Annotated in this window: 44 protein-coding genes, 1 tRNA gene and 1 pseudogene; 20 read left to right on the plus strand and 26 right to left on the minus strand. The window is 40.2% G+C overall.

What is annotated here, in order from left to right:
• Positions 1-241 precede the first annotated feature (241 nt).
• From H6G68_RS20485 to H6G68_RS20495, 3 genes are all read right to left on the minus strand, one after another.
• Positions 242-2,347 (minus strand): PAS domain-containing hybrid sensor histidine kinase/response regulator, encoded by a 2,106-nt coding sequence (locus H6G68_RS20485; protein WP_190908293.1) that lies wholly within the window; start codon positions 2,345-2,347, stop codon positions 242-244.
• Positions 2,348-2,600: 253 nt separating this feature from the next.
• Positions 2,601-4,496 carry a CheR family methyltransferase gene (locus tag H6G68_RS20490; protein WP_190908294.1) on the minus strand — a complete coding sequence of 632 codons (1,896 nt, stop codon included), beginning with the start codon at positions 4,494-4,496 and terminating at the stop codon, positions 2,601-2,603.
• A 362-nt stretch (positions 4,497-4,858) separates the two neighbouring features.
• Entirely contained in the window at positions 4,859-5,482 is a 624-nt protein-coding gene (locus H6G68_RS20495; protein ID WP_190908295.1) for a chemotaxis protein CheB, read from the minus strand.
• Between the two features lie 334 nt (positions 5,483-5,816).
• On the opposite strand from H6G68_RS20495, the gene H6G68_RS20500 reads away from it, so the two are divergent.
• Positions 5,817-6,881 (plus strand): D-alanine--D-alanine ligase family protein, encoded by a 1,065-nt coding sequence (locus tag H6G68_RS20500; protein WP_190908296.1) that lies wholly within the window; start codon positions 5,817-5,819, stop codon positions 6,879-6,881.
• 291 nt (positions 6,882-7,172) lie between these two features.
• On the opposite strand, the gene H6G68_RS20505 is transcribed toward H6G68_RS20500, so the two are convergent.
• The 3 genes from H6G68_RS20505 to hemC form a co-directional block, all read right to left on the minus strand.
• The gene (locus H6G68_RS20505) at positions 7,173-7,979 is read right to left on the minus strand and encodes an SAM-dependent methyltransferase (RefSeq protein ID WP_190908297.1); all 807 of its coding nucleotides are present in this window, start codon (positions 7,977-7,979) and stop codon (positions 7,173-7,175) included.
• 474 nt (positions 7,980-8,453) lie between these two features.
• Positions 8,454-9,866, minus strand: a complete 1,413-nt coding sequence (glgA, locus tag H6G68_RS20510; RefSeq protein ID WP_190908298.1) for a glycogen synthase GlgA — start codon at positions 9,864-9,866, stop codon at positions 8,454-8,456.
• Positions 9,867-9,980: 114 nt separating this feature from the next.
• Positions 9,981-10,949, minus strand: coding sequence for a hydroxymethylbilane synthase (gene hemC, locus H6G68_RS20515; protein WP_190908299.1), 969 nt, complete (start codon positions 10,947-10,949; stop codon positions 9,981-9,983).
• 362 nt (positions 10,950-11,311) lie between these two features.
• On the opposite strand from hemC, the gene H6G68_RS20520 reads away from it, so the two are divergent.
• The 3 genes from H6G68_RS20520 to H6G68_RS20530 all read left to right on the plus strand — a co-directional run bounded on the left by H6G68_RS20520 (position 11,312) and on the right by H6G68_RS20530 (position 13,904).
• Complete coding sequence (locus H6G68_RS20520) at positions 11,312-12,058, plus strand: DsbA family protein (RefSeq protein ID WP_190908300.1); 747 nt, start codon at positions 11,312-11,314, stop codon at positions 12,056-12,058.
• 279 nt (positions 12,059-12,337) lie between these two features.
• Complete coding sequence (locus H6G68_RS20525) at positions 12,338-13,039, plus strand: CAP domain-containing protein (RefSeq protein WP_190908301.1); 702 nt, start codon at positions 12,338-12,340, stop codon at positions 13,037-13,039.
• Between the two features lie 19 nt (positions 13,040-13,058).
• A complete protein-coding gene (locus H6G68_RS20530) occupies positions 13,059-13,904 on the plus strand; it encodes an alpha/beta fold hydrolase (protein ID WP_190908302.1) in 846 nt (281 codons plus the stop codon).
• Positions 13,905-13,990: 86 nt separating this feature from the next.
• Here the strand turns inward: H6G68_RS20530 and H6G68_RS20535 are convergent, their stop codons facing one another.
• The 5 genes from H6G68_RS20535 to carA all read right to left on the minus strand — a co-directional run bounded on the left by H6G68_RS20535 (position 13,991) and on the right by carA (position 18,428).
• Complete coding sequence (locus H6G68_RS20535) at positions 13,991-14,293, minus strand: DUF1816 domain-containing protein (RefSeq protein WP_127054823.1); 303 nt, start codon at positions 14,291-14,293, stop codon at positions 13,991-13,993.
• Between the two features lie 88 nt (positions 14,294-14,381).
• Complete coding sequence (gene rlmB, locus H6G68_RS20540; RefSeq protein WP_190908303.1) at positions 14,382-15,365, minus strand: 23S rRNA (guanosine(2251)-2'-O)-methyltransferase RlmB; 984 nt, start codon at positions 15,363-15,365, stop codon at positions 14,382-14,384.
• 106 nt (positions 15,366-15,471) lie between these two features.
• Positions 15,472-15,951: a ribonuclease III domain-containing protein gene (locus H6G68_RS20545; RefSeq protein WP_190908304.1), complete on the minus strand. Its 480-nt coding sequence runs from the start codon at positions 15,949-15,951 to the stop codon at positions 15,472-15,474.
• Positions 15,952-16,693: 742 nt separating this feature from the next.
• Positions 16,694-17,065, minus strand: coding sequence for an STAS domain-containing protein (locus H6G68_RS20550; protein ID WP_127054826.1), 372 nt, complete (start codon positions 17,063-17,065; stop codon positions 16,694-16,696).
• Between the two features lie 211 nt (positions 17,066-17,276).
• Complete coding sequence (gene carA / locus H6G68_RS20555) at positions 17,277-18,428, minus strand: glutamine-hydrolyzing carbamoyl-phosphate synthase small subunit (protein ID WP_190908305.1); 1,152 nt, start codon at positions 18,426-18,428, stop codon at positions 17,277-17,279.
• Between the two features lie 318 nt (positions 18,429-18,746).
• On the opposite strand from carA, the gene H6G68_RS20560 reads away from it, so the two are divergent.
• On the plus strand, positions 18,747-19,808 hold the full coding sequence (locus H6G68_RS20560; protein ID WP_190908306.1) for a retropepsin-like aspartic protease family protein: 1,062 nt from the start codon (positions 18,747-18,749) through the stop codon (positions 19,806-19,808).
• Here H6G68_RS20560 and trpD read toward each other — a convergent pair.
• Both trpD and H6G68_RS20570 read right to left on the minus strand, forming a co-directional pair.
• Positions 19,738-20,796 (minus strand): anthranilate phosphoribosyltransferase, encoded by a 1,059-nt coding sequence (trpD, locus tag H6G68_RS20565; protein ID WP_190908307.1) that lies wholly within the window; start codon positions 20,794-20,796, stop codon positions 19,738-19,740. The genes H6G68_RS20560 and trpD overlap by 71 nt on opposite strands.
• Before the next feature lie 71 nt (positions 20,797-20,867).
• Positions 20,868-21,749 (minus strand): DNA adenine methylase, encoded by an 882-nt coding sequence (locus tag H6G68_RS20570; RefSeq protein WP_339327876.1) that lies wholly within the window; start codon positions 21,747-21,749, stop codon positions 20,868-20,870.
• Positions 21,750-21,846: 97 nt separating this feature from the next.
• On the opposite strand from H6G68_RS20570, the pseudogene H6G68_RS27925 reads away from it, so the two are divergent.
• A pseudogene (locus tag H6G68_RS27925) lies at positions 21,847-21,954 on the plus strand (IS701 family transposase); the annotation flags it as partial.
• A 215-nt stretch (positions 21,955-22,169) separates the two neighbouring features.
• Here the strand turns inward: H6G68_RS27925 and H6G68_RS20575 are convergent.
• Positions 22,170-22,805 carry a dihydrofolate reductase family protein gene (locus tag H6G68_RS20575; protein WP_206757411.1) on the minus strand — a complete coding sequence of 212 codons (636 nt, stop codon included), beginning with the start codon at positions 22,803-22,805 and terminating at the stop codon, positions 22,170-22,172.
• A 133-nt stretch (positions 22,806-22,938) separates the two neighbouring features.
• On the opposite strand from H6G68_RS20575, the gene H6G68_RS20580 reads away from it, so the two are divergent.
• Both H6G68_RS20580 and H6G68_RS20585 read left to right on the plus strand, forming a co-directional pair.
• Positions 22,939-23,556 (plus strand): RAD23 family protein, encoded by a 618-nt coding sequence (locus tag H6G68_RS20580; RefSeq protein ID WP_190908310.1) that lies wholly within the window; start codon positions 22,939-22,941, stop codon positions 23,554-23,556.
• A gap of 775 nt (positions 23,557-24,331) precedes the next feature.
• The gene (locus tag H6G68_RS20585; protein ID WP_190908311.1) at positions 24,332-26,026 is read left to right on the plus strand and encodes an MBL fold metallo-hydrolase; all 1,695 of its coding nucleotides are present in this window, start codon (positions 24,332-24,334) and stop codon (positions 26,024-26,026) included.
• Positions 26,027-26,073: 47 nt separating this feature from the next.
• Here the strand turns inward: H6G68_RS20585 and H6G68_RS20590 are convergent, their stop codons facing one another.
• From H6G68_RS20590 to H6G68_RS20620, 7 genes are all read right to left on the minus strand, one after another.
• A complete protein-coding gene (locus tag H6G68_RS20590; RefSeq protein WP_016951371.1) occupies positions 26,074-26,385 on the minus strand; it encodes a DUF6679 family protein in 312 nt (103 codons plus the stop codon).
• Between the two features lie 383 nt (positions 26,386-26,768).
• Entirely contained in the window at positions 26,769-26,921 is a 153-nt protein-coding gene (locus H6G68_RS20595; RefSeq protein ID WP_190908332.1) for a hypothetical protein, read from the minus strand.
• 524 nt (positions 26,922-27,445) lie between these two features.
• Positions 27,446-27,661 carry a hypothetical protein gene (locus H6G68_RS20600; RefSeq protein ID WP_190908312.1) on the minus strand — a complete coding sequence of 72 codons (216 nt, stop codon included), beginning with the start codon at positions 27,659-27,661 and terminating at the stop codon, positions 27,446-27,448.
• A gap of 306 nt (positions 27,662-27,967) precedes the next feature.
• A complete protein-coding gene (locus H6G68_RS20605) occupies positions 27,968-28,756 on the minus strand; it encodes a Nif3-like dinuclear metal center hexameric protein (protein WP_190908331.1) in 789 nt (262 codons plus the stop codon).
• Between the two features lie 241 nt (positions 28,757-28,997).
• The gene (locus H6G68_RS20610; RefSeq protein ID WP_190908313.1) at positions 28,998-29,411 is read right to left on the minus strand and encodes a secondary thiamine-phosphate synthase enzyme YjbQ; all 414 of its coding nucleotides are present in this window, start codon (positions 29,409-29,411) and stop codon (positions 28,998-29,000) included.
• Between the two features lie 234 nt (positions 29,412-29,645).
• The gene (locus tag H6G68_RS20615) at positions 29,646-30,728 is read right to left on the minus strand and encodes a glycosyl transferase (protein ID WP_190908314.1); all 1,083 of its coding nucleotides are present in this window, start codon (positions 30,726-30,728) and stop codon (positions 29,646-29,648) included.
• Between the two features lie 65 nt (positions 30,729-30,793).
• Complete coding sequence (locus H6G68_RS20620) at positions 30,794-31,954, minus strand: aminotransferase class V-fold PLP-dependent enzyme (protein ID WP_190908315.1); 1,161 nt, start codon at positions 31,952-31,954, stop codon at positions 30,794-30,796.
• Positions 31,955-32,368: 414 nt separating this feature from the next.
• Here H6G68_RS20620 and H6G68_RS20625 point away from each other — a divergent pair, with 414 nt between their 5' ends.
• The 8 genes from H6G68_RS20625 to ftsH2 all read left to right on the plus strand — a co-directional run bounded on the left by H6G68_RS20625 (position 32,369) and on the right by ftsH2 (position 43,424).
• Positions 32,369-33,835 (plus strand): TM0106 family RecB-like putative nuclease, encoded by a 1,467-nt coding sequence (locus tag H6G68_RS20625; protein WP_190908316.1) that lies wholly within the window; start codon positions 32,369-32,371, stop codon positions 33,833-33,835.
• Positions 33,836-33,976: 141 nt separating this feature from the next.
• Entirely contained in the window at positions 33,977-35,158 is a 1,182-nt protein-coding gene (locus tag H6G68_RS20630) for an esterase-like activity of phytase family protein (RefSeq protein ID WP_190908317.1), read from the plus strand.
• Positions 35,159-35,493: 335 nt separating this feature from the next.
• The gene (locus tag H6G68_RS20635; protein WP_190908318.1) at positions 35,494-37,056 is read left to right on the plus strand and encodes a serine/threonine protein kinase; all 1,563 of its coding nucleotides are present in this window, start codon (positions 35,494-35,496) and stop codon (positions 37,054-37,056) included.
• A gap of 60 nt (positions 37,057-37,116) precedes the next feature.
• Positions 37,117-38,628 carry a protein kinase domain-containing protein gene (locus H6G68_RS20640; RefSeq protein WP_190908319.1) on the plus strand — a complete coding sequence of 504 codons (1,512 nt, stop codon included), beginning with the start codon at positions 37,117-37,119 and terminating at the stop codon, positions 38,626-38,628.
• 114 nt (positions 38,629-38,742) lie between these two features.
• Positions 38,743-38,816 (plus strand) — tRNA-Asp (locus tag H6G68_RS20645).
• 148 nt (positions 38,817-38,964) lie between these two features.
• Positions 38,965-40,401: a glutamate--tRNA ligase gene (gltX, locus tag H6G68_RS20650; protein WP_190908320.1), complete on the plus strand. Its 1,437-nt coding sequence runs from the start codon at positions 38,965-38,967 to the stop codon at positions 40,399-40,401.
• A gap of 216 nt (positions 40,402-40,617) precedes the next feature.
• The gene (locus H6G68_RS20655) at positions 40,618-41,109 is read left to right on the plus strand and encodes a hypothetical protein (protein WP_190908321.1); all 492 of its coding nucleotides are present in this window, start codon (positions 40,618-40,620) and stop codon (positions 41,107-41,109) included.
• Between the two features lie 428 nt (positions 41,110-41,537).
• Positions 41,538-43,424: an ATP-dependent zinc metalloprotease FtsH2 gene (gene ftsH2, locus H6G68_RS20660; RefSeq protein WP_190908322.1), complete on the plus strand. Its 1,887-nt coding sequence runs from the start codon at positions 41,538-41,540 to the stop codon at positions 43,422-43,424.
• A 415-nt stretch (positions 43,425-43,839) separates the two neighbouring features.
• Here the strand turns inward: ftsH2 and H6G68_RS20665 are convergent, their stop codons facing one another.
• Positions 43,840-44,397 carry a Uma2 family endonuclease gene (locus H6G68_RS20665; protein WP_190908323.1) on the minus strand — a complete coding sequence of 186 codons (558 nt, stop codon included), beginning with the start codon at positions 44,395-44,397 and terminating at the stop codon, positions 43,840-43,842.
• A gap of 96 nt (positions 44,398-44,493) precedes the next feature.
• On the opposite strand from H6G68_RS20665, the gene H6G68_RS20670 reads away from it, so the two are divergent.
• Complete coding sequence (locus H6G68_RS20670) at positions 44,494-45,069, plus strand: hypothetical protein (protein ID WP_190908324.1); 576 nt, start codon at positions 44,494-44,496, stop codon at positions 45,067-45,069.
• 240 nt (positions 45,070-45,309) lie between these two features.
• Here the strand turns inward: H6G68_RS20670 and H6G68_RS20675 are convergent, their stop codons facing one another.
• From H6G68_RS20675 to H6G68_RS20685, 3 genes are read right to left on the minus strand one after another with little or no spacing between them, the layout of a single operon-like run.
• Complete coding sequence (locus tag H6G68_RS20675; protein WP_190908325.1) at positions 45,310-46,392, minus strand: ATP-binding protein; 1,083 nt, start codon at positions 46,390-46,392, stop codon at positions 45,310-45,312.
• A complete protein-coding gene (locus tag H6G68_RS20680) occupies positions 46,385-48,268 on the minus strand; it encodes a WD40 repeat domain-containing protein (RefSeq protein ID WP_190908326.1) in 1,884 nt (627 codons plus the stop codon). Before H6G68_RS20680 ends, H6G68_RS20675 begins: the two co-directional genes overlap by 8 nt.
• Positions 48,265-49,668: a P-loop domain-containing protein gene (locus tag H6G68_RS20685; protein ID WP_190908327.1), complete on the minus strand. Its 1,404-nt coding sequence runs from the start codon at positions 49,666-49,668 to the stop codon at positions 48,265-48,267. Before H6G68_RS20685 ends, H6G68_RS20680 begins: the two co-directional genes overlap by 4 nt.
• 297 nt (positions 49,669-49,965) lie before the next feature.
• Here H6G68_RS20685 and H6G68_RS20690 point away from each other — a divergent pair, with 297 nt between their 5' ends.
• The gene (locus H6G68_RS20690; protein ID WP_190908328.1) at positions 49,966-50,277 is read left to right on the plus strand and encodes a TRADD-N-associated membrane domain-containing protein; all 312 of its coding nucleotides are present in this window, start codon (positions 49,966-49,968) and stop codon (positions 50,275-50,277) included.
• Between the two features lie 217 nt (positions 50,278-50,494).
• On the opposite strand, the gene H6G68_RS20695 is transcribed toward H6G68_RS20690, so the two are convergent.
• Complete coding sequence (locus tag H6G68_RS20695; protein ID WP_190908329.1) at positions 50,495-51,802, minus strand: aminopeptidase P N-terminal domain-containing protein; 1,308 nt, start codon at positions 51,800-51,802, stop codon at positions 50,495-50,497.
• Positions 51,803-52,442: 640 nt separating this feature from the next.
• Here H6G68_RS20695 and H6G68_RS20700 point away from each other — a divergent pair.
• Positions 52,443-53,693 carry an FG-GAP repeat domain-containing protein gene (locus H6G68_RS20700; RefSeq protein ID WP_190908330.1) on the plus strand — a complete coding sequence of 417 codons (1,251 nt, stop codon included), beginning with the start codon at positions 52,443-52,445 and terminating at the stop codon, positions 53,691-53,693.
• A gap of 595 nt (positions 53,694-54,288) precedes the next feature.
• On the plus strand, positions 54,289-54,957 hold a 669-nt coding region (locus tag H6G68_RS20705; protein ID WP_242045337.1), incomplete at its 3' end, for an RNA-guided endonuclease InsQ/TnpB family protein.

Consider the following 54,957-nt stretch of genomic DNA (forward strand, 5'->3'; position numbering starts at 1 on the left):
TTTTCATGGCGACATCAAATGCCATTTTGTATACTTCTAGGTCTTCATGACTTTTGATTGGTTCTTTTTCCATTCCCCCTGCTCCCTGCTCCCTGCTCCCTGCTCCCTGCTCCCTGCTCCCCTGCTATCTTTGATGATGATCTCACAAAATCGCGTTGCTCCCCTTGGGACTTGGGATATACGTTCGAGGCTATTTTATCGGTTTTTTTGCCTAAGTCCCACCATAAGCAATGCCTACTCCCTAGTCCCTGATGCCGATCACATAAGATAAAGCAGTCAATAAATCTGTAGTTGTGTAGGGCTTCAACAGAAATTTTTTGGCACCTTCCGCGATCGCCTTTTGCTCATTAGCACTTAAGCCACTGCTGGCAATAATCTTGACTTTGGGGTTGAGAGTTAGCAAGATACGGATAGCTGTAAATCCATCCATGTTGGGCATGAGCATATCTAGCAAAATGGCGCTAATTTTTTGCTTATGTTCAGCATAAAGAGTAATCGCCTCAATGCCATCATTAGCCACAAGGGTTTTGTAGTTATAATCTTCTAAAATTTCCTGAGTGGTTTGTTTGACTACGTCTTCACCATCAACAATCAGAATCAACTCCCCATTACCTTGAGCTAACTCCTGATCTATCGTCACATCGCTTACTGTTCCTTCTATTGTTGGTAAGAACACCTGAAATTTTGTCCCTTTACCTATCTGACTCGATACTTGCACAAAGCCGTCGTGATTCTTGATAATACCTAAAACCGTTGACAGCCCTAGTCCTGTACCTATGCCAATTTCTTTAGTTGTAAAAAAGGGATCAAATATCCGCTCTAAAAATTCTGGAGGAATTCCCGTTCCTGTATCTGAGATGGTAACAACGATGTAGCCTCCTGTTTTGGCCTCAAGGTGCATTTGGGCAAAGATTTTGTCAATTATCCGGTTTTCGGCAGTGATGGTGAGAGTACCACCATTGGGCATAGCGTCACGGGCATTGACTACCAAATTCATAAATACCTGATCTAGTTGGGTGGGATTGGCTTGCACCATCCACAAAGTGTTTATAGGAATATTAATACGCAATTCAATGGATTTAGGAAATGTCTGGCTGATGACTTTCAGCAATTCTGTGAGCAAATATCCAGGGTTCAAAAGGATGCGTTTTCCTGCTGTACCCTGGGCAAAGGTGAGAATTTGTTTAACTAAGCCAGCACCACGCTCCGCGCAGGTTTCTATAGTTTTGAAAAGTTCTTGATTCCGTCTATCAGTATTTTTGAATATTGAAGGTAAAAGTTGGGCAATCATCAAAATGGGAGCAAAGACGTTGTTGAGGTCGTGAGCAATGCCACTAGCTAGAGTTCCTATACTCTCCAACCTTTGAGAGCGGTAAAATTGTTGCTCTATTTGTTTTTTCTCGGTGATGTCGGTGTTGACTGCGAGAATGGATTGGGGTTTTCCAGATTCATCGCGTACTAATGTCAAACGACTAGCAACGATAATTTCTCTACCAGTTTTGGTGATTTGCTCTAACTCACCTTGCCAAGAACCTTGTTCGATAGTAGCCTTTAGACCTGCTTCCAGTGGCAATAATGATTCTTTGTAGAAAAGTTCATGAGTTTTTTTAGTTAAGCTTTCTTCGGTCGTCCAACCATATAAGCGTTCAGCCCCTTGGCTCCAGAATAAAATCTGGTTTTCCAAATCGTGGACAAAAATGGCATCAGTAGCAACATCAATTAAAGCCGCTTGTTCACGGATTTTCCGTTCCACTTGTTTGCGATCGCTAATATCTCGCAACAGCCAGCGTAAACCAGTTACTTTGCCTGTGCGATCGCGTTCAATAACTGCCGTCACTTCAGCCGGAAAGTCTGTGCTATCTTCATTGTGAAATATGTGTAACTCGGTGATGCGGATTTGACCTTCCTGTTGCAACTGCAACATTAACTTGCGAAAGTTTTGCCGTTCCTCTGCATGCACAAACACAGTCAGTGGTTTGCCAATTAGATAAGAATGACGGACATTGAGTAACTGCGCGGCAATATAGTTCGCTTCTTGGATTACACCCTCTACATCCGTAACTAAATAACCATCAGGAGCAAAGTTGAATAAATCTAGGTATCGTTGGCGTTCAGCATCTACTTGCTGACGGGTAGCGATTAATTCCTCATTTTGCTGTTGTAGCTCTTCTACTAAGACGTTTAATTCTTCTAAAGAAATAGAAATTTCCGCGATCGCTTCACTTAATAGAACGGCATGAGAATCTTGCGATCTACGTTGCTCCTCTGGTTGATTGGCACGTTTTAACAAGTTATCTAGTCTTGTTTGGGCAATCGCCATCAGTTGTTCTAGATTGTGTTGTGTCATGGTCAAAATGCATCTATGGTTTAAGTAGATTGGCACAAAAAAACCAACCTATGTAAAGAAAGATTAACTAAGCTAAAATCCTCTTTCCCCCTGCCCTCTGCTCCCTGCTCCCTGCTCCCTGCTCCCTGCTCCCTGCTCCCTGCTCCCTGCTCCCTGCTCCCTGCTCCCTGCTCCCTGCCCCCTGCCCCCTGCTCCCTGCCCCCTGCTCCCTGCCCTACCCCCTGCCTTATCCTAAGATAAATACGCCGACCTACTAATTCTGCTGCCTTCGTTCTTCAATATCTTCGCTAGACATCATACTGTTAACGGCTTCTACATCTGCGATCATCAAAACTGCTCCTTTCATATCTGTACCCAACATAGGAGTAATAGAAACGTAACATCTGATTTGTCTACCGCGACGGTTGAGCGCATTTAAAACCATTTCTTGAAATCCTTGTTTGTTGGAGAGAGTATCAAGAATGAGAGAGCGCAATTGCTCGATTGGTAAACCAATATCGAGGCTAAACAAGGAATTACCCAATACTTCATCGGTTCGCAACCCCCACATATCTTCAAGAAAATGATTCCAAACCAAAATAGTGAAATTTTGATCGATAACTAATATGCCTGTTTGTAGACTTCTGAGGATGCTGACTAAAACAACATTCGTTTGGTTTAGTTCTCTAGTCTTCTGGTTTAATGCATCATTAATGGACTGTAATTCTTCGTTAGTAGAATTGACTTCTTCGTTCATTGTCTCCAATTCTTCATTAGTAGACTGGAGTTCTTCGTTGGTTGTCTCTAATTCTTCATTAGTAGATTGGAGTTCTTCGTTGGTTGTCTCTAATTCTTCATTAGTAGACTGGAGTTCTTCGTTGGTTGTCTCTTGTTCTTGTTTAGAACGTTGTAACTCTTCTTGAAGGTGAATATAACTAGTAACATCCTGAAAGGTTATACTCACACCTGAAATTATATCATCAGTATCTAATAAAGGTTTAACTTGCACATCTAGAGATTGAATTTCAGTATTAGACAAATATCTCGTTACATTAGGTATGAATACGGAACGGCGCTCGTTATAAACCTGTTCAATCAGCGATCGCAATTCTAGGGGACGGTAAGATATTTCCAAATCTTGAAAGGGGCAATTTAAATCTTTATTTGAGAGATTGAATAAAATCTTGGACTGTTCGTTGATCATCACTAATCTATTATCAGTATCAACGACTATTTGGGCGATGGGTGTGGCATCAAAAGCTAAATCCCGCAGACGTACTTGCTTAGATAAAAAATAGCTCGATTCCTCTTGTCCCGAATTTGCCATAAATAAGAGGCGATCGCGGAGATTAGGTTGTGATGCTTTAGTAAATATACGGTTCTTTAAGTCTAAAGGTGTAAACAGATTAGGATACATCAACAACATTTCCGCTTTACCCAAAAACAGATAACCTGTGTCTTTCAAGGCAAAATGAAACCCTCTCAGAATCCGCCCCTGAGTTTCCGAATTAAAATACATCAATGTGTTGCGACAAACCAACAAGTCTAAGCGAGAAATTGGGGCATCTTGCAGCAAGTCATGACGACCAAAAATTACAGTATGGCGTAAATCTTGCTGAAAGACATAACGATTATTGATGACTTCAAAATATTTTTTCTGTAGGTGCTGTGGTACCAGATAGATATCTTTAGCTGAATATGTAGCTTGCCGCCCTTGGTTGAGAGCTTCTTCATCTACATCAGTAGCATAGATTTTGACTCGATGGCGAAATTCCTCAGCCCCCAACATTTCCGTCATCAGCATGGCGAGGGTGTAAGCTTCTTCACCAGAAGCACAACCTGCACTCCAAATTCTGATTTTGTCAGTTTTGTTCTTGCCTTGGATGATATTAGGTAAAACTTTCCCAACTATGGCTTCCCAAGCTAAGGGATCGCGAAAAAAACTGGTAACATTAATTAAGATAATATTAAACAAATAATTGAATTCTTCTGGATGTACTTCTAAATAGTCTAAGTAACTTCCAAAGTCTTCTAAATTCAATGATTGCATTCGCTTGCGTACACGCCGCATCAAAGTCGAATACTTGTAACCTGTGAAATCAAAGCCCCGATTTTGCCGCAAATATATAAGTAGATTTTCAAATTCAGGATCTTTTTCTATATAATTCATAAAAACATCCGCAGTCAATCCATCAGTACATAAATCATTACAGCAGAATTCAGGAGTCAGGAGTCAGGAGTCAGGAGTCAGGAGTAAAACTGGCTTGGTGTATAGGTTTCAATTTTGATTCTGTACCGTTCGGCTGACGCTCACGGCGAAGCCTCATCGATCTGCAATCTGCTGTAAGTAAGTGAGCGTTAAAAATTGTCGTGATGATAAGGGAACTTTTAACAGGTAACGGGGAACTCCAGAAGAGGTTTTGGGATATTTTACTTTTCGTTACATACAGGGTTTTTTTCTGTTCACCTACTTACCAATCAGGGGATAAATTTGATTGTGGTAGATTCATCCTCTTAGGTTATTTTTTTTATTTAAACACCATCCATAACCAAACTCACCAGGGCTGGTGATATTTCATTTAAAGGCAAAATAAAATCTACATTACCGCTTTTAATGGCCGAGTCTGGCATTCCAAAAAATTCAGCCGTGTTTTCATCTTGAGCAATGACAGTACCCCCCATTTTTTTCACTGCTTGTACTCCCATGGTTCCATCATTACCAGTACCAGTCAAGACAACAGCAATCGCACGGTTTTTGTAACTATCTGCAACTGATTCAAATAATACATCAGCCGAGGGACGCAAGAAGTGTACCAATTCTGACTGCGATAAAGAAAGTGTGCCGTCACAGTTAACTAGCAGGTGTCGGTCGGGAGGAGCAAGATAAACTGTTTTTGGGGTAAGCTGATCTCCTTCTTCTGCTTGCTTGACTTGCAACTCGGTACGTCGATCCAGAATATCAGCCATGAGTGAAGGATGACGGGGAGCTAGATGTTGCACAATAGCGATCGCGGCTGTAAAATCTGCGGGTAATGTCGATAGTACGGCACTCAAAGCATTTAACCCACCTGCTGATGCTGCCATGGCCACGATATCAAAGGCGGCGTTATTAAAGTGGGGTAGATTATTCGTGGCATTGTCTGCCATTTTTTCCATCTTCTTTAAAGATTACTGCCAACTATAGGAATCATATTTGATATTTGAAAATTTTTAAGCCCACCAAAACCTATCTACGCTGGGCAATGCCCACCCTACGTATATTTTAAAAATCAAATATTAATTCTATATATAGCCATCCTAAATCATTTATGAGAAAAAATCATAGTCATAAAGTTTAGGAAAGTCAAAAATTTGACCATGAATTGATAGCTCAAATAAAGCCTTGACTTTAAACTAGCCTGTGTTGTCACCCAGCTTAAAGAAGCATTTATCTAAGAAGTTGGAGATCTTGTGGTACGCTATCTGCTTTAGAAGTATCGAGGAACAGAAGATGACTAAGCTGCGGGTAGGCTTGCTGTTTGGTGGACGTTCTGGAGAACATGAAGTTTCAATAATTTCAGCACGAGCGATCGCTAAAGCCTTAAGTGCAGAAGAAAATAGCAATAAGTATGAAATTCTGCCTTTCTACATTCAAAAAGATGGCTTTTGGCAAGCTGGGGAAGTTGCACAGCAAGTGTTAGCATCTGGTGTGGCTATGGAAAATCCCGCCGTTACACCTAATTTATGGCAATTTCCACCGCAAACCGCAGAAATTGATCTGTGGTTTCCCATTCTCCACGGGCCGAACGGAGAAGATGGTACAATTCAAGGCTTACTCACTTTAATGCAAGTCCCTTTTGTGGGTTCTGGGGTGTTAGGTTCGGCTACGGGAATGGATAAAATCGGCATGAAAACCGCTTTTGCCCAAGCGGGGCTACCACAAGTAAAATATAAGGCCATCACTAGGGAGCAAGTTTGGTCAAATTCTTGTGTGTTTCCCAAACTCTGTGATGAAATTGAAGCAACATTGGACTATCCCTGTTTTGTCAAACCTGCTAATCTGGGTTCATCGGTGGGAATTACCAAAGTGCGATCGCGCCGAGAATTAGAAGCAGCCTTAGATAATGCCGCCACTTATGATAGACGGATTATAGTAGAAGCGGGAGTTGTGGCCAGAGAAGTAGAATGCGCTGTTTTAGGGAACGATAACCCCAAAGCTTCTGTGATTGGCGAAATTACTTTTGATAGTGATTTTTACGATTACGAAACTAAATATACCGAAGGTAAAGCCGATTTATTCATTCCTGCAAATCTTCCAGAAGCAATTGTTCAGAAAATTCAGGAAATGGCATTACAAGCCTTTGCAGCCGTTGACGCTGCTGGTTTAGCGAGAGTAGATTTTTTCTATGTCGAAGCTACCGGAGAAATCTTAATTAACGAAATTAATACCTTACCAGGGTTTACAGCCACAAGTATGTATCCTCAACTTTGGGCTAATACTGGTGTTCCCTTTCCTCAACTCGTAGATCAATTAATTCAATTAGCGATTGAAAGACATTCTGCTGCCAAAATATAGTAAGTAGATCGGCGTAAATAATAATCGTTGGGATACATTCCCGATATCATGAGGTACATCATAGCCCCCTCATCGCTTGCGGGGAGGGGGTTGGGGGTGGGGTTCTTGTACCTCATGAGACTGGGAAGTGCTGTATAAGATAGACCTAACCCCCCCCAGAGTCTGGAAACCCGAAAGAGTGGCGTGGTTTCCTAAGCACCTTGGTGATTGCTATAACTGTTATACACTGAGCTTAAATAATTTAAAATTCAAAATTCAAGGCATTTACCGTGGGTGTTTAAATCGTCATTATTAATCTTCTTTGACAGCTAGGACAAAAAAGATATGTGGTGCATCAGGAACATTACGGGCGGGAAATTGATAAGTATATCTCCCAAAAGAAGCCCGCTCTTCCCCTGGTTGAATGACTGATGCGTTCCAATCATAGGCAGCAAAAAAAGATTCAGGCTCATCACAACTGAATTGCCAATATTTAGCCCATTCATCTGCACCATTGCAAATAACTGTGTTGATGACATCAGCACCAAAATAACTTCCTTTTACAGATAAATTTTGGATGTTTATGAGGACATTTTCGACTGCTATCGGGTCTAGATAATAGAGAAATCCTTCTAATAGCCAGATAGCGGGTTCTGAAGTTTGAAAGCCTTCTTTTAGAAGTAATTGAGACCAAAAAGATTCTTTTAAATCAGCACAAATTGAATGGCGAGTACAGTTAGGAATAACTCCGTTTAAAACCGATTCTTTATAAAGTAATACATCCGGTTGATCGATTTCATAAATATGAGTTCCAGGTTGCCAATTCAGGCGAAAAGCTCTTGTATCCATTCCTGAACCCAAAAAAACGATTTGCCGAATATTATCAGAGTATTTATTGAGAAAATCATCGAAAAAGCGTGTCCGAACCAATGTATATGGTCTTCCTAGTTTTTCATCTTCTTCTAAGCGGAGAATGGCTACTTCCATAGCTTCTTGACCTGCTAACTGTGCTGCTAAGGGGTCGGCAAACAAAGCATCAGGTCTTTGAGTTTCGATCGCACGACTAGCGGCCATAACTTTGGCAGTAAAACTCACGCCAGTTTCTGTTGATTCAGACATTTTGTTGCTAATAATGGTTAATTTACTTAGGGATTTTACTGTATTTGTGGCGAACTAGTGTGATTTTGTTAATTTATCAAATATCGATTTAATACCATTTCTTTATGAGGCTCTTATTTTGGCGAAGGTATTAACTGTTGAACCAATTTTATGTGAAGCTGCACAGCATCATGAAATCTATTAGACATCTCCGGAAATTAAATATGTGTGACCTAAAACCCTTGTAGAGACGTTCTATGGAACGTCTCTACAATATTTACCGGAGATGTCTATTGATTTATCTGCGTATTTTTCAAGAAATCACCCTAGGGATGTCTATATCTGCGGTCAATTAGTCTTGATCCCTTATTCTATGCAGCTTCATCTTAATTGGGTATAGCAACCGCCAAGGTTGTTAGGAAATTAACTGACGATAAAACTTAGACACCAACAGACTTTTAACTCTGTCACCTGTCACCTGTCACCTGTCACCTGCTATACAGCCTCGGTTAATATTGACTCTGGTTCCGCTTCTGGCAAACCGTAGATTGATTTGTACAGCTTATCGTATTGCTTGGCAGAACGATACCAACTGAAATCCTGGTTCATGCCGCGTTTTTGTAATTCTTGCCATTGCGGTTTGAAACGGAAACCTTCCCAAGCGCGAATCATGCAGGTAAAAAGGTCTAGGGGTTCATAACGGTCAAAGCAATAACCAGTACCTGCCTCATTTACTGGGTCGTAATGCGATACAGTGTCCACTAATCCACCTGTACGACGGACAATTGGTACAGAACCATAACGCAAAGCCATCATTTGACTGATACCGCAAGGTTCAAAACGGCTAGGCATTAAGAAGGCATCAGTACCAGCGTAAATGCGACGAGAAAGGGCATCGTTATATAGCAGATAAGTTGCCATGCGTCCAGGGTAGCGAGATGCAAGTTGCCACATTTGGGTTTCATAATAGCGATCGCCTGTTCCCAACAAGACAAATTGAGCATCTGTATAAGCCATAAAGCGGTCTAAAATTTGTAAAACCAAATCCAGACCTTTTTGTTCTACCAACCTACTTACCATGCCAATCAAGAAGGCACCAGAGTTAACTTCTAAGCCCATTTCTTCTTGCAAAGCAATTTTGTTAGCTTTGCGTTTGTCTAGGGTATCGGTGGTGAAAGTTTGGGTGATGTATTTATCATTTGCGGGGTTATAAACTTCAGTATCTATACCGTTGATAATCCCTGATAACTTACCACTGATAAAAGACAATAAACCTTCGATTTCTTCACCGTAAGCAGGTGTTTTAATTTGCTCTGCATAGGTCGGAGAAACTGTATTCACCTTGTTGGCAAACTGCACTGCTGCGGCCATGGTGTTGTGTCCTTGCATATACCAGGGACACCAAGTAATTTTCTCCAAATACCAACGCCACGGGCCTTGATATGCCAAGTTATGAATGGTAAAGACAGTGGTGATATCTGGAGATTGGTTCAACCATACTGGCAACATTCCTGTGTGCCAATCGTGACAATGGACAATTTCCGGTTTCCAGTAATTCCAGCAAAATTCCGCTGCACCATTGGAAAATAAGGTAAATCTCCAATCTTCATCTTCTCCACCATAAATCCGGCGGGGTAGAAATACTGGATGTCCAAATAAATACAAGGGAACATCAGTACCAGGTAGAACACTTTCGTAAACGGCGAACTCCTGGAACATTGCATAACCGCGCCATATCGGTTCTTTAGGAACCTCCATTTTGTCTGGGAGAAAGCCATAATAAGGCAAAAATATCCGTACATCATGACCTATTTCTCTTAAGAATTTGGGTAATGCACCTACAACATCACCCATTCCGCCAACTTTGGCAATGGGGGCAGCTTCTGCTGCAACAAATAAAATTTTCATGGTGATTGGTAATTCGATTTTGGATTTTGGATTTTGGATTTTGGATTGATTAACTCAAATCTCAAATCTCAAATTTTTGTTTTGTCTGTTACCTATTGTGTGTAACCTATCACCTTATGAGCCGCGTTGGATATCGGTAAAGATTTCCTCCAAAATTTCTGTAGCACCTTGTTGACGTAAAATACTAGCTAGTTCTGCTCCTAATTTTTCGGCATCGGCAGCTGCACCGCTAACAGTATCTTTAACGAGTCGTTGACCATCAACGCTGGCGACTAGACCTTTTAGTGTTAATTCATCACCATTAATTTCTGTATTTACACCAATGGGAACTTGGCAACCGCCTTCTAGAACTCGTAAAAATGATCTTTCAGCCAAACAGCGATCGCGTGTTTGTGGGTGTTCAATGGCTTTCAGTAAGGAAATTACTTCAGTATCATCAGCCCGGCATTCTATGCCCAAAGCCCCTTGTCCGACTGCATGGAGGGAGATTTCTGGGGGCAAAATTTGGTGAATGCGATCGCTCATTTCCAATCTTTCTAAACCAGCTACCGCTAAAATTAAAGCATCATACTCACCAGCATCCAGTTTTGCCATGCGTGTAATCAAGTTGCCCCGAACATCTTTAAATGTAAAATGAGGGAACTTATGGCGTAACTGTGCCAGTCTTCGCAGGGAAGAAGTACCAATCACCGCACCTGCTGGTAAAGTCTCGATTTGCTCACCTTTATGCTTTTCATGCAGCACCACCGCGTCTGCGGGGTTTTCCCGTTCCGTAATTGCTGCTAGTGTTAACCCTTCGGGTAAGTTAGTTGGTAGATCCTTGAGGGAATGAACAGCAAAATCAATCTCTTTATTGATCATGCCCAGTTCCAGTTCCTTGGTAAATAGTCCTTTATCGCCAATTTTGGCCAATGCTACATCCAAGATTTTGTCCCCTTGGGTAGACATAGTATGGACTTCAAAAGTAATGTCTGGAAAGCTTTTCTGGAGTTGCGCTTGTACCCAGTATGTTTGAACTAGAGCTAGTTGGCTTTTACGTGAACCAATACGAATAGTGCGTGCAGGACTAGAAACTGAAGTCATAAAACTATATGTCAAACCAGGCGATAAATTAGCATTTATCTAGACTACCGCAGGGAGTGACTTACTGGATTGGATGAGGCTAATTACAGAGCATTTTATTTGGGAGTTGCGTTACATTTATTTACAAGGTTTTTAAATTGACGCAATATTCAGTTAGATACAGATAGGAATCCTGTTTGATTACTGAATTTACTTGTGTAGGAAATAGGGAACAGGAGAGGTAGATATGTACTGAGTTTTATAAGCGCAAAGCGCAGGTCACTTTCACAAAAATCAAATACGAGTCCTAATATATCATCACTATGTTTTGTAACTCATTTTCAGCGATACTAAGATAGTATCAATTTTTCTAGTATTTTCTCATGTTTCAAATATTTCACACCCTGCGTATCTGGGCAATTTGTAGCTTACTATTTTTGAGTCTTAGCTGGTCACTTCCTGCTCAAGCTGATACCAATATAGAACCCCAACTAGAACAGCAAGTACTAAAAATTATCCGCCAACATCCAGAAATAATTATCGAATCTGTGCAAGCATATCAACAAGAACAGCAGCAGCAAGTACAGCAAGCAAGACAAGCATTTTTACAGGATTTCCAAACTAATACTCCAGCAGTAATAGGTGATTCTCCCACTACAGGTTCAACACAATCAAAAACTGTCCTAATCGAGTTTTCTGACTTTGAATGTCCATATTGTGCCGAAGCAAATAAAACTTTGAAAGATTTGTTGGCAAAGTATCCAAATAAATTTACTTTAGTTTATAAACATTTGCCACTGACTCAAATTCATGACCAAGCTTTACCAGCCGCAAAAGCAGCTTGGGCAGCATTTCAACAAGGTAAATTTTGGCAATATCATGATGCTTTATTTACTAACCAAAAGCAGCTAGGTGAAACTTTATATTTAGATATTGCTAACAATCTAAAATTGGATTTAGCAAAATTTAAAGCTGATCTAAATGTCGCCGATGAAGCAATTAAAAAAGACCTGCAAATGGCTTATAAATTGGGACTTGCTGGCACACCTTCCTTCATACTCAATAGTAATAATTTGGCTAGACCAATTCAACTATCAGAAATCGAGAAGATATTGACAAGTGAGAAGTAATACCAATTTAAGCTGAGGTTGCACAAAATCATATAATCCATGAATTCATCTGGTATTTATCTGCGTACTCTTCAACAAGCCACCCAAAGAGAGTCTATATCTGTAGTCCTGGTCGTGGAAATCTGATTATATGCAACTTCCAAAAGGTATAACATTTTGTCCTTTATAATAGTCACAATGCCCTCACTTTAGAAGAGTGGGGCTTTTCAGAACTTGGTGCAGGTGTTGGTTAATGTCTTAAGATAGAAATTTATCGAAATTAAATTGTGAGGTTATTAAATGCGTAAGTTGGGATTTTGGATATTTTTGCCGATTACTCTAGGAGCTAGTTTTTATCATCAACTACTGCAATCTAGACAATCAACAGCACAATTGACTCCAAATATAGTTAAGAATAATTCGACTTTGTTAGCGCAGAAAAGTTACTTGTCACCGTTAGAACAACAAGTGATTGATGAAACTAACAAAGTTAGAACTAATCCTCAGTCATACTTACCCATCTTAGAAAACTATAAAAAACGCTTTGAGGGTAATAAAGTCAAAATTTCTAATAATACCTATTTAATTACTCAGGAAGGGGTAAAACCAGTTAATGAAGCGATCGCATTTCTCAAATCAGTCCGCCCTGTAGGTACATTAAAAGCCTCTAAGGGAATGTCTTTAGCTGCTAAAGATCACGTCAAAGACCAAGGGGTAAAAGGTTATACAGGACATAATGGTAGTGATGGTAGTACTTCTGCTAGTCGCATTAATCGTTATGGTAAATGGCAAACCACCGCTGGGGAAAACATCAGCTATGGTATCAACAATGGACAAGATATCGTCATGCAATTAATTATTGATGATGGTGTACCCTCTCGCGGTCATCGAACCAACATTTTTAACCCGGCTTTTAAGGTGACTGGTGTCGCTTACGGTTCTCATAAATCCTATAGAAATATGTGTGTAATTACTTATGCAGGCGGCTATATCGAAAAATAAACAGGAGTAATGGCAAGTAATGAGCGATCGCTATAATACTAAATCTGTACCTCTGAATGTTTACATTCAAGGTCAAGGTTTTCCGATTCTGGGTTTACATGGTCATCCTGGAACTGGTCGCAATCTTTCTGTTTTTACCAATCATTTATCAAAACGCTTTCAAACATTTGCCCCAGATTTGCGAGGATACGGCAAAAGTCGCTGCTATAGCAAATTTGAAATGCATGACCATTTAGATGACTTAGAAGCTCTCCTAGACCGCTATCAAATTGAAAAATGTCTAGTATTGGGATGGTCACTTGGTGGTATTTTGGCGATGGAATTGGCACTCCGCTTACCACAGCGTGTCACTGGGCTAATTTTAGTAGCAACTTCAGCTAGACCTTGGGGTAATCATCCCCCTATTTCTTGGCAGGATAATGTCTATACCGCTATTGCGGGGTTATTAAATTATGTCAAACCTGGTTGGCAGTGGAATATTGAAACTTTTGGCAAGCGATCGCTCTTTCGTTATTTAATCCAACAACACACACCCACAGCCTACAGCTACATCGCCAAAGAAGCTATACAAGCCTATTTACAAACTTCTCCTCACGCTACCCGCGCCCTCTATAGCGCCATTAAAGCTGGCTATAACCGACTTCCAGACCTACGACATATCGAATGCCCCAGTTTGGTACTTGCTGGTTCCCAAGATCGTCACATTACAGCTGATTCTAGTTTAGAGACTGCACGACATCTTAAAAATTCTCAGTGGCAATGTTACCCCAACACAGCCCATCTTTTTCCCTGGGAAACTCCCCAAGAATTGCTATCTGATATTGATGGATGGTTAGAAGCACACCCGCAGGTAATTAAAGTTTAGACTTTGAATTTTGATTTGGATTTTGAATTGTTATTGTCATCGTTTCCAGAACCAGTCTGAGAACGATGACCGCCTAATGATTACTTTTAAATTTGACCGCTAAAGGCAGGCTTTACTTTACGGTCAATCCTTTCCCCCAAGTCTTCAGCAATAGTCAAAACATAAGGTTTGCACCGCTTGACATTCACCATAATGCCTTGAGCTTCTTCAATTTCCAAGTCTTCTACATAGCCTTTACTGGCGGTTATTGCCTCTACTGAGCTTAGAAATGGACCGAAATAGTATGTGCAACGAGGATTCTGGGTAACAATCTCTACCCACCAAGCTAATCCTAAACCGTTGGATATACTAATCAGCCCTTCTTTAAGGTTATGCCAAATTGTTTTCATGGTTTTCACCAGTTTATAAACGTATTACAGGGTGTTCAACAATATGTTGGATTTATTCTCTGTTACATTTCTTTATACTCTTTTCGGCCTATTTTTTCAAAGAAATTGTACGTAGTTTATCAAGATAGTGAGTATTTAACGAACGTTGGCGATAAATTTCATAAAGCGCCATACCTGCTGCCACAGATGCATTCAGGCTGGGAGTCTTACCCTGTAAAGGTATTGATACTAAAACATCGCAACCACGTTGTGTCAACATACTAAGACCTTCGCCTTCAGCACCTATTACCAAAACACTAGGGCCACTGAAAGTTACTGTGTGTAAAGGTTCACTACCTGCCGCAGCAGTTCCATAAATCCAAAACCCAGCTTCTTTGAGTTGTTCTAAAGCACGGCTGAGGTTGACGACTCTGGACACGGAAAAGTTTTCTAAAGCACCTGCTGCCACTTTAACCACCGTGGAAGTGATCCCCGAAGCTCTTCTTTGGGGAATAACTAATCCTTGAGCGCCTATGGCTTCGGCTGTACGAATAATTGCACCCAAGTTATGGGGGTCAGTGATCCCATCAGCGACAACAATTACAGGATCTGAGACAGATTTTGTCTGTTCAATTAAATCTTCTATTTCTACGTAGGCGTAAGGAGCTATTTGGGCTGCTATACCTTGGTGATTAGCCCCTTCAGTGATTTGGTCTAACCGCTTGGGATCAACTTCATCAATCACTGAGCCATTTTCTTTAGCTTGGAGGATCAAATGATGAAAACGATGGTCATAGCGAAGGCGAGTAGTAATCCAGATGCGGTTGAGATTACGTTGACTTTCCAACGCACTTAATACTGGATGACGACCGTAGATGAGATCATGATCTTTATCTTGATCTTCTGCGGGTTTGATGACTGGGGAGGGTAGGGAAAGGTGATGAGATATCCGTGGCTTACCAGAGACGGATTTGCTTTCTCCCTTGGCTTGATGGCGAATTGGGTTAGCAATAACGCGTTTACCCTTAATCTTCACGGGTTGTCCACGTTTGGGTTCACCAGCAGTATTGATTTTTCTTGGTTGATTTGTCATGGAAGTAATGGAAGTATTTGATGTGAACAAAAGGGTGAGCATCACGATGATCTCAATTTAATGAACTATGACGACAGATTTTCCTATCAGCAGATGTAGCTACTAACTATCTCTCTAGATGGAGTTTTTGTAATAGTTCTGTTAAACGTGGATGATCGGTGAGGTATAGGTAGCCAACTAAAGTTTCTAGACTAGTTGCTTGTTGATAAATTTCGGGATTAAGTCGCTTAGGACGGCTTGTAACAGCGTTGCGACCTCTACGGACAATTTCTAACTCGTTACTCCTCAAGTGAGGAATCAGCGATCGCAAATGTAGCGCTTGTGTTTCCGCTCTGACCTGCGCCACTACCGAACGATGGTAAAGTTCTGACCGCTGCTGTGGCCACAGGTAATACATTCTAACATAAAGTTCGTAAATTGCATCCCCCAAGTAAGCTAAAGCCGAAGGAGAAATCTGTTTAATTTGTGCCGGGGATATTTGCTGGGATAATTCTGCTGTTTTTACTAACAATTCTGTTATATCTGAAGAATCTTGTGTGGTAGATTCATCTTCTTGATTTAATCGCTGTTCCTCCTGTGAATTCACAAGTTAATCATTCCTTGACTGACTTTAGGTGGATTATTTTCGCCCACATTTTTTCTGTGGGAGTTATCAGTTGCCGATGTACTGAGAATATATAACACTAGTAAAAATTACTAAATCTTTGTTTATTCTTGGCGATTGGAATTTGACATCTAGAGGCATCTGGACACAAAAACCTTTCAACTTACTTCGCGGGGTTTACGCGTAACTCATCATTATTCAAACTTAGTATGCCAATTCTATAATTTTGCCAGGATAACTAGTATAAATCTTAATTGAACTTTCAAACATATAACTTTTAGCAGATGGAATTCCTATGTGATTTTTGTTGCATAGCGCTTCATTGCCACGCCAGTAAGTAGGTTGGCGTTAAAAATTGTCGTTGGGATAAGGCAGGGGGCAGGGGGCAGGGGGCAGGGAGAAAGAGGGTTTGATCCTTGTTTACTTTTCGTTACATATTTTGGTTTTTCTCCGTCCACCTACTTAATCATTAATCCAACCAGATTCCCTTACAAACACAACGACGTGAGTGAACTAACTAACCGTTAAAAATTCCTCAAAAGCTTGTGTCATCTGCTTTTTTAATTTTTAATTTCTAATTTTTAATTCTGAGACAACGGTACTAGTAGCTCAGATAATTTTTTGACCTCTCCCACAAGGAGAGAGGTTTTTTGCCAAATTGTTAAAAATTAAGCTATCCGATGTTGAATCTGGATAGCCAAATTGATTTTCTTTAGTCAAGCAATCAAGATGACTTGATGTTTTCTAGAGCCGCATCAACTGTGGGTTGAAGGGCGAGAAACTTCTCTAAGCGAACAAGCTTGACCGTTTGAGTGACACGAGCATTTGTGACAATTTGCAAAGTGCCTGTGGCCGTTTGAGCTTGCTTGGCCAACTGTACGAGCGCACCTAAACCAGAGCTATCAACAAAGTCAATTTGTGAGAGATCCAGAATGATGTGCTTTGGACCTTCGTCAATCTTACCGCCTAGTACCTTGCGAAATGTCGGCTCAGAAAAAGCGTCTAACAAACCTGTGAGGCGGAATAGCTGACAGTTATCCCGGGTTTCGCGAGTGCCTCTCAGGCTCACGGTTAGATTTAGTGGTTCAGCAATAATTCCCTCCTCGTCCTTTGAACTGAAAGTAAACGCTCAAGTATAGATGGTTTTGACGTAAATTGTCTAGTTTGGGGATTGGGGATTCGATTTTGGATTTTAGATTTCGGATTTGGGATGTTAATTAACTCCAATCTCAAATCTAAACTCTAAACTCTAAAATTTATCTCCTCATCTAGTGACCCATCGAGACATTGTTTTATTTTTACTTCACCTAAGCGATCGCTGCTTGGCGTGCTGTTTGCATTTCTAGCACAAATTGCTCAAATAAGTAATCAGCATCGTGAGGTCCCGGACTAGCCTCTGGGTGATACTGTACCGAAAATACAGGTAGAGACTTGTGACGTACCCCAGCAACGGTGCGATCGTTTAAGTTCAGGTGACTAACCTCTACAACTGCTGACGGTAAGGAATCCGGATCAATAGCAAAACTGTGGTTTTGGCTAGTAATTTCTACTCGTTGTTGTAAACCCGCTGGCTGATTTAAACCACGATGCCCAAATTTAAGTTTAAAGGTTTCTGCCCCTAGAGCATGACCTAAAATTTGGTGTCCCATACAAATACCAAATATGGGTTTTTCACTTGCCAGCAACGCTTTAGCCGTGCTAATACCTTCTGTGACTGCGGCTGGATCGCCGGGGCCGTTGGAGAGAAAAATACCATCTGGATTGTAGTTGAGGATTTCTTCAGAAGATGTATCAGCAGGAACAACTATCACCCGACAACCGTAGCTGGCTAAACGGCGCAAGATATTACGTTTAACACCAAAATCTAGGGCGACAACGGTGAAAGTTTCGCCAATGTTAGCGACAGCCTCGGAGTTGAATTCCCAAGCAGCAGTGGTGGTCTCTGACCATTCATAAACCTTTGATGTAGTCACTTCCTGCACCAAATTTAATCCTGCCATGTTGGGAGCAGCTTGCACCAGTTCCAACAATTCTGATTCATCTAAAATGGATGTAGAAATGCCACCATTCATAGCGCCAAACATCCGAATTTTGCGAGTCAGGGCGCGGGTATCGATGCCGTAGATAGCGGGGACTTGATGTTTTTTCAGGTAGTCTGGTAGGGATTGTGTGGAGCGCCAATTACTTGGTTTATGACAGATATTGCGAGCGATCGCACCCCGCACTTGAGGTCTAGCTGATTCCTCGTCTTCAGGATTGACCCCAGTGTTGCCTAATTCAGGATAGGTAAAAATGACAATTTGACCAGTGTAACTGGGATCAGTTAAAACTTCTTGATATCCGGTCATGCCGGTGTTAAACACCACTTCACCGATAGCGGTTCCCGTAGCACCGAAAGACCAACCGTGATAAGCAGTGCCATCTGCTAAGACAAGTAGAGCGGGTATTGCATCAGACATAGGTTATTGGTAATTGGTAATTGGTAATTGGTGATTGGTCATTGGTGATTGGCGATTGGTCATTGGGAATAGGTAATTAAGTTATTCTTCATTTTCTCCGCGTCACCGCGTCACCGCGTCCCCGTGTCTCCCCATCTCCCCATGTCCCTATATGCCCGGTTAGGATAGCGACTGCTTATTATCTCATGAGTTCATGTCTTTAGACGAATGACAGCAATTCAATTCATAAAAAATTAAATCATTAAACCTGGAGCATCTTTAATTCGGTGGGGGCGCTACACTTGGATAGAGCCAGGGCGGTTAAACCTAAAAGTCATTATGCTTCAGCCTTTCTTATCCCGCACAGCCCTAATTATCCTCTCCAGTAGTCTAGCGGTTTTCACTGTTGCCTGTGGTGAAGACAAACAGACAACGACGACTGGTAGTCAACAGCAATCTATGCCTCTTGGTAATCTGGCAGCAATACAGCCGCCTGCAAAACAGCCAGCATCACTACAAGCTAACCCAAAACCACAGCCATTAGAACGGTCGCTAATTGACCCAAATGTTTTGGAATCGGCGCTGGATAAAGCTACCAGTGGTTTGACTATCAGTCAATCTGCTCAATCACCGGATGATTGGAATTTAGTAGCCAGTCAGTTTCATGATGCGATCGCTCTCATGAGACAGGTACGCCGAGACAGCCCTAATTTTCCTTTTGCTCAAAGAAAAATCGCCGAATACAAACGTCAAATTCAGTTAGCACAACAGAACGCTAACCCCAGGCGTTTCGCATCTTCAGTTACTCAACCCCAAAGGGTTGTTGTTGTAGTTCCCCAAATAAAACCTAAAACACCAAGTAACTCAAGTCTTTCTTCTACTAGACAAAAACCACAATTACCACCACCACAGCCTGTTTTCCCCTCATCAGAAATCTCTGCCCAAAATCATGAGGTATTCGTAGCACCAATTAAGCGGCGAATTGGTGGCACACCAATTGTGGAAGTTACTTTTAATGGTAGACAACGATTTGAGATGATTGTGGATACGGGGGCTAGTGGCACTGTGATCACTCAAGAGATAGCAAATGCTTTGGGTGTAATTCCCGTGGGGACAGCTAAAGCCAACACTGTTAGTTCCAAAGCTGTGGAATTCCCGGTTGGCTATCTGGATTCGATGGAAGTGGGCGGGGTGATGGTAAATAAAGTCCCAGTTGCGATCGCTGGTACAGAATTAGAAACTGGATTGTTAGGACATGATTTTTTTGGCAACTACGACGTTACTATCAAACGTAATGTTGTCGAATTTCGACCCCAAACCCACTCAGAAATTAATCGCCCAGGAATTCAATTAACTGTTCCAACTTTGTCCAGGGGCTACCGGTTTGTAGAATTTCCCTAGCCAATGTTACACCTTGAGCATGGTTCAGCAGGGGAACTATACCCGCCACTTGCAACGCCAATGACGCATTCAGCGCTACCGCATCCTGTTGCGCCTGAGTCCCTTTTCCTTGCAGCACGTCCTTGAGAATTTGGGCATTTTCTGGGACATCCCCACCTTTCAAGGCTGTAATGGGTGCAGGTGTGATTCCCACCTCTTGAGGATTTACAGTTGTTAGCTGCACTTCACCATCAGCTAATACGGCTAAGTCTGTGATATCACCTAACCCCACTTCGTCTAATTTTTCTCGCCCATGCAGTACAATCGCCTTTTGCGTTCCTAACTGGTTTAAGGTTTGTGCGATCGTTTCTATCAATTTGGGATCAAATACTCCAATTACTTGCCCAGTGGGACGCAAGGGATTTACCAAGGGGCCAAGTAAATTAAACACTGTCCGTACTTTCAGATTTCTCCGTATTGGTGCAACTGCCTTCAGTGCTGGATGCCAACCAGGGGCAAACAAAAAGGTAATTCCGATTTCTTGGACTGCTGCTTGCACTTTCTCACTAGAAGCACTTAAGTTTACTCCCAAAGCTTCTAAAACATCAGCACTTCCAGTTAAACTTGAGGCGGAACGACTACCATGTTTAGCAACAGGCACACCAGCCGCTGCCGCAACAAAAGCAACTGCTGTGGAAATATTAAACGTTGATGCCCCATCCCCACCAGTGCCACAAGTATCAATCAACCGTAGGGGCGGGGTATCCCCGCCCTTGTTTATCGGTACAGCAGACAGAGATTTTAAAACTTCAGCCATTCCTGTCAACTCTTCCACAGTTACACCTTTAAAGTGCAGCGCTGTTAAAATTGCTCCCGATAACTCTGGGGGAATTGCTTCATTTATCCATCCTTGCATCAATACGGCTGCTTGAGTACGGGATAATGATTGGCGATCTAATAATTGTTGCAGCAGAATTGGCCAATTAATAGGAATTGGGGGAATAGTCATAGCTTTTGGTTTCACTTGATCGGACTGGGAATTATCCTACCGAAAAAATGGCAAAGTATCAAAATTTAGCCCTAGACATCAAGACTTAACTGCAAAGCTAAATTAGGCAGATTCTTATTTTTTACTATTTTCTCGACAGTTTGTTTCACTTGATAGTTGCTAATGAATAACTCTTTACCTTTTTCAGCTTTGTTTTGCTTATAGTTATTCATCCCATACTGCAATTGCCACTCAAAAATATCTGCACCTTGAAAATTTTCGCGGATTTGTGGTGAGTCGTCATAGGTAATTAAATAACGGTGATCACATAGTTTTAAATCTTCTGCAAATTTTTGATCATCAAATCCCGTATGTAAATCACCATCTTTACCATATAGTTTTGATTTTTTAGCAATTAAATAGGGCGGATCTAAAAAAATAAATACATTTTCCCCTTCGGCATTGATCACTTGACTGTAATCTAAATTAGTAATTTTTACATCTTCTGTTAATATAGTTTCCAATTTTTCTAAACGGTCTATAGATGAATCAGTAAATCTTTTATGAAAAGATTCCAGAGATAAACCACCAGATTCTATAGTTCCCGAAAAGGTAATTCTGTTAAGAACAAAAAAACGCACGGCTCTTGCTAAATTTGATAAATTGCTGACATCAACAGTTGTTAATTCTGAAAATAGCAATCTACCATCTTTATAAGTTTTTTTAACATAGCGAATTTCCGCAACTAACTTAGATAAATCAGATTGAGCAAAATGCCAAAACAAAAACAACTCACGATTTAAATCGTTAATCCAAATCTTTAAATCAGGGAATTTTTGTTTTAAATAAATAAATACGGAACCACCACCCACAAAAGGTTCTCTGAATTCTGAAAAGCTTTCTGGTAAATATTCTGATATTTGCTTGATTGCTCTTGATTTACCACCAGGATAACGGAGAGGACTTTTAATTATCATGAACGGTATTAGGACTTACGCATTGACAGAATAACAAAGTAGTGAATTGATAAATATGAGTCGTCTAGTCATAGGTATCGAAATAATCTGAGAAATTACTAAACTATCGACAGCACAATGCAATCTAGACCTCTACAACTTATTTTTACTGTCAGAGCCAAAGTTTGGGGAGTACAGTAGGTTAGCAGAGATATTGGGAGATGATAAAGAGGCGATCAAAATTTAGTTAGTACGCTAAAATACGCCCTTAACACTATTTTTTACTTCCAACTTGTCCATAAAAAATAAATAATTTTTAGCAATCTTTTTGTACTCAGAGGACATCAACACCACGGATTTAAAACAACGGGAAATGAATAGTTTTGAACATTAAATATACAAAACTTGACAACGTGTCCCGTTGAGAAGGTATCCCGGCTATAACTCGTGATGGGGTGCTGCTTTTAAGACATCATACTTGCTCTGCACGAAACCAAATGCATAGGCATTTGTAATCACATGCTTGAGTAAGATATCTGACTTAATTACTCCAAAGAGTGGTTTTCCACTTCCCAGAAGGATCGGGATAGTTGTAATGGTCAACTCATTGAGTAAACCAGCACTTAGGAAACTATGGATAGTTTGTCCACCATCAATGTACAGGTTTTGTACACCTTCTAACGAAAGCATTTCTATTAGAGATTCTGGTGCTGCTGATGAAGTTGATACAGTCTTCCTGAGCGCTTCAGGAATTACAATCCCTTTTCGAGATAGAACTACAACTTTCTTATCTCCGTAGGGCCATTCACCAAAAGTAAGCACTTGTTCAAACGTATTTCGACCCATGACAATTACATCAACTGTTGCCATGAAGGTCGCATAGCCACAATCTTCATCATGCGGGACAACAGTATTGGCTTGATTAAGCCAGTCAATACTTCCATCCAGCCTTGCTATGAATCCGTCAAGACTTGTGGCAATAAATACGGATGTTTTGACTGCCACTGTTATCCTCCTTAGGTAAGGTTTTCTGTTGCTTAATTGATTTGCCAGTTTCCATAATACTTGTGTCACAAGAATTTATGATCACGGCTTAGATGCCTTCAGATGAAACTAGGACTTACGTATTGATACAATAAGAAATAGTGCATTGATAAATCCTGTAAAATGTATAATCTCAGCCATCAATGCACCATTTTTTTAAATTATGAACAGCCAAAAAAAATATCTTTCGTCTCTGATTTTATTCGCCCTTTGCACCAGCATTAGTAGTTGTGCTGGCAACGATACGGCTGATAATGGTCAAAGTCAAATTTCAACACCCATAACAACACCAAACAGTGCAGTTTCCCCAACTCCCCAACTAACTCCAAGCACCACTCCACTACAGTCTCCACCTAGTAAAGTTGAGCCATATTCAACCACAGAATCTCCTAGCGAAGAGCTACCCACTTCAAATTCTAAAGCTGTTTCGGGTAAAACTACTAATGTTACCCTATACACAAGTGATGAACAATGTCAAGAATTAATTCCTAAAACAGCTTCAGTGTCAGCGAATGAACCCATGACAGAAGCCATAGGTAAAATCATAGAACAACGAGATACAGCGGACTTGAGCTTGTCTGGATATCGTGTAAATGTTAACAATGGTGTCGCTACCGTTGATTTACGAATCTCTCCTGAATCAAAGCGGCAAATAGCTTCTCTTTCCAGTTGTGAACAGTTTGCGCTGTTTGGTAGTCTCCGCAAAACCTTAACCAGTAATTCCCAATGGAAAATTAAAGATGTGCGTTTCACAGAGCGAGGTAAGGAAATTGTTCTTTAATCAGGAAGTAGTGGGAAAAACAGTTTTATGGGAACTCCAAAACATAAATTAGCCAATTTAACAGAATTAAAACCACTTTTCCTCCCCCTGCTCCCTGCCCCCTGCTCCCTGCTCCCTGCTCCCCTGCTCTCAAAACAATGGGATCTTGGGAAGTCACTGAGTTGGACAGATTAGCTGAAAAGGTTTAGAATCTAAATTATTAGAGTAATTTTACCTATTGCCCAATGTACCCAAGCATAGTAAAGATTTTCTAGTGATTATGCCCAGATAGAGAATTACACTATTAAGATAAAAAAGTCTTTAGTCAAGGAGGGCAAACACATGGATGTCAAGCTGATTTTAGTAGGATTAACCGTTATATTTACTATTTCGTGCTTATTTTTCGGCACGAAGAACGGATTTTATGATTCAGATAACTATCATGGCAACGGTTCAGCACATTGATAGAATTCATTTATCTTTTGTGGGGTTAAGGCTCTTCCTGTGGGCATCAACCAAAATGCCGTTATCAGATAGGTGTTATATCAATTCACTTAATTAAAGCTACAAATGAATCTCCGCGTCACCGCGTCTGTCCATTTGTATCAATCTTAAAGTGAAATGGTATTAGTCTAGATCAAGACTTGAACGCTGTGATTAATCTATCAAAGGCGGCTGGCTTAGTCGTGTCTGCCTGTGGACGGGGAGAAAAACCGACAGTCCCGGAGGAAGCAGGAAGTAAATCTCAATGTCTGGATAATTCTGACGTTGTATTAGTTTTATGGAGCAGGAGAGCATGAGGGATGATCTGTCGGTATCCTCTCACCCTGATACTGGGGAAGCGCCTAGTGAATTAGATTGTTTTCCCTACAGTGTCCAACATCAGGATGAAGGCTTGTGTTTATTAGTGCGGATGGGTCCACACCGCATTTTGTTAGATTGTGGTTTGGCGGATATTTCATCGCTGACGAGAGATTTGACTCAATCGACAGCGCGGGGTAGATCCGAGCTACCAGCAGATGTAGTATTAGTTAGTCATGCTCATCCAGATCATGCCAGAGGTTTGCTGGGGCTAAATCAAACTTTTCCGCATTTACCCATTTATGCCAGTGAAGTAACTAGTAAGTTATTGCCGCTAAATTGGCCAGAACAAGAGCCTGAAGGAATTCCGGCATTTTGTCAGGCGCTGCCGTTGCGATCGCCTATAGAAATTCAAGAGAATCTGGTGGTAGAATTATTCCCCGCTGGTCATATGCCAGGGGCGGTGGCTATTCTGCTCACTTATCATACCCAGCACCGGGATTACAAATTACTTTACACAGGGGATTTTTTCTTATCCAATTCCCGGCTAGTAGATGGATTACGCTTGGAGGAATTGCGCGGATTAGATTTAGATGTGCTGCTAATTGAAGGTAGCTATGGCACATCTCGCCATCCCCACCGCCGTAATCAAGAAAATCAACTAGCTGAAAGAATTCATCGCGCCATCACCCCTAGTGCGTCAGATGCGATCGCAGATCATTATTCTGTGATTCTCCCTACACCTGCTTTAGGGTTAGGTCAAGAACTGCTAATGCTGTTACGCTCTCATCACCATTTTACCGGACGAGACTTAGATATTTGGGTTGATGGTGCTGTTGCTGCTGGCTGCGATGCCTATTTAGAACTTTTATCCCATCTGCCGGCATCAGTCCAGAACTTTGCTCGTCATCAACCTTTATTTTGGGATGAACGAGTACGTCCCCGTGTGCGGCGGTTGAAGGCAGAAAATCTAGCCACTCTGGGCAATTCACCCTGTATTCTCCTCACTGACTCTACAGCTGATTTGGCTAAATACTGCCAGCCCAACACAGGCCCTTGGCTGATTTTGCTGCCAGAAAAAATTGATATAAAAGTTAATCAAGAATATTTAGCAAAGACTACTGTTGAAAGCTATCTAATGGCTCAACATAGTGATGGCCCTGGGACAACACAGCTAATTCATAATTTACGTCCCCAGCACGTTGTTTTTGTTCACGGTTCCCCTGCCTACTTAGCCGACTTGACTAGCTTGGAAGAGCTACAAAATCGTTATCATGTGCATTCTCCGGCGGCTGGTATTTTAGTAGAACTGCCCATTGGGGAAACATTTTTACAACCAGCTGCTCCAGAAACTAATTATGAAGGCGAGTTGACGGAGTTGGGAACGGTGATTACCATCACACTCCCCGATGCGATGACAGCTGATCAACGTTGGCGACAATTTGCGGATACAGGTTTAATTGAAGCCCGTTGGCAAGGGGAAGAATTAGTATTGCGGGGCTTGTCCCAACGAGAACTGCTCAACCAAAATAAAGATCGTCATACATGGTCTGAACTAGAATGTTGTGGTACGTGCCGATACCAAAGAGGGCAACGGTGTTGGAATCCCGCTGCCCCGTTATATAACTTCAAAGTTACCCTTGAAGGTTACTGTCCAGCCTTTGAGAGGCTATCTAATCATGAGTCTTGAATCAGGATTTACGACTCAAAACTCATTACTCATTACTCAGGTCTAAATTAGTCTGGATTTGAGTCTGTGTATGGGTTGCGGATACGCTCCGCCTCAGGACAATCTTCAGTCATGAGAGGTTCCACATTACCCCGTGGTACGGAAGCTAATTTTTGCGTTACAGCGCCAATGCTTTCTAGGCGAACCATCTCTTCCCAAGAACAAACTTCGTCTTCTTCGTCTGTTTCATAGCGTAGAGTCACTAAATCACCCTCTATATCTATGATGCGGGCCCGCTCTATCCAGCGTTGCTGATCCCGCAAAAAAACACATACCTCCCGCCCGTCGCAACACAGTTGATAAATCTTGCGGTGTAGCATGTACTGCTTCTGCCTTTTTAAACAACGTAGTTAAACCTGTCAAAATCCGGGTTTTACCCCAGTAAAATACACCCTTAAGAGATCAATTCCACAGTTCAGAACTAGTACAGTGTGGCAAAAATCAATCTACCATTCAAAATCGATTAAAAACTTACTTCATAAGATTTTGGAATTTTGAATTTTGTAGACACCCGTAGACGCAAAGCGGCTTGGCAGGTATTTTGAATTCAGCGTAGGCGTAGCCTCTCGCAGAGAAGCGGTACTAGTGAGTCTATTGACCCAATCTAACAATAACTCGGTTGTAGTAGTTAGATATAGGGAAAGCTTGGGTCATAAACATATGGTTACTGCATCAGTTGAATTCAGTCTCTTTCGGGTCAATGCTAGAGAATGTCTACTTCATAGAAGTCAAACAATTCTGGAGTTGTCCTAACCAGGTTAATATGTGGTGGTGATTCCTTACTACCGTTATGTAATAAATAGTACTGCAAAACAAGCGATGATTGCGGTTGTTTGAGTTGCCTACTTGTAGTCATTGGCATTTCTAGGAAGTCTGGGGACTCGGCTATACTTTTAACCCTTAATGTATTTGATCTTAACTCATTCTCTGGCTTACCTTCATTGTTTTCAATAACAATACCTGAAGAGTTTTGAGTTTTGAGCTGTAACCTATGATAATACAATTGTGTTTTTTGGATAAGGAGCGTTAAAGAAATGTGACTGAATCACTACTCCAGGGTAACAGAAATAATTAACCAGCAAACAGTTTCACTGATTACACGCTGCCTTAAGCCACCCTCCGTGCATCTCTTTGGGCAACTGCCATCACGATTGGATAGAAACTTATGCCGTTGTGTACTAGCGAATCGGAAACATCCTGGTTTTAAGATAAAGATTTATTGCACGTGTATTTGTACCATTGACCTAGCGGTATGGCAGCAGATAGCGGTATTGTAGTAGTTTTAATTAATGTGATCCTGCGATGATTCCCCAAAAAGCAGGCAATAAATTTCTATATTCGGGCAATTTCGGCTGTATGTTAAGTTTTGTGGAGCAATAGTTAGTGAGATTGGTGGAGGCTGGGGAATTTCATCAGGTTCTTGGAAGAAGCTTCTCTTTTTATTTTACCTGTGCGAATTGCTTCGTATAGAGATGCAAGCTCTTCTAAATCTTCTGGCTGATAGCACTTAGTCGCTAATACCTGGCGCAGTAAACCCTCAGATTCAACACTAAGATATCCTGTTTGGAAAGCAGATGCAATGAGTGTACGAATCATGATAAATAGGGCATAATAAAAAGTTTATTAGTTCTAGTGTGAAGCATTTGCTGCCAAAATACATTGATATAGAACAGTAAATTCCAGTGATTGTCATTACATTTTTATTGTGATTTCAATCACGAAAATAATATAAGAATACTATGATTGGCAAGGCTCTCACTGAATTACTTAGAAGTAAATAGTACAAAGAAAGCGGTTATTTAATTGATGAGCTTAACAACATATACGTATTTAAATATACTGTCAGCTTGAGGCTATAAGTAATAAAAATTACTGGACAGCACAAATTGCCAAAATATTTAATCAGGGTAAAAACTGACGAAAATCCTCATCACTTTGACTTAATTGCACCCAATCTAAATTGAGAGTTTGGAATTTTTGTACCAAGCGATCGCACGCTGGGCGTTCAGTGGCATAATGTCCAGCATCTATAAGAATGAGTTCCCTGTCTCTACTTTCTTGGAATTGATGAAACTTACAATCAGAGGTAAGATAAGCTTGAGCTTGGGTTTTGACGACTTCGGAAATAAAACCTGCACCCGAACCACCCAAAACAGCAACTCGTGAAATCTTTTGCTGCAAATCAGCCGTAGGGGAAAAAATCAACTTTGGGGGATTAAGTCGAGTTTGAATGGTGGTCAGTAATTCCTGTAAAGTCATAGGTGGTTCCAGCATTCCTACACGTCCATAACCTAAACCTGATTGAGTAGGTACTATGGGAGATACTGTTTGCAAATGTAGCATTTGTGCTAAAACATCCGCTGTGCCATCCTTTACCTGATCAAAATTTGTATGAGCGCTATATATACCAATTTTGTGAGTAAAAGAGAACCGCACCATTTCTGTGATTGCTTCCCCAGTGCATAAAGATTTGAGGGGATGAAAAATCAGGGGATGATGGGCAAAAATCAGATTAGCATTGAGAGATATCGCTTCTTGCATTACTGCTAAAGTTGGAGTCAAACACACCAACACCCTTGCTTCTTCCTGCAACACACCTGGTTCAATCTGCCAACCGCAATTATCCCAGCTTTCACACCAAGCGGGATTTGCCCATTCTTCAAACCAGTTAATTAAATCAGCAATTTTCATAGATGTTTTAGGCACATTTCTCAGTAATTATATCAAGCGCTTTGTTGTCAATTGTTAAGAGACATCGTATTTTATCTAAAGCTAAGATGAACTTTTTACACCAAGAGTGAGGAGTCTGGTTAAAGATTTATAGTTAGGGCTGACGCGGAGACAGGGTGACGCGGAGACGCGGAGAGTTTTTTTGACAAGTCATTAAGCGAACATGAAATCAGACCGGCTTGATATCTACTGTACTGATAGCCTATCCAGAAATGTGAACTACCAACTCTCTTGTTTGACTGCGCTGACGATGTTCCCAAAGATAGATTCCTTGCCATGTTCCCAACACTAAATAACCATTATTAATAGGTATCTGTTCGGAAGTATGAGTTAAAACTGTGCGAATATGGCCTGGCATATCATCTGCACCTTCGGCATCATGGATATAATGGTTGCCTTCTGGGACTAATTTAGCCATGAAATTTGCCAAATCTATTAATACATCAGGATCTGCGTTTTCTTGAATGACTAAACTAGCTGAAGTGTGACGCAAAAATAAAGTACAAAGTCCAGTTTTTACTCCTGATTCGGCAACTATGGCTGCGATTTTGGCGGTAATGTTTTGAAATGATTTGCCAGTAGTGGAAACTTTCAATAATTTTTGGTAGTGTGTCATATCGTGTTCGGTTAAAGACTTATAATTAAGGCTGACGCGGTGAAGGGGAGACGCGGTGAAGGGTCGAGTTTTTTTGATAAGTAATTAAGCGAACATGATGTCATACCAATTTTGGATTTTGGAAATATAGCCGTCGACAGGGTGGTTAGGATATCAATTGATAATGAAACTCTCACTACAAGAGGGTTTTACTCCTGACTCCTGACTCCTGACTCCTGACTCCTGCTATATTATCTACATTGATTGAAAATAATTTATCACAGATTTAGCTATAGTTTCATTTCCATCTTTAGCTAGGGTTTGGTTCTGCTTTGATGGTTGGGGTGAGTCATGAAGAAAATCCCAATTTCCTTGAAAGAAATCTTTTGGATTGATGATTTGATGTTGGTTGTAATTTTTTATTCCTTCTAAGAGTAAAACAGCTTCGGCAAAGTCATCACGAGGTATGGTAATAATAGGTAATTCTAAACGCGTAGCTTCTGCAAAAGTACTATAACCTGGTTTAGAAATCACTCTTCCACAAATTGGCATAAAATCAACTGGACGATATTCACGATTTGTCACTTTCACTAAGTTTGGTAAATCAGGTGCAGAAGAATCAAAGGTGATAAATTGCCAATCGGAAAACTTATCAATATTATTATAAGGAATTTCCTGTAAACCTAAACCACCAAAGGTAAGTAAAATAGTTTTTTCTGGCGGTGCTGTTATTCCCCAATTAGCGCGTAATTCCTCAGCAGGGTAACTGGGAGAACTCCCGGTTAAACCCACATCCGTGATATTAGTAAAAGCTGGCATGGTTTCGTGGAAGGGAAAACGAAACAAGCGATCGCTTTTTGCATACCAATCATTAATCCAATCAGCAATTTCTATAAATTCCCCACCCCAATCTCGATAAATAAAGTCCCAACCAAAGTTACTCATCATCCAGCAGGGAATATTTGCTGCTTTTGCAAATCCAGCAGCGAGAAAGGGAATATCTGCCAATATAAGATTAACACGATTTTGACGAATAAAATTAACTTCCGATGCAATTAAAGAATTTTGATTTTTTTTAATTTCTTTTAACTTCGCTAAGGTTGCTGATTTATCCATCGTTAAACTATCAGTTTGGATGACACCTAAATCAAATGCCCTTTGACGTAGGATAAAATCACCTTTTATATAAGATTCTAACAACCAGCGTGGAGCAGTGGTGACTAATATTAATAATATTTCTGGACACAGTTTTTGAATTGTTGCCGCTATTGATGCGGTGCGGGTAGCATGGCCAAAGCCGTGATTCGTGATTGCTATATATAGGATAGGGCGTTCCATTTTAGGTTTTAGGTTTTGGGGTTTTTACCGCAAATAAAAAAGACGCGGTGACGCGAAGAACTTGTTTAATTTTGAATTGTGAATTGTTTAATTGCGTTTATTAATTGGTCAATTTCTGATTCTAAAGTTAGATAATGAACGCTGACGCGGATACAATTTGGATTAGCAATTGTTCGAGTTAAGATTTTTTGCGCTTCTAAAAATTGTACTAACTTCAAACTAGGCTGATTATTGGCAAGTTGAAAAGATACTAAACCGCTTTCGGGTGGGGAGTTCTTTAAACATTTAACTTCCGGTAAATTTGTCAATTTACGCCAAAGATATTCACTATTATGGCAAATTTGCTCATACCGTTCTGCTGCGGTTCCCCATTTTTGATGAATAGCGATCGCTTCCCCTAATCCCACATACAATGGAGTTGCTAGGGTAGACACTTCATATCTTCGCCCATCTGGTTGCCAATTAACAGGTTGCGCTTGAGTATTGGTAATTATTCCGTCCAAACCGATAAAAGTCGGTTGCAAGCTTTCCCGCGCTTCTGGACGCACATACAAAGCACCTACACCAGCAGGGCCACATAACCACTTATGACCGGTGAAAGCATAGAAATCTACACCCAAATCCGTTAAATTTAAAGGTAGAACACCCACAGATTGTGCAGCATCTACCAACAGCAAAGAATTGTTATTCCTGCATATTTCGACAATTTTGTCAAGAGGCAAAACTTGACCTGTATTCCACAAAACATGACTTAAAACCACAAGCCTGGTATTGGGGCGTAAATTTTCGGCAATAATAGAGAGAGGATCACCCTCATTTAAAGTAGCCTTCAGGGGACAAATAGAAACTTCTATAGCGAATCTGCGGCTAATTTCTTGAGCAGTGGCAATTACTCCGGGGTGTTCACAATCAGAGAGTAATAGATGATCACCAGCTTGCCAATTGATACCCCACATTCCAATATTACAGCCAATTGTGACATTACCCGTGAGAGTAATCGTGTCAAATGGTACATTTAACACAGAAGCGATCGCTTTCCTAGTAGCTTGCATTTGGGGTGAAATCCAGCGATAAGCCTCAGTTCCAAAAGGCCCGATATCCTGAATATGAGCTTGAGTTTGGGAGATAGCATCCATAGCCCCTTGAGGCATTGGCCCTTGTCCACCATAATTAAAATAAACCTTATTCCCTAAAGCCGGAAATTGTGAGCGATGGTGATGCAACATAATTAATTTTAGATTTTAGATTTTAGATTTTAGATTCGCCATTTAGCAGGAAACCCCATATTAATACTATTCCCCCTCTACCTCCTACTCACTTCCCAGTCAAAAATTACCTATCTTCCTTCTTCCTTCTTCCTTCTTTCTTCTTCCTTCGCGCTCTTCGCGTCTTTCCTTACGGAACGCTTCGCGAACGCGGTTCATTAAATCCAAATTCAAGTAACTTCGGCCGTCTATCCTAAAAACCCCTAATTATTGTTAGTTTAAAAGGATGTTAATCAATCTTCCATCTTCCTTCTTCCTTCGCGCTCTTCGCGCCTTTCCTTACGGAACGCTTCGCGAACGCGGTTCATTAAATCCATATTCAAGTAACTTCGGCCGTCTATCCTAAAAACCCATAATTATTGTTAGCTTAAAAGGATGTTAATCAATGCTGAAAACCTACTCCAATATCAACGCTGTAAACGGCGGCCTTTTTTAGATACTCATGGTGACTATAACCAGCGAGTAGTTACCCATGAATTGCTGGTGAAAGTACAACAAGACAAAATCGCTCATCAGCAGAGTGTAATGGAAAACTTGGAGTATCACCAACCTGAATATCCCCGAAAAAACTGGCAAGCCGGCGCAGCAGCAACCATAGAATTAATGCAGCAAGGGGTTGATTTCATTCATCGCGGAGTGTTATTAGCCAATTATGTAGACAAATATACCTTACTGAGTCGTCCAGATTTACTTGTCAAACAACCAGGAAAATCCTGGCTTGGAGATTGGGTTTATGTGCCATTGGATATTCAACTAGGTAAACGTCCTAAACAAGAATATCAAGTTGTTGCGGCTTTTCACGCCGAAATTTTGGCGGCATTACAGGAAAATATAGAGCAAGAAGCTTGGCTGATTTTGCGGAATAAAGACTCAACCTATGTGGTAGATGTGGATAGATGGATACCACAAATGCTGGAGATTTTGGCGGAGTATGTTCAAGTGATTGAGTCACCAGAACCGCCTGAAGTATTTATTGCTCGGCAAAAATGCAATCTCTGCCACTGGTATAATCATTGTTATGCGATCGCACAATCTCAGGAACATCTTTCCCTATTGCCTGGTGTAACACCGATTCGCTACACTCAATTGCAAGCTTTATCGACTACTACGCTAGAAGCACTGGCTAATACTAGTTCTAGCACTTTAGAAAACTTGATTGGGTTTGACGCTGATGTTGCATCTAAATTAATAGTCCAAGCGCAATCTACTTTCAGCAAACAGCCCTTGATCTTACCATACCCTGTTTCTGAAGAAAAACTCACATTTACAGCCCCAATCGAGCTATATTTTGATATTGAAGCCCAACCAGATTTAAACTTAAATTACCTTTTAGGGGTTTTGGTAGTGAATAGACAAGCTAACAGCGAACAGTTTTATTCATTTTTAGCAGAAACACCAGCCCAAGAAGAATTAATTTGGCAGCAATTTCTAGATTTAGTCTGGCAATATCCTGAAGCACCAATATACCATTTTTGCGCCTATGAATTTGATACCGTCAAACGGTTAGCGAGACTTTACCGCACACCGAACTCTTCAGTACAGCCCATACTTAATCGCTTTGTAGATATTTATGAACAATTAATCCAAAGCGTTGCTTTACCAATCGAAAGTTATGCTTTAAAAGCGATCGCACGTTGGTTAGGATTTGAGTGGCGTGATAAAGAAGCTAGTGGTGCTAAATGTATCTACTGGTATGATCAATGGTTAGAGACAAGCGATCGCACCTTACTAGAACTCATCCAACGTTACAACGAAGACGACTGTCGCGCCACCCGCAAAGTTAAAGATTGGCTAGTCAACTTTTTCCAGAACGAATATGCTAATACCGTAGGGAAGAATTAAAAATTGAAAATTAAAAATTAAAAAAGCAGATTACACAAGCTTTTCAATAGTTTTTAATGGTCAAGTTACGCTGTCGCGTACTCTTGCAGAATGGTGTAATTACTTAACGCATAGTATTCCATATAATTTTTAAGTTAATCCATGCAGCTTCTCAAAAAACTCTGGAAACCGCCACTAATTATTTATTTTCTCATTCCCATCCTAATTATTACACTGGGTTTCAGTAATTTCGCCTCTGCATCAGTAACCGTAACTGGTATAGAATTTATTGGTGAAGCCACCTTACCTACTGGCTTATCTTTCCAAAAAACCGAAGTCGGCGGATTATCAGGAATTACCTACGATCAGAAAACCGACCTCTATTATGCCATCTCCGACGACCGAGGAGGAAAAGCACCTCCACGTTTTTATACTCTCAAAATAGACCTCAGCCAAGGTAAATTAACAAAAAATGGCGTTGAACCTGTAGCAGTAATAACCCTCTTAAATGCCAATAATCAACCTTTTATCCCCGGTATTACGGACACAGAAGGTATCGCTTTAACAAAAAAATCAACTGTTTTCATTTCCTCTGAAGGAGATGTTCAGCAGTTAATAAATCCTTTTATACAAGAGTTTTCCTTATCTTCTGGCCAGACAGTAACGACCTTACCCATACCAGATAAATTTTTACCAGATTCCACAGGACAGAAGGGTGTCCGCAATAACCTAGCTTTTGAAAGTCTCACCATCACACCCGACGAAAATTCCCTATTTACAGCCAGCGAAAACGCACTAATTCAAGACGGTGCAGCCGCTAAACCTGACACTGGTACACCTTGCCGAATTTTGCAATATAATCTCTTAACCAACCAGCCAGAAAAAGAATTCCTCTACCAAACAGAACCCGTCACATCTTTATTGAATCTTACAGGTAAGTTTGCCAGTGGATTACCTGATTTACTTGCCCTCGATAATCAAGGACACTTACTGAGTATAGAAAGGTCTTTTACTGGCTTAGGATTTGCAATTTTCCTGTTTCAGGTTTCCTTAGAAAATGCTGACGACATTCACAACATCGATAGCATAGAATTAATTGATACTAAAAAAGTCAAGCCCGTACAGAAAAAACTGCTCTTAGATTTGCGAACTCTAGATGTAGCTTTAGACAATATTGAAGGTTTAACCCTTGGACCAAAACTACCAAATGGAGAACCTTCATTAATTCTCGTCAGCGATAACAATTTCAACGGACTGCAAACCAGCCAAATACTAGCCTTTAAACTCAAAATTGCATCCCCATTGACCAAGTTTTGGAACTTGCTGCGAGTCCCTAGCACTTAATAAAATTACGGTTAACTCAGGCGGATTTATTGCAATTAAATATAAAAATTACGTATTATTACTGCTAACAGACCCTACGAAAATATGTTACATAAGGTTAAGTAGCTTTTACACACTTAACAAAATTAAAAAGTAATTCGGTACTGGCTAAACGCCGAGCTACCGCTAACGGTACTGTTTCTTGAAAGTGGATGTATTCTAACAGGATTAACAGACTGGCATTATTTAGATTTGTATAGATAAAGAAAAATAATAGCTGTAAAACTTTAGTTAAAGTATCCTGTTAGTAAATATCCATATTTATTGATTTTGTGGTGCAGCATAACATCCAGAATATGAATGAATACAAAAATGAATCAGACATCTACATTGGAAAATTATTAAACAACCGTTATTCAATTAAAAGCTTACTGGGTAAAGGAGGAATGGGTAGAGTTTATCTAGCTGAAGATGTTAGCAAAAGCTGTATGTTAGTTGCAGTTAAAATACTCTCTTTAAATATAGCCAATCAGCAGACCGCTCAACGTTTTGGCAGAGAAATTTTTATTGGCGCTCAATTGGGTAGAAAAAGTCCACATATTACGAGGGTATTAACTTACGGTATTACTAATGAAAGAGTACCTTTTTACGTTATGGAATATTTATGTGGGAAAACTATAAAACAAATTCTTAAAGTCGAAAGTTTAACTATTACTAAATTTATAGAATTTACACAGCAAATTTGTTTAGGGTTACATTGCGCTCACCAAGGTGTAACATTAGATGGCAAAATTTATCCTGTTATTCATAGAGATATTAAACCGGAAAATATATTTATCAACCATCATGGCAAAAAATCAGAAATAGTTAAAATCCTTGATTTTGGCATTGCCAAATTTTTAACAGAAAGTAGTGGCATGACAATGACTGAATCTTTTATAGGTAGTCTGCCTTACTCTTCTCCAGAACATATGCAAGGAGAAAAAATATTAGATGTGCGTTCTGATATTTATAGCTTGGGAGTATTAATGTTTGAAATGCTGACAGGGAAACATCCATTTCATACAACAAATCACTCTTTTAGTATTTGGTGTAAACTTCATTGTGTTCAAACTCCACCTACATTTGAAGAAGTCAATCCCCAAGTTAAAATTCCTGATGAATTACAGCAATTAGTAAGACGTTGTTTAGAAAAAAATGTCAATGGTAGACCTAAAAATGTCGGCGAAATTTTAGACAATTTAGACAAAATAAAAACGCAAATTAATGAGAATACTTTCAGCAGTGATCCTGTTAAAATAGTACCTTTAACATCAATTTCCGAAAAAGAATGTTGGCAGAAACATTGGCCTAAAAATAAACCAGTTGCCTTAATTTGTTTCCCCCAGCTTTTACAGACAGCAAAAGGCAATATAGCCACTTTTTGGGCGATGTTACCTCAAGCAGAAATAATGAAATTTCAAGGAAAAATATATACCACTGAATTTATCAGTAAAATGGATAACTACCCAATGGTGTTATGGGTAACAATGCTATATGATGACCAGTCTGCACTCATAAGATGGCTATCTTATTACTTGGATTTGAACGAGATTAGAGAAGAAAAAATATTACAGACTTTAGCAGGAACAGGCTATTATCATCTGCTATTTTTCGCCTGTGAAGAACCTCATAAATGCTCCTATGTCACAACTTTTATTCTCACGGCTCAACAGCGGCAAACTTTGGCAGATAACTTAAGTTTAAGTCAAAAATTAGAACAAAAAATTATTTCTTCCAGCCAAGGAAAAAGCATTCTCAAAAAAGAATATGAAAAACTCAGATTAGAAGTTAGCAAAAAACTGAATACACCGGATAAAAAACCAACAATTATTTTAAAATCTTGGCTAGTAAAATTATTTGATTTATTGAAATCTTAATCAAAATCTAGCAAGCTCAATTAATAAAAAATTACCCATTCCCATTTAGAGGTTATTAAAGTGAACAAAAGCCCATTCGCGTCTCCAGAAAATCAGGAGTTGCTTGCCAACCGTTACCAACTTAAGAAATTAATTGGTAAAGGTGGCATGGGTGAAGTTTTTTTAGCACATGATGTTTTGCTAGGAGGCACACCTGTTGCCATAAAATTTCTATCCCAAACAGTTACTAATCCCCAAGTCCAAGAAAGCTTTAACCGTGAAGCCCTCCTGAGTGCTGCTTTAAGCCAAAAAAGCATACATATTGTCCGGGCTTATGATTATGGTGTGAGTAAAAGTGGCAAGGCCTTTTATGTCATGGAATATTTATCTGGCAAGAGGTTGAAAGATTTAATTCCCGTACCTCTGCCAATATTTTTTACTCTCGCACGCCAGATTTGCCTTGGTTTACAATGCGCTCATAAAGGTATTAATATAGATGGAAAAATCAATCCACTAGTTCACAGGGATATTAAACCAGCTAACATAATAGTGATTCCTGATCCCATTTTGGGGCAGTTAGTAAAAATTTTAGACTTTGGCATCGCTAAATTTTTAAATTCTGCAAATGTCATTCATACAAAAGGTTTTCATGGAACCTTACCATACTGCTCCCCAGAACAATTAGAAGGGGATGAAGTAGATAGTCGCTCTGATATTTATAGCCTGGGTGTCATGATGTTTGAGATGCTGACTGGGCAAAAACCTTGGCAGCTAGAAACTCAATATTTTGGGGCTTGGTATAAAGCACACAAATTTGAAAAACCAAAATCGATCAATGATGTGAATCCTTATCTACAAGTACCTCAGCAGTTAAATGATTTAATTATGGCTTGTTTGGAAAAAAATCTAGACAATCGCCCGCAAAGTATGGCGGAAATTCTCCAAATATTGTCAAAAGTAGAACAGTCTGCTCACCAGAAAAAGCCCGCTAGTTTAGATAATAAATCCACCCCTCCAGGTTCATTGAGTTCAGAATTACCAATAACCATTTCACAAACCTGTCGGGAACTTGTGTGGCCTGAAGATAAACCTATTCAAGAAATTGTTTTTCCGCAATTAATAAATACTAAAACAGGCTCCGTGGCTGCTCTGTGGCTGATGTTGCCTCAACAAGAAATTACAAATCGCGCCCACGCCACCCTTCATAACCAGTTTATCTTTATTACCTCTCCTCACCCGATGTTACTGTGGGTGACAGTACTTTACAATCGCCAACTCAGCCCCAAGTGGCTACCTTGCTACCTAGATATGCAAAATCCTCAAAATCTCAAGCTGGTATCAGCATTGACGGAGTATACGTCTTACCCTTTGATTTTCTTTACCCTAGAAACACCCCATAGGAGCGCCAACATTCTCAGCAGTAGCATAGCGCCCACACAGCAAAAAAAGTTGCAAAATTGGGTAAAACAAAGTCAGCAACTACCATCTTCTTCTCCCCCGCAAGTCAGCAAAAATTTGTTAAAGCAGCAGTATAAACAGATGCAACCTCAGATATTGCAAAACCTGGTATCTCAAGGACAGATTGTGGTCTAGAGCCACTTTCTGTGTTAAACAGACGAAGAACTAGAAAAAACATCAATATTTTTTCTCCCAGCTACTTGACAAGTAGGAAAAAAAAGGCAATACTAATAAAGTTGCTAAACACAAGGGACTGTAGTTCAATTGGTTAGAGCACCGCCCTGTCACGGCGGAAGTTGCGGGTTCGAGCCCCGTCAGTCCCGTTCTCAAGTGCTGAGTCATGAGTACTAAGTGCTGAATTTAGATGATTTTGAGTTAATCAAAAAGATTTTAATGGATGAATGGTTTTAAACCAGGACTCGGTATTCAGAACTCAGCACCTGTTTTGCTTTGTGAAAGAGAGAATTAACTGTGACCGTTAGAGTCCGTATTGCTCCAAGTCCAACTGGAAATTTACATATTGGTACAGCCAGAACTGCTGTATTCAATTATTTGTTTGCCCGTCACCACGGCGGAAAGTTTATTCTGCGAATTGAAGATACAGATTTAGAGCGATCGCGCCCCGAATACACCGATAATATTCTGTCAGGTCTGCGCTGGCTAGGATTGAACTGGGATGAAGGGCCATTTTTCCAATCTCAAAGGCTGGATCTTTACCAAGCAGCAGTCCAAAAACTTCTAGATCAAGGATTAGCCTATCGTTGCTACACCACATCTGAAGAACTAGAGGCGTTGCGAGAAGCGCAAAAAGCTAGAAACGAAGCTCCCCGCTATGACAACCGTCACCGTAACCTCACCCCAGCACAACGCGCCGCATTTGAAGCGGAAGGACGTTCTTCGGTGATTCGTTTCCAAATTGACGATGGACGAGAAATTGTCTGGAATGATTTAGTACGGGGTAAAATGAGTTGGCGCGGAAGTGACTTGGGTGGTGATATGGTCATCGCTCGCGCTTCAGCAGAAGGTGTTGGTCAACCACTTTATAACTTTGTGGTGGTGGTGGATGACATTGATATGCAAATTACCCATGTCATTCGTGGTGAAGACCACATAGCTAACACCGCCAAACAGATTTTGTTGTATGAAGCTTTAGGCGCTCAAATTCCTGAATTTGCCCATACACCGCTGATTTTGAATCAAGAAGGGCGCAAACTTTCCAAGCGGGATGGAGTCACTTCTATTTCCGATTTTCAGCAAATGGGTTTTACTGCTGAAGGTTTGGTTAATTATATGACCTTGTTGGGCTGGTCGGCTCCAGATTCAACTCAAGAAATCTTTACTTTGGAAGCAGCAGCCAAAGAATTTACCTTTGAGCGCGTCAATAAAGCCGGTGCTAAATTTGACTGGGACAAACTGGATTGGTTGAATAGCCAATACCTCCATAGTATGCCAGTAGATAAACTCACAGATTTGCTCATACCTTTCTGGGAAACCGCTGGATATACATTTTCCGGTGGTAGAGAGCGTCCTTGGTTAGAGCAACTAGTAGGTTTAATTGGTGCTAGTTTGACTCGGTTGGTAGATGCTGTAGCCATGAGCAAAATGTTTTTTATAGAGGCAGTAGAATTTAGCTCAGAAGGCTCTGCTCAACTTCAGCAAGAAGAAGTGAAAGCTACACTGCAAGGTATTCTCACAGCTTTAGAAAATCAGCCTCAACTGTCAGCAGATACCGCCCAAGAGATAATTAAGCAAGTGGTAAAAGAGCAAAAAGTCAAAAAAGGCTTAGTTATGCGATCGCTCCGAGCCGCTCTAACAGGAGATGTACATGGACCCGACCTCATCCAATCATGGCTGTTACTAAATCAGATTGGTTTAGATAAACAACGTTTAAATCAAGCAATAATTTAGGTGACAGGTCATAAGTGATAGGTGACAGGTGACAGGTGATAGAAAGCAGGGAGCAGGGGGCAGGGGGCAGTAGATAATTATTTCTCCCCATCTTCGCGTCACTGCGTCACCCCATCTCCGCGTCACCGCGTCACCCCATCTCCCCATCCTCTGGCATGGGGAACTTGGTGTGTAAGATTCATGTCTTTAAAAATACTTAAAAATGAATGTAATACAATGCCCACAAAAGCGCTCAATATAGTAATAAGATTATCATTGATGATAGTTACTCTCTGTAGTATATCTGTAATTAATAGTACTGCTGATGCTCAAGAAGCCCCACCAATTTTTGGGGATATCACTATTAACCGCCAATTTTCCCCAGATCCTTTGAAAGTTAGGGGAATGAGTGGTGGCTCAGTTAAAGCAACCGAAGTGGGTGGGAAAGAAACCCCTACAGGGCCATGTGCAGGATTTGTAGATCAAGCCGCAGACCATACTCTCAAGTTAACAAGTAAATTTGACTACCTAAAACTGCAAGTAGAAAGTCCGAGGGACACCACAATAATTATTAAGGGGCCAGGTGGTACTTGGTGCAATGATGACTTTGACGGTAAAAATCCCGGCATTGTTGGTGAATGGTTGCAGGGAACCTACCAAATTTGGGTCGGTTCCTACGAAAAAGGCAAATATCTACCCTACACTTTAAAAATTACAGAAGTTAAGTAAGTTCACAAAGAGGCAGGGGTGGGGACAGGGGGAAAAACTAGCCTCGAAAAAACGATACAAGCCCCTGAATTTATGATTGGATTCTATAAAAATGTTATATCCAAGACACGCAGCAGAAGGGGAAAGGTATGCTGATTCAAATCCCCAGATCCTTGACTGCGTTCAGGATGAGTAGAGCGTTTTAATGATGGGGATTTCCCTTTTGCCTGTTCTGGCTGAAGAATTCCCTTTTAATCTGCATTTGTATTAAAATGAGAATTAAGTTAACTTTGATTAAGATTTTTGAGAAGCGTTATGGATCTGCCGTATAGCCTTAAGAGCTTGGTGGCAATACCTGAACGGTCATCAGATATCGAATTAAACAAAATGGATTTATAAACATCCGTTACACAGATTAAGTCGTACTGGCATCTAGAGGCAAATTAAAGATGAAATTTTCTTGGAGAGTCGTAGCACTCTGGTCATTGCTGGCTTTGGTAATAGGCTTTTTCTTCTGGCAAGGAGCCTTTGCCGGCGCTCCTGTAGATGCAAGCAAGAATGCAGCTAATACTCGCATGACCTATGGTCGCTTTTTGGAATACTTAGACGCTGATCGCGTTACCAATGTCGATCTTTATGATGGTGGTAGAACAGCGATTATCGAAGCTAATGACCAAGATATCGAAAACCGCGTTCAACGCTGGCGAGTTGATTTACCTACTAATGCTCCTGAGCTAATTAATAAACTCAAAGAACATAAAGTCAGTTTTGACGCTCATCCCATGCGGAATGATGGCGCAATCTGGGGCTTGTTGGGTAATCTTGTCTTCCCAGTTTTGTTGATTACTGGTTTGTTCTTTTTGTTCCGTCGCTCCAACAATCTTCCTGGTGGCCCTGGACAAGCAATGAATTTCGGCAAATCCCGCGCTCGGTTCCAAATGGAAGCGAAAACAGGGGTAAAATTTGACGATGTAGCTGGGATTGAAGAAGCGAAAGAAGAACTGCAAGAAGTTGTGACTTTCCTCAAACAACCAGAGAAATTTACTGCTGTAGGCGCTCGGATTCCCAAGGGTGTACTGTTAATTGGCCCTCCAGGAACTGGTAAAACTTTACTAGCAAAAGCGATCGCAGGGGAAGCTGGTGTTCCCTTCTTCTCAATCTCTGGTTCAGAGTTTGTAGAAATGTTCGTTGGTGTGGGTGCTTCCCGTGTCCGCGACTTGTTCAAGAAAGCCAAAGATAACGCTCCTTGTATCATCTTTATTGATGAAATCGATGCAGTAGGTCGTCAACGGGGTGCGGGTATCGGTGGTGGTAACGATGAGAGAGAACAAACTCTCAACCAGCTATTAACTGAAATGGATGGTTTTGAAGGTAACACAGGTATCATTATTATTGCTGCTACCAACCGTCCTGATGTATTGGATTCTGCGTTGTTGCGTCCCGGTCGTTTTGACAGACAGGTAACTGTTGACGCTCCTGATATTAAAGGACGTTTAGAAGTTCTAGAAGTTCATGCACGCAATAAGAAATTAGACAAGAGTGTATCCTTGGAAGCGATCGCACGTCGTACTCCTGGATTCACCGGCGCAGATTTAGCTAACCTCCTCAACGAAGCTGCTATTCTCACCGCTAGAAGACGCAAAGACGCTATTACCCTGCTAGAAATCGATGATGCTGTGGACAGGGTCGTTGCAGGTATGGAAGGTACTCCCTTGGTAGACAGCAAGAGTAAGCGCTTGATTGCTTACCATGAAATCGGACACGCTTTGGTGGGTACTTTGTTAAAAGACCATGACCCAGTACAAAAAGTGACTCTGATTCCTAGAGGACAAGCACAGGGTTTAACTTGGTTTATGCCCAACGAAGAACAAGGTTTAATTTCTCGTTCTCAACTCAAAGCCCGAATCACTGGTGCTTTGGGTGGACGTGCTGCTGAAGAGGTAATCTTTGGCCCAGCGGAAGTTACCACTGGTGCTGGTGGAGACTTGCAACAGTTGTCAGGAATGGCACGACAAATGGTAACAAGGTTTGGGATGTCTGATTTGGGACCCCTGTCACTAGAAAGCCAACAGGGAGAAGTATTCCTGGGTCGTGACTGGACAACACGTTCTGAGTATTCTGAATCCATTGCTTGTCGCATTGATGCTCAAGTAAGAGCGATCGCAGAAGAGTGTTACGATAACGCTAAAAAGATTATCCGTGAACATCGCAGTGTCACAGATCGTTTGGTAGATTTGTTGATCGAAAAAGAAACCATTGATGGTGAAGAGTTCCGTCAAATTGTCGCTGAGTACACTGTTGTACCTGATAAGTCACAGTTTGTACCGCAACTGTAATTTCTAATCTATAAATTTTGTGAATGGATGTGGTTAATTTGACCATATCCATTTTTTTTGCGTATGAATTTATCTCACGCAGAGGAGCCAGTGCGTTGCGCGGGTTTCCCGCGTTGTAGCAACTGGCGTAGCGCAGAGAGAAAGAGTTTGAGAAATGGAATTTTTGTAAGTTTTCGCTACAATTTAATCACTATTGTCAAACGAAAATTATCTATTAATGTTTACTAACTACATTATAAATTTGTAGGTTGGGTTAAGCGACAGCGCAACCCAACAAAATCGGCAAAATGTTGGGTAACAAGAGCGTCAAACGCCATTTTCCACAAGCCGGGAAACCCGTCCAACGCGATGGCTCCCCAACCTACACAAATCAAATTTATTTTTTAGTTAGGGTTTGGGTAGTGGGTTTTAGAATTTAAAATATTTCACTCACATTAATAGTGATATCAGAAAAAGCTAAAATTGATAAAACTTGATTCTTTACTAACTTCTGTACATCTTGATAAACTCCCTGAAGAGGATTTCTATAAACTTCTATAATTTCCTGATTTACATCCACTAACCAAACTTCGGAAATATTCGCTTCCGCATACAAAGGAATTTTCACTTCTCGGTCATATATTATGGTTGTATCAGCAACTTCTATTAACAAAAATATATCTTCTGGTTGGGGGTGCGAATTTCTATAAAAATCTTGACGCGGTTTTAATAATGCTATATCTGGTTGGGGTTCAGAAGTCTCATCTAATTCTACAGGATTTTGAGGTGCAAGCACTATCCGTTTTCCTAGAAGCTGAATCAGTAGATTAACTAGTCTATTTACACAACCCGCGTGTCTTGTGCCAATAGGTGTCATATCAATCATTTCCCCCCGAATTAATTCTATTCGGTCATTTTCTGACAAAATACCAGATTCAGCCATTTGATGATATTGCTGAACTGTAAATTGGTGTCTGACTAAACTTAGTGTCATTGTCACCTCCGCATTAATTTGGTTCTGGACAAAAAACAAAAATCCGAAATTAGATATTTCACATTGTATCTAAATATAGAAAGTTTCCAAAATACTATGAATAGCAAAACTCAATTATTAACTATTTTTACTATCACTGTCACAACTTCTATTTTCACAGTGGGAATAGTTACTGCACAGACAAAATTAACAAGTCAGTCAAAAGTAACTATTAATGGTATTGGTGCGGTAAAAGCAGGAATGAGTCTTCCTGAAGCTGCTGCAAATACTCGTTTATATGTTTCCTTTTCTGGAAGCGATAGTTGTTACTATCTTCAAGGAGAAGGAGAACTAAAAGGTATATCGTTTATGGTGACAAAAGATGATGTTAAAAGTCGTCAGAAATATGTCACTAGCGATGTTATTGCTAGGGTGGATATAGATGACCCAAAATTTACCACAGTTTCCGGGGCAAAAATTGGCGATACTGAGGCAAGAATTAAATCTCTTTATCCTGGACAAATTAAAGTTACACCTCATGAATATGTCTCAGGTGGACATTACCTAACTTTAATACCCAGAGATAAAACTGACCAAAAATATAGAGTGATTTTCGAGACTGATGGTAAGCGTGTAACTCGTTTTCGATCAGGTAAACTGCCAGAAGTAGAATTTGTGGAGGGATGTAGTTAAATTTTGGGAATGGGGAATAGGGAATAATTATTTACCAATTACCAATTACCAATCACTTAACCAAAAAATGGGTTAGCTGTTAGTTTTCACACCCGTCCGGAAATCAATTTCCGGTCTAATAGCAAAAGTGCGTTAAAACGCACTCTCAAAATAGTCGGTTTTAACCGACTTTAGCTATCAGACAGGGAATTTATTCCCTGGCTTTATTAGCTTTATTTATTCCCTGACTTGCACAATACCTTACAAACGTTCCCTTAACCACAACCGAAAACCATGATGATATAATTGATATTTAGTTTCCTTACCCGTGCGAAATTCCTGCATAAATTCTAACCACTGTTCTATAACTTCCATTACATCAAAAACATCAACATTAATTTCTTGACTAATAGCTAATGTTGATATTGGTTGCATTTCTCCAGCAGTCAAAACCCGCAACAGATTCACAGCAACATCAGATAAACCATCACCTTGCATTTTTTCCCAATGTTGTTGATAATAACTGTCTAAATCTGGGGGGATACTGTTAATATTCTCAGGTTGATCATAAAAACCATCAGCAAAAGCAGCTAAAACCTGCTGCACATACATAAAATTATCTTCGTTTTCACCGATGAGTTGTGACCTCTCCCCCAACCCCTCTCCTGCGAGGAGAGGGGAGTTAGAAAATTCTTGTTCCCCCATTCCCTTGTAGGGAAGGGGGGTTAGGGGGGTTAGGTTTCTTTGAATATATAATTTCACATCCTCCCGATTTTCCTCCTGAAAATCCGATAAATCCAAAACCTGTGATGGTGCTTCAATTAACAAACCACCATGAGATTTTTTATAAGGACGACGAGCAAAAATAAAATATACTTGATTCGGTAAATATCGCGGTAGATAAAATAAATTAGTGCCTATAGCTTGATGTTCTAAATTAATAGCATCCAAACCATCAATGATAATAATTAACTTTGAATTTGGTGATAAATGCTCGCTAATTTGTTGTAACAAGAACGAAAATACCGAACTATCATAATTATCAAAATCCTGATTTTCCCCATTTAATAAACTCTGGAATTTCGTTATTAACTGTGAACAAATATCTGTTAAAAATTCCTTAACCCGATTTTTACCAGGAATTTGGGCATTATAATAAATAATATCAGGATTTTGCAGTACCAATTGGGCGAGAATGGCACTTTTACCGCTACCGGGAACACCGACAATAGTAAAATAACCCTTGGGGTAACGGTCGAGAAAATTATTAATAGCAGTGAAGACAAAATCACGACCAACAAAATTTTCACTCTTTGCTGAAGCAGAGAAAGATAAACTATTCATCTGTCACCTTTCCTTGCAAACGCAGAAAATGTAACCTTCCGAAATCATCCCCTGCAACAATTGTCACCCCATCGGGAGCAACTGTACAGCAAGTTATAGGACTTTCTCCTGTGAAAGTTGCTATTTCCTTTCTGGTTGCTAAATCCCAGATTTTGATAGTGTTGTCAAATGAACCAGAAATCACGGTTTTTCCATCGGGTGTGAGTGCGATCGTATTTACCGAACGACTATGACCTCTGTTGGCGTAGCGTTCCGAAGGAAGGGTGAACTTTTCTCTTCTTGTTCCCAAGTCCCAGATTTTGATAGTGTTGTCATCTGAAGCAGAAATCAGGGTTTGACCATCGGGTGTGACTGTGATCTCTCTTACAGAGGAACTATGACCTTTGAGGGTGAACATTTCTCTTCTTGTTCCTAAATCCCAGATTTTGATAGTCTTATCATCTGAAGTAGAAATCAGGGTTTGACCATCGGGTGTGAGTGCGATCATATTTACCGAGTCACTATGACCTGTGTTAGCGTAGCGTTCCGAAGGAAAGGTGAACATTTCTCTTCTTGTTCCCAAGTCCCAGATTTTGATAGTCTGATCATTAGAACCAGAAATCAGGGTTTGACCATCAGATGTAAGTGCGATCGTTCTTATCGAGTAACTATGACCTTTGAGGGTGAACTTTTCTGTTCCTGTTCCCAAGTCCCAGATTTTGATAGTGTTGTCAGATGAACCAGAAATCAGGGTTTGACCATCTGGTGTAACTGTGATCGCTGCTACCGAGTAACTATGACCTTTGAGGGTGAACTTTTCTTTTCTTGTTCCCAAGTCCCAGATTTTGATAGTCTGATCATCAGAACCAGAAATTACGGTTTTACCATCGGGTGTGACTGCGATCGCTACTACCCAGTCACTATGACCTTTGAAGGTGAAATTTTCTGCTCCTGTTGCTAAATCCCAGATTTTGATAGTGTTGTCAGATGAACCAGAAATCACGGTTTTTCCATCGGGTGTGACTGCGATCGCTCTTACCCGGTCACTATGACCTTTGAAGGTGAAATTTTCTGCTCCTGTTGCTAAATCCCAGATTTTGATAGTCTTGTATGAACCAGAAATCACAGTTTTACCATTCGGTGACAGTGCGATCGCATTTACCGAGTAACTATGACCTTTGAAGGTGAAATTTTCTGCTCCTGTTGCTAAATCCCAGATTTTGATAGTGTTGTCAGATGAACCAGAAATCACGGTTTTACCATCGGGTGTGACTGCGATCGCTCTTACCCAGTCACTATGACCTTTGAAGGTGAAATTTTCTGCTCCTGTTGCTAAATCCCAGATTTTGATAGTCCCGTATGAACCAGAAATCACAGTTTTACCATCGGGTGTGAGTGCAATCGCTACTACCGAGTTACTATGACCTTTGAAATTGCGAATTAATCCACGACCACCAGGAGGTGTGAGGCTACCTATTAAACTACATAAACCTATATTTTTATCTGTGGCGATTTGTTCTAATAAATCTTTAATTGCTTGTAAATCAAAATATGTTAGTCTTGCTGATAGCTGTACTTTGAGTTGTTTTGAATCTTGAAATATTATGTGTGCTGATCTGGATAAAGCACCTTGAATTAATTTTAGTGCTTTGACGGTTTCTGCATATTGTGGATTATTCTTTATTTCTGGAGTATCTAATAAATCATAATCTTCAATCAGTGCTTGCACTCCGAATGAAGGATGATTAATTTTTGCTTCGATAAAGTAGTAGTTAGCTAATAATTTACACAGTTCTTTATATTGTTTACCCCCTAATAATAATTGGGGATATCCACCTAAAAACTGTTCTTGTGCTTCCTCTAACTGTTCATCAAACCAACTGCGAAAGTTACTCATAGTGTTAATCCCGCACCCATATTATTAGCAACTTCCGCGCTGATTTCTGGTAAACTCACCCCCGCAGCTTCCACAATATCTTGACGTTGTAAAAAATCTCGGAAACTCTCATGATAAAAGCGATAACGTGACGATTGATAGGTTTTTTGTTCCTGTAAAAATTGCGTCCAACCTTCAAGAACTTCCTGCACAGTGACATTATCTTCCTGCGAATATTTCACGATCATCTCACGGGATACAGGACTTTTTAAAGCACACATTACATAAATGATTTTAATTTTATCCTTGGGTAAGGGTTTCTTAGTCATTCCCATAATGCGCCAATGACTCTCATAATATCCCTCTAAACCTTTAGGTAATTGTTCCAGTTTTTCATCTTGATAAAATCCATCTGCAATTGTTTCTAATACATACCGTAAATACATGAAATTGTTTTCACTTTTAGCAGCGATAGTTTTTACAAATTGCGGTTTACTGAGGTTCTTTTGTTGATTGATCCAATTTTCTAAACCTGCTTTATATTTTTTTAAACCGAGAAATTCTAAAATATAGGCTTCAACATCATCCTTACTGTTTTCTTGATATTCCCTTAAATCCAATTCTGTATATTTAGTATTTGGGGAAAGAGTTAATCTTTTATCATCGGAATTATAAGGTCTTCTAGTGAGTAGAATGTAAACCTTTTCTGGTAAAATTGTCGGTAAATTTAATAAATTGCCATGATCATCCTGATCAACTTCGTCTAAAGCATCAATGACAATTACTAAATTTTCAGAATTAGATAATTTTCCACTAGCTTTAGTTAATAAAGTAGATAAATCATCATTCTCTGTATTCTGTAAATTAAACCTATTTACTAATTGTTGACGAACTATTTTCAGAAATACATCAGGGCGGTTTCTACCTTCTGCACGAATATTAAAAAAGCAAATTGTTCCAGGATAATCTACTATATATTTTGCAGCTATAGCACTTTTACCCATTCCTGCATCACCGAGAATTGTAAAATATCCGCTTGGGTGTTTTTTGATAAATTCGGTAATAGCATTAAATACAAATTTGCGACCACAGAATCTTCGTGTTTTATCATCAATTAAGGTTTGAAATTCTGTGGGAATCATGGGAGGATACCAATTATCAACAATATCTGAGGGTTGGAGTTTTTCATCTATACCATTTTTTTCCAGTCCTATATTGATAGCAGCCACCAAATTTTCAATTACGAATCTATCAACCTGTGTAATATTGGGGCGATTTTGTCCTATTAAATATTTAATTTGGTCTTCACTTGCTTTTGCTGCTTCTGCTAGGGATGCAATAGTAAAACCTGCTCGTTTATATTCTGCTTTGAGTTTAGCTTTACCTGACTCACTAGCTTGGACTTTTCCTGATTGAGTCATAAATAGTATTGATAGTAAGTTGAGTTTTTTAGACTATAGCAAAACTAGGTGATTTGTGTCTAGGGAATTTGGGGTATTTACCTTTCCCTGAATTCCCTAAAATTTGGGGAAAGGTTTTCTCTGATAAAACCCTATTTTCATCTTTCCCATTTTTTTGAATATTCGTAAGATATCAACAAGTTCAAAAACCAAGTTTCCTAGATACAGCACTTACTTGTGGTGCGGGCATCTTGCCCACCAAAGGTGTACGTCATATCTTCAGAAACTGCTGTAACTGAAAAAGTTGAGTCAAAATTTATGTTTAACCTATTTAATCAATTCCAACCCAAAGATTTACAAATCACCCCAAAACAGCACAATGATATCATTAATATGTTAATGCATCAAGAACAATGGAGTTTTCATATCAAATTAGGGATTAGCACAGCATCAGCAATTTTAATATTTTGTGGTGTGGGCTTATTCTACACTGATAAAATTCCCGAAGGCCGTTTGACTGTTGCTGTGGGTATTCTTTCTAGTTTAGTTAACTTTAATGCTGCAAATGGTCACAAAAACAAATTAGAACAGCTTTTAGAACGTTCTCAAATTATCAGAGAAAGCAAATAGTCTGTTTAGCTGTTAAAACCGCCCTGAAATGATAGCGTAGCGTGGATCTGCCAAACCCGCCCGGAAATTCATTTCCGGGCTAATAGCAAAAGTGCGTTAAAACGCACTCTGAAAATAGTCGGTTTTAACCGACTTTAGCTATGAGACAGGGAATTTATTCCCTGGCTAAAATATCTATATTATCGGTGCGTTACCCTTCTCTAACGCACCCTAAAAATTACCTTTCTACATCCTTAATTTCTTTAGGAACTCCCGCAGTTAATACTTCATTTCCATCTGCGGTAACTAACACATCATCTTCAATGCGAATCCCAATACCTACCCACCGAGGGTCAATTTCTGGTTGGTCTTCTGCGGGTTTGGTGTCGGGAACAATATAAAGTCCTGGTTCTATTGTCAGCACTTGGCCTGGTTGTAAAATCTGCGGGTTTTCTCCATGTTGATACACTCCAACATCATGGACATCTAAACCTAACCAATGACTGGTGCGGTGCATATAAAATGGTTTATATTTTTCTTCTTCGATTAATTTGTCAATTTCACCTTTGAGAATACCCAGTTCTACTAAACCTTCTGTGAGGACGCGCACGGCTGTATTATGGGGTGCATTGAAGGGGTTTCCTGGTTGTACTTGGGCGATCGCTTGTTTTTGTGATTCTAGTACAATTTCATATAATGCTTTTTGTTCTGCTGTGAATTTACCCCCAACCGGAAATGTCCGCGTAATATCAGAGTTGTAATAGCCATAGGCACAACCAGCATCAATTAGCAGCAATTCGTTTTCTTGCATTTGGCAATTATTTTCCACATAATGCAACACGCAAGCATTCTTTCCAGCAGCGACAATGGAAGGATAAGCTGGCCCCATTCCACCCCGCAGACGGAAAATATGTTCTATTTCCGCTTGGATTTCGTATTCATAACGTCCAGGTGCGGTAATTTGCATCGCGTGTTTGTGGGCTTCTACAGCAATATCCGCTGCTTGCCGCATTAGGTCTAATTCTATTTTACTTTTATGTAATCTCTGGCTATGGAGGATAGTACTAGTATCTTCAATCGCAATGGGGCCTGTACCCCGCTTGGGATAGGTTCGCAGTAGATTTTGATAATGTTTGAGGATGGTATCGTTAAAAGTGCGATCGCGTCCTAAATGATAGTAAATGCGATCGCTCTTTTCTAAATACTGCGGTAACTTCTCATCCAACTCTGCAATGGGGTACGCTTCATCTGCACCATAGATTTCCTTCGCTGCTTCTATCCCACAGCGATAACCACTCCAAACTTCCTTTTCTCTATCTTTGGGTTGAACAAACAAGATAAACCGATGTTCTGCGTGATGGGGTGCTAATACTGCGACTGCTTGCGCTTCATTAAAACCTGTTAAGTAAAAGAAATCACTATCTTGACGATAAACATACTCGACATCGTTGTGCATGACCGCTGTTGGCGCACTCCTAAAAATGGCTGTACCACTACCGATTTTCGCCATTAACTGCTCACGCCGCTGCCGATATTCTGTTTGCATAGCTGACTTACTTCTGAAAATATAGTATCGTTTTTAACTTTAGTAACTATATGATTAGTTACCCGTTTAAGTCATTCTAGCTTTTTTAAACGCAAAGGTTCGCAGAGGTTAGCGCAAAGGTACGCAGAGATTTTTTCAAGATAATTCTCTATGGTTCCACAATAATTAGGTGCATCATTTCGACTTGTCTTCTGTGGTTGCTTTTGACCTTACTTGGGCGAAAGTCCTGTTACAAAAGATTGCAGATCAATTAGGTACAAAATCAAACTTGAAACCTAGACACCAAGGCAGTTTCACTCCTGACTCCTGATAGCGTAGCGTGGCGTAAGCCATATTCTGCTGTATTTGTTTCCTATCCATAGAATTAATAAATTTTCTTTAACATTAGTTGCCATCAATTGAAATTGTCAAAGAAATAAGACTATATGCTTAAATTCTGACATTGAGAAACAAAAAATAAATTTTTTTTTGATTGTTCAGTCACAACTTTTATTTTAGCAGAATAGTTTTTTTAAACATTATCTGTATTGTCTTTAAATAATGACATTTGCTAAAGATAATTTGCTAAATGTTTTTGATTAACAGAATCTTTATTGAAACCAAATTAAAACTTTATATTAATTACTCTTAAAAACACACCATGTTTAAAGCAGCAACTCAGTCAGGATTATATTTAGAAAGCCTAGCTAATGCAGGATTAGACTCTCTTGCAAAATCACAAGATTTGACAACTTCTCTTAATACCTCAACTGCCAATAAGAGTTCTGCCAGCATACTAGAGAATGAACAATCCCCTCTGCCACTTGATTCAATACCCCAGTTTCCAGTAGGAAGTTCCAACCCCAATCCTAATCCTTATTTAACTAGTGCAGCCATTGTTCCTGATTTCAATGGTGATGGCAAAACAGATAAACTTTGGGTAAATGCTCAAACAGGTGAAATTGTCGTTCGCTTGATGAATGGTACACAAGTTATGGAACAGGCTTCTTTAGGTACATACGACCTAAATACCTGGAGTTATAAAACCGCTGATTTCAACAGCGATAATAAAACAGACTTTCTGTTACGCAACCAACAAACAGGTGAGAATGTAGTTGTGTTAATGGATGGTGCAAGAGTTTCTAGCTACCTGACTTTAGATAGAGTTGATGCAGGTTGGACTGCTAATATTGGCGATTTTAATGGCGATCGCAAAACCGATATTTTCTGGAATAATGCTACCACTGGTGAAAATGCCATTTGGCAGATGGATGGGACAACAGTAGTTAGTGCAAATGTGCTAGAAACTACAAGCCCAGCGCTGACTGCAACCATTGTTGACTTTGATGGTAATGGTAAGAGTGACATCTTCTGGCGTAATAGCACAACCGGCGAAAATACCGCTTGGTTTATGGATGGTAGCCAAGCCACCAAGTATGATTTACAAGCACAGGATGCGTCCTGGACTTCTACTCTTGGTGATTTTAACGGCGACTTCAAAACTGACGTTCTGTGGCGTAACACCACCACAGGTGAAAACAAGATTTGGACAATGAATGGTATTTTCGTTACCGAAGGTACTGTTAACACACTTGGTACAGATTGGGCGGCTAATATTGGCGATTTCAATGGCGATGGTAAAACTGATATCTTCTGGCACAATGCCACAACTGGTGCAAACACAGCTTGGTTGATGGATGGTACAGCCATTAGTTCTGAAGCTTTCTTACCTAGCAATAGCGCAGGTTTGACAAAATCTCTTGGTGATTTTAACGGTGATGGCAAAACCGATATCTACTGGAGAGATCAACAAACAGGTGCAGATAAAATCTGGACTATGAATGGAACTCTAGCCACTGAAACTGCTGTAGGTGATGCAGATAAGCTGACCGCAGAATGGTATACAGGCTAATATCATTTCCGGTCGAATACTTATCATTTAGACTGACGCGGTGACAGAGAGACGCGGGGACGCGGAGAATTTTTTTGATAAGTGATTAGACGGACATGACATAACTGACGACTTTTCGGAAATTTCACCAAGCGATCGCTCTTTTGATTTAACAGAGTGCGATCGCTTTTTTCGTTTCCAGTTCTTTACAAAAATCCCCTTTATTATCTCGTTCCCAGTCTCCGGCTGGGAATGCTATCACAGAGTCTCTGACTCTACTATCACCAAATCATCCATTTTAAAGCTTTTGAGGTTAATATTCCCGTTACAGATCTAGAGACGTTCCATGGAACGTCTCTACCTTATTTGTCGGAGATTGTTTTTAGTGCAGACACCCTCAACACCTACCACGGAGTATTGGCACCCACGTTAGTCGGCGTGTGGGATCGTTTAAGCTATGCAAATGATGTGACAGTCGTGGGTAACTACGCCTATGCCGTGGGGGTTAATTAACAGTAGCCGAAAAGCTAACAATTACTACCAATTACTCACTATTATCCCAGCCAAAGTCATCAGCTATTGTGACTATATTGGGATTTTGTTGTAAAATACCTTCATGCTACTAGGATTCAAGACCGAACTCAAGGTAAACAAGCAACAACGTCTACTACTGGCACAACACGCAGGAGTAGCCAGACACGCTTGGAATCAAGGTTTAGCATTGTGTCAACAGGTACTCATACATAATCGGACAAAACCTGAAGATAAAATTAAATTTCCCACAGCCATAGACTTACATAAATGGTTAGTAGCAGCAGTTAAATCTACCCATCCTTGGTATTATGATGTATCTAAATGCGCTCCTCAATACGCATTAAGACATTTATCAGATGCCTTTAAATCTTTTTTCAAGAAAGTTAAAGGGTTTCCTAACTTCAAAAAAAAAGGTAGACATGATTCTTTTACTTTAGACGGTGCAATTCACATTGACCATAAAAAAGTAAAAGTTCCTGTAATTGGATGGTTAAAGACTTATGAACTTCTACCTTTTGGATATAAACCCAAATCAATCACAATTAGTAAACAAGCTGATAAGTGGTTTATCTCCTGGAAAATAGCAGTAGAAACTAGTAGTGGTTCGACTTCCTTCCACTTCCTTCGACTTCGCTCAGGACAAGTCGCTCAGGACAAGTCGCTCACCAACCCGACTTCGCTCACTAACCGTGAAACTCCTAAAAAACAAGAGTTTGTTGGAGTTGACTTAGGAATAAATCATCTAGCAGTG

Source organism: Anabaena catenula FACHB-362 (genome assembly GCF_014698735.1).
Classification (GTDB): domain Bacteria; phylum Cyanobacteriota; class Cyanobacteriia; order Cyanobacteriales; family Nostocaceae; genus Anabaena; species Anabaena variabilis_A.

Excerpts from the sequence above, each read along its gene's own strand:
- H6G68_RS20665 (WP_190908323.1), bottom strand. The coding sequence starts at position 44,397 with ATGACACTAAGTTTAGTCAGACACCAATTTACAGTTCAGCAATATCAT.
- H6G68_RS20595 (WP_190908332.1), bottom strand. The coding sequence starts at position 26,921 with ATGACTACAAGTAGGCAACTCAAACAACCGCAATCATCGCTTGTTTTG.
- H6G68_RS20655 (WP_190908321.1), top strand. The coding sequence starts at position 40,618 with ATGCCCACAAAAGCGCTCAATATAGTAATAAGATTATCATTGATGATA.
- H6G68_RS20590 (WP_016951371.1), bottom strand. The coding sequence starts at position 26,385 with ATGCTACACCGCAAGATTTATCAACTGTGTTGCGACGGGCGGGAGGTA.
- H6G68_RS20625 (WP_190908316.1), top strand. The coding sequence starts at position 32,369 with ATGTTAATCAATGCTGAAAACCTACTCCAATATCAACGCTGTAAACGG.
- H6G68_RS20580 (WP_190908310.1), top strand. The coding sequence starts at position 22,939 with ATGAACAGCCAAAAAAAATATCTTTCGTCTCTGATTTTATTCGCCCTT.
- ftsH2 (WP_190908322.1), top strand. The coding sequence starts at position 41,538 with ATGAAATTTTCTTGGAGAGTCGTAGCACTCTGGTCATTGCTGGCTTTG.
- H6G68_RS20620 (WP_190908315.1), bottom strand. The coding sequence starts at position 31,954 with ATGTTGCATCACCATCGCTCACAATTTCCGGCTTTAGGGAATAAGGTT.
- H6G68_RS20630 (WP_190908317.1), top strand. The coding sequence starts at position 33,977 with ATGCAGCTTCTCAAAAAACTCTGGAAACCGCCACTAATTATTTATTTT.
- H6G68_RS20585 (WP_190908311.1), top strand. The coding sequence starts at position 24,332 with ATGAGGGATGATCTGTCGGTATCCTCTCACCCTGATACTGGGGAAGCG.
- H6G68_RS20485 (WP_190908293.1), bottom strand. The coding sequence starts at position 2,347 with ATGACACAACACAATCTAGAACAACTGATGGCGATTGCCCAAACAAGA.
- glgA (WP_190908298.1), bottom strand. The coding sequence starts at position 9,866 with ATGAAAATTTTATTTGTTGCAGCAGAAGCTGCCCCCATTGCCAAAGTT.
- H6G68_RS20635 (WP_190908318.1), top strand. The coding sequence starts at position 35,494 with ATGAATGAATACAAAAATGAATCAGACATCTACATTGGAAAATTATTA.
- carA (WP_190908305.1), bottom strand. The coding sequence starts at position 18,428 with ATGTCTGATGCAATACCCGCTCTACTTGTCTTAGCAGATGGCACTGCT.
- H6G68_RS20500 (WP_190908296.1), top strand. The coding sequence starts at position 5,817 with ATGACTAAGCTGCGGGTAGGCTTGCTGTTTGGTGGACGTTCTGGAGAA.
- H6G68_RS20695 (WP_190908329.1), bottom strand. The coding sequence starts at position 51,802 with ATGCAAACAGAATATCGGCAGCGGCGTGAGCAGTTAATGGCGAAAATC.
- H6G68_RS20560 (WP_190908306.1), top strand. The coding sequence starts at position 18,747 with ATGCTTCAGCCTTTCTTATCCCGCACAGCCCTAATTATCCTCTCCAGT.
- H6G68_RS20490 (WP_190908294.1), bottom strand. The coding sequence starts at position 4,496 with ATGAATTATATAGAAAAAGATCCTGAATTTGAAAATCTACTTATATAT.
- H6G68_RS20690 (WP_190908328.1), top strand. The coding sequence starts at position 49,966 with ATGTTTAACCTATTTAATCAATTCCAACCCAAAGATTTACAAATCACC.
- H6G68_RS20610 (WP_190908313.1), bottom strand. The coding sequence starts at position 29,411 with ATGACACACTACCAAAAATTATTGAAAGTTTCCACTACTGGCAAATCA.
- H6G68_RS20535 (WP_127054823.1), bottom strand. The coding sequence starts at position 14,293 with ATGAAAACAATTTGGCATAACCTTAAAGAAGGGCTGATTAGTATATCC.
- rlmB (WP_190908303.1), bottom strand. The coding sequence starts at position 15,365 with ATGACAAATCAACCAAGAAAAATCAATACTGCTGGTGAACCCAAACGT.
- hemC (WP_190908299.1), bottom strand. The coding sequence starts at position 10,949 with ATGACTTCAGTTTCTAGTCCTGCACGCACTATTCGTATTGGTTCACGT.
- H6G68_RS20525 (WP_190908301.1), top strand. The coding sequence starts at position 12,338 with ATGCGTAAGTTGGGATTTTGGATATTTTTGCCGATTACTCTAGGAGCT.
- trpD (WP_190908307.1), bottom strand. The coding sequence starts at position 20,796 with ATGACTATTCCCCCAATTCCTATTAATTGGCCAATTCTGCTGCAACAA.
- H6G68_RS20670 (WP_190908324.1), top strand. The coding sequence starts at position 44,494 with ATGAATAGCAAAACTCAATTATTAACTATTTTTACTATCACTGTCACA.
- H6G68_RS20495 (WP_190908295.1), bottom strand. The coding sequence starts at position 5,482 with ATGGAAAAAATGGCAGACAATGCCACGAATAATCTACCCCACTTTAAT.
- H6G68_RS20675 (WP_190908325.1), bottom strand. The coding sequence starts at position 46,392 with ATGAATAGTTTATCTTTCTCTGCTTCAGCAAAGAGTGAAAATTTTGTT.
- H6G68_RS20615 (WP_190908314.1), bottom strand. The coding sequence starts at position 30,728 with ATGGAACGCCCTATCCTATATATAGCAATCACGAATCACGGCTTTGGC.
- H6G68_RS20505 (WP_190908297.1), bottom strand. The coding sequence starts at position 7,979 with ATGTCTGAATCAACAGAAACTGGCGTGAGTTTTACTGCCAAAGTTATG.
- H6G68_RS20700 (WP_190908330.1), top strand. The coding sequence starts at position 52,443 with ATGTTTAAAGCAGCAACTCAGTCAGGATTATATTTAGAAAGCCTAGCT.
- H6G68_RS20530 (WP_190908302.1), top strand. The coding sequence starts at position 13,059 with ATGAGCGATCGCTATAATACTAAATCTGTACCTCTGAATGTTTACATT.
- H6G68_RS20520 (WP_190908300.1), top strand. The coding sequence starts at position 11,312 with ATGTTTCAAATATTTCACACCCTGCGTATCTGGGCAATTTGTAGCTTA.
- H6G68_RS20600 (WP_190908312.1), bottom strand. The coding sequence starts at position 27,661 with ATGATTCGTACACTCATTGCATCTGCTTTCCAAACAGGATATCTTAGT.
- H6G68_RS20680 (WP_190908326.1), bottom strand. The coding sequence starts at position 48,268 with ATGAGTAACTTTCGCAGTTGGTTTGATGAACAGTTAGAGGAAGCACAA.
- H6G68_RS20605 (WP_190908331.1), bottom strand. The coding sequence starts at position 28,756 with ATGAAAATTGCTGATTTAATTAACTGGTTTGAAGAATGGGCAAATCCC.
- H6G68_RS20685 (WP_190908327.1), bottom strand. The coding sequence starts at position 49,668 with ATGACTCAATCAGGAAAAGTCCAAGCTAGTGAGTCAGGTAAAGCTAAA.